The organism is Angustibacter speluncae (genome assembly GCF_054777815.1).
Window position 1 is genome coordinate 1 of record NZ_BAAHAF010000117.1, and the last position, 57,115, is coordinate 57,115.

The 57,115-nt window shown below is 75.0% G+C and carries 53 protein-coding genes, 1 tRNA gene and 1 pseudogene (1 of these 55 cut by a window edge); 31 read left to right on the plus strand and 24 right to left on the minus strand.

Annotation, left to right across the window (positions count from 1 at the left end; translation table 11 throughout):
- From ACYVKY_RS14150 to ACYVKY_RS14170, 5 genes are all read left to right on the plus strand, one after another.
- The coding region (locus ACYVKY_RS14150; RefSeq protein WP_460435634.1) for an FtsB family cell division protein at positions 1-521 on the plus strand (521 nt) is incomplete at its 5' end.
- Complete coding sequence (locus ACYVKY_RS14155; protein WP_460435635.1) at positions 518-1,033, plus strand: DUF501 domain-containing protein; 516 nt, start codon at positions 518-520, stop codon at positions 1,031-1,033. The genes ACYVKY_RS14150 and ACYVKY_RS14155, both read left to right, overlap by 4 nt.
- On the plus strand, positions 1,030-1,956 hold the full coding sequence (locus tag ACYVKY_RS14160) for a Ppx/GppA phosphatase family protein (protein WP_460435636.1): 927 nt from the start codon (positions 1,030-1,032) through the stop codon (positions 1,954-1,956). Before ACYVKY_RS14155 ends, ACYVKY_RS14160 begins: the two co-directional genes overlap by 4 nt.
- A gap of 103 nt (positions 1,957-2,059) precedes the next feature.
- Positions 2,060-2,392 (plus strand): PadR family transcriptional regulator, encoded by a 333-nt coding sequence (locus ACYVKY_RS14165; RefSeq protein ID WP_460435637.1) that lies wholly within the window; start codon positions 2,060-2,062, stop codon positions 2,390-2,392.
- Positions 2,389-3,516, plus strand: a complete 1,128-nt coding sequence (locus ACYVKY_RS14170) for a hypothetical protein (protein WP_460435638.1) — start codon at positions 2,389-2,391, stop codon at positions 3,514-3,516. The genes ACYVKY_RS14165 and ACYVKY_RS14170 overlap by 4 nt, the downstream gene beginning before the upstream one ends.
- A 15-nt stretch (positions 3,517-3,531) precedes the next feature.
- Here ACYVKY_RS14170 and ACYVKY_RS14175 read toward each other — a convergent pair whose 3' ends face one another.
- The 3 genes from ACYVKY_RS14175 to ACYVKY_RS14185 all read right to left on the minus strand — a co-directional run bounded on the left by ACYVKY_RS14175 (position 3,532) and on the right by ACYVKY_RS14185 (position 5,907).
- On the minus strand, positions 3,532-4,314 hold the full coding sequence (locus ACYVKY_RS14175; RefSeq protein ID WP_460435639.1) for an alpha/beta hydrolase: 783 nt from the start codon (positions 4,312-4,314) through the stop codon (positions 3,532-3,534).
- A 40-nt stretch (positions 4,315-4,354) separates the two neighbouring features.
- Positions 4,355-4,537, minus strand: a complete 183-nt coding sequence (locus ACYVKY_RS14180) for a hypothetical protein (RefSeq protein WP_460435640.1) — start codon at positions 4,535-4,537, stop codon at positions 4,355-4,357.
- Between the two features lie 119 nt (positions 4,538-4,656).
- Positions 4,657-5,907 (minus strand): MFS transporter, encoded by a 1,251-nt coding sequence (locus ACYVKY_RS14185; RefSeq protein WP_460435641.1) that lies wholly within the window; start codon positions 5,905-5,907, stop codon positions 4,657-4,659.
- Positions 5,908-6,034: 127 nt separating this feature from the next.
- On the opposite strand from ACYVKY_RS14185, the gene ACYVKY_RS14190 reads away from it, so the two are divergent.
- Together ACYVKY_RS14190 and ACYVKY_RS14195 are read left to right on the plus strand one after the other, a co-directional pair.
- Positions 6,035-6,811, plus strand: a complete 777-nt coding sequence (locus tag ACYVKY_RS14190) for a uracil-DNA glycosylase (protein WP_460435642.1) — start codon at positions 6,035-6,037, stop codon at positions 6,809-6,811.
- Positions 6,812-6,929: 118 nt separating this feature from the next.
- Positions 6,930-7,002 (plus strand) — tRNA-Leu (locus ACYVKY_RS14195).
- Here the strand turns inward: ACYVKY_RS14195 and ACYVKY_RS14200 are convergent.
- Positions 6,962-8,257, minus strand: coding sequence for an MFS transporter (locus ACYVKY_RS14200; RefSeq protein ID WP_460435697.1), 1,296 nt, complete (start codon positions 8,255-8,257; stop codon positions 6,962-6,964). The genes ACYVKY_RS14195 and ACYVKY_RS14200 overlap by 41 nt on opposite strands.
- A gap of 60 nt (positions 8,258-8,317) precedes the next feature.
- Here ACYVKY_RS14200 and ACYVKY_RS14205 point away from each other — a divergent pair, with 60 nt between their 5' ends.
- The 4 genes from ACYVKY_RS14205 to ACYVKY_RS14220 all read left to right on the plus strand — a co-directional run bounded on the left by ACYVKY_RS14205 (position 8,318) and on the right by ACYVKY_RS14220 (position 11,958).
- Positions 8,318-8,815, plus strand: a complete 498-nt coding sequence (locus tag ACYVKY_RS14205; RefSeq protein ID WP_460435643.1) for a winged helix-turn-helix transcriptional regulator — start codon at positions 8,318-8,320, stop codon at positions 8,813-8,815.
- A 101-nt stretch (positions 8,816-8,916) separates the two neighbouring features.
- The gene (locus tag ACYVKY_RS14210; protein ID WP_460435644.1) at positions 8,917-9,984 is read left to right on the plus strand and encodes a Bax inhibitor-1/YccA family protein; all 1,068 of its coding nucleotides are present in this window, start codon (positions 8,917-8,919) and stop codon (positions 9,982-9,984) included.
- A gap of 22 nt (positions 9,985-10,006) precedes the next feature.
- Positions 10,007-10,336, plus strand: coding sequence for a hypothetical protein (locus tag ACYVKY_RS14215; protein ID WP_460435645.1), 330 nt, complete (start codon positions 10,007-10,009; stop codon positions 10,334-10,336).
- Positions 10,337-10,416: 80 nt separating this feature from the next.
- The gene (locus ACYVKY_RS14220) at positions 10,417-11,958 is read left to right on the plus strand and encodes an amino acid permease (protein ID WP_460435646.1); all 1,542 of its coding nucleotides are present in this window, start codon (positions 10,417-10,419) and stop codon (positions 11,956-11,958) included.
- Between the two features lie 3 nt (positions 11,959-11,961).
- On the opposite strand, the gene ACYVKY_RS14225 is transcribed toward ACYVKY_RS14220, so the two are convergent.
- From ACYVKY_RS14225 to ACYVKY_RS14250, 6 genes are all read right to left on the minus strand, one after another.
- The gene (locus ACYVKY_RS14225) at positions 11,962-14,496 is read right to left on the minus strand and encodes a DUF5682 family protein (protein WP_460435647.1); all 2,535 of its coding nucleotides are present in this window, start codon (positions 14,494-14,496) and stop codon (positions 11,962-11,964) included.
- Complete coding sequence (locus tag ACYVKY_RS14230; RefSeq protein ID WP_460435648.1) at positions 14,493-15,623, minus strand: ATP-binding protein; 1,131 nt, start codon at positions 15,621-15,623, stop codon at positions 14,493-14,495. Before ACYVKY_RS14230 ends, ACYVKY_RS14225 begins: the two co-directional genes overlap by 4 nt.
- Entirely contained in the window at positions 15,617-19,432 is a 3,816-nt protein-coding gene (locus ACYVKY_RS14235; protein WP_460435649.1) for a DUF4132 domain-containing protein, read from the minus strand. The genes ACYVKY_RS14230 and ACYVKY_RS14235 overlap by 7 nt, the downstream gene beginning before the upstream one ends.
- Before the next feature lie 53 nt (positions 19,433-19,485).
- Entirely contained in the window at positions 19,486-21,564 is a 2,079-nt protein-coding gene (locus ACYVKY_RS14240) for an SWIM zinc finger family protein (RefSeq protein ID WP_460435650.1), read from the minus strand.
- The gene (locus ACYVKY_RS14245) at positions 21,561-22,664 is read right to left on the minus strand and encodes a VWA domain-containing protein (protein WP_460435651.1); all 1,104 of its coding nucleotides are present in this window, start codon (positions 22,662-22,664) and stop codon (positions 21,561-21,563) included. The genes ACYVKY_RS14240 and ACYVKY_RS14245 overlap by 4 nt, the downstream gene beginning before the upstream one ends.
- Positions 22,665-22,887: 223 nt before the next feature.
- Positions 22,888-23,592 carry a TetR/AcrR family transcriptional regulator gene (locus ACYVKY_RS14250; RefSeq protein WP_460435652.1) on the minus strand — a complete coding sequence of 235 codons (705 nt, stop codon included), beginning with the start codon at positions 23,590-23,592 and terminating at the stop codon, positions 22,888-22,890.
- Positions 23,593-23,721: 129 nt separating this feature from the next.
- Here ACYVKY_RS14250 and ACYVKY_RS14255 point away from each other — a divergent pair, with 129 nt between their 5' ends.
- Positions 23,722-24,660, plus strand: coding sequence for a Rossmann-fold NAD(P)-binding domain-containing protein (locus ACYVKY_RS14255; RefSeq protein WP_460435653.1), 939 nt, complete (start codon positions 23,722-23,724; stop codon positions 24,658-24,660).
- Entirely contained in the window at positions 24,657-24,986 is a 330-nt protein-coding gene (locus ACYVKY_RS14260; protein ID WP_460435654.1) for a hypothetical protein, read from the plus strand. The genes ACYVKY_RS14255 and ACYVKY_RS14260 overlap by 4 nt, the downstream gene beginning before the upstream one ends.
- On the opposite strand, the gene ACYVKY_RS14265 is transcribed toward ACYVKY_RS14260, so the two are convergent.
- Entirely contained in the window at positions 24,968-26,191 is a 1,224-nt protein-coding gene (locus tag ACYVKY_RS14265; protein ID WP_460435655.1) for an acetyl-CoA C-acetyltransferase, read from the minus strand. The two genes, ACYVKY_RS14260 and ACYVKY_RS14265, sit on opposite strands and share 19 nt — an antisense overlap.
- A gap of 292 nt (positions 26,192-26,483) precedes the next feature.
- Here ACYVKY_RS14265 and ACYVKY_RS14270 point away from each other — a divergent pair, with 292 nt between their 5' ends.
- Entirely contained in the window at positions 26,484-27,683 is a 1,200-nt protein-coding gene (locus ACYVKY_RS14270; RefSeq protein WP_460435656.1) for a cytochrome P450, read from the plus strand.
- Here ACYVKY_RS14270 and ACYVKY_RS14275 read toward each other — a convergent pair.
- Complete coding sequence (locus ACYVKY_RS14275; protein ID WP_460435657.1) at positions 27,667-28,683, minus strand: SGNH/GDSL hydrolase family protein; 1,017 nt, start codon at positions 28,681-28,683, stop codon at positions 27,667-27,669. The genes ACYVKY_RS14270 and ACYVKY_RS14275 overlap by 17 nt on opposite strands.
- A 105-nt stretch (positions 28,684-28,788) precedes the next feature.
- On the opposite strand from ACYVKY_RS14275, the pseudogene ACYVKY_RS14280 reads away from it, so the two are divergent.
- From ACYVKY_RS14280 to ACYVKY_RS14290, 3 genes and pseudogenes are all read left to right on the plus strand, one after another.
- A pseudogene (locus ACYVKY_RS14280) lies at positions 28,789-30,147 on the plus strand (M14 family metallopeptidase); the annotation flags it as partial.
- Positions 30,121-30,516, plus strand: a complete 396-nt coding sequence (locus ACYVKY_RS14285; protein ID WP_460435698.1) for a proprotein convertase P-domain-containing protein — start codon at positions 30,121-30,123, stop codon at positions 30,514-30,516. The pseudogene ACYVKY_RS14280 and the gene ACYVKY_RS14285, both read left to right, overlap by 27 nt.
- A 71-nt stretch (positions 30,517-30,587) precedes the next feature.
- Positions 30,588-31,967, plus strand: coding sequence for a cystathionine beta-synthase (locus ACYVKY_RS14290; protein WP_460435658.1), 1,380 nt, complete (start codon positions 30,588-30,590; stop codon positions 31,965-31,967).
- 15 nt (positions 31,968-31,982) lie between these two features.
- On the opposite strand, the gene ACYVKY_RS14295 is transcribed toward ACYVKY_RS14290, so the two are convergent.
- On the minus strand, positions 31,983-32,708 hold the full coding sequence (locus tag ACYVKY_RS14295) for an MBL fold metallo-hydrolase (protein WP_460435659.1): 726 nt from the start codon (positions 32,706-32,708) through the stop codon (positions 31,983-31,985).
- Between the two features lie 3 nt (positions 32,709-32,711).
- Between ACYVKY_RS14295 and yczE the strand changes: the two genes are divergently transcribed.
- Both yczE and ACYVKY_RS14305 read left to right on the plus strand, forming a co-directional pair.
- Positions 32,712-33,374, plus strand: a complete 663-nt coding sequence (yczE, locus tag ACYVKY_RS14300) for a YczE/YyaS/YitT family protein (RefSeq protein ID WP_460435660.1) — start codon at positions 32,712-32,714, stop codon at positions 33,372-33,374.
- A 46-nt stretch (positions 33,375-33,420) separates the two neighbouring features.
- Complete coding sequence (locus ACYVKY_RS14305; RefSeq protein WP_460435661.1) at positions 33,421-34,503, plus strand: class I SAM-dependent methyltransferase; 1,083 nt, start codon at positions 33,421-33,423, stop codon at positions 34,501-34,503.
- Here the strand turns inward: ACYVKY_RS14305 and ACYVKY_RS14310 are convergent.
- From ACYVKY_RS14310 to msrA, 4 genes are all read right to left on the minus strand, one after another.
- The gene (locus ACYVKY_RS14310; RefSeq protein ID WP_460435662.1) at positions 34,500-35,312 is read right to left on the minus strand and encodes a class I SAM-dependent methyltransferase; all 813 of its coding nucleotides are present in this window, start codon (positions 35,310-35,312) and stop codon (positions 34,500-34,502) included. The two genes, ACYVKY_RS14305 and ACYVKY_RS14310, sit on opposite strands and share 4 nt — an antisense overlap.
- 116 nt (positions 35,313-35,428) lie before the next feature.
- Positions 35,429-35,935, minus strand: a complete 507-nt coding sequence (locus ACYVKY_RS14315) for a hypothetical protein (RefSeq protein WP_460435663.1) — start codon at positions 35,933-35,935, stop codon at positions 35,429-35,431.
- Positions 35,936-35,978: 43 nt separating this feature from the next.
- A complete protein-coding gene (locus ACYVKY_RS14320; protein WP_460435664.1) occupies positions 35,979-36,383 on the minus strand; it encodes a hypothetical protein in 405 nt (134 codons plus the stop codon).
- A gap of 173 nt (positions 36,384-36,556) precedes the next feature.
- A complete protein-coding gene (msrA, locus tag ACYVKY_RS14325) occupies positions 36,557-37,198 on the minus strand; it encodes a peptide-methionine (S)-S-oxide reductase (protein WP_460435665.1) in 642 nt (213 codons plus the stop codon).
- 121 nt (positions 37,199-37,319) lie between these two features.
- Here msrA and ACYVKY_RS14330 point away from each other — a divergent pair, with 121 nt between their 5' ends.
- The 12 genes from ACYVKY_RS14330 (at position 37,320) to ACYVKY_RS14385 (ending at position 48,918) form a co-directional block, all read left to right on the plus strand.
- The gene (locus tag ACYVKY_RS14330) at positions 37,320-38,027 is read left to right on the plus strand and encodes a DUF4129 domain-containing protein (RefSeq protein WP_460435666.1); all 708 of its coding nucleotides are present in this window, start codon (positions 37,320-37,322) and stop codon (positions 38,025-38,027) included.
- A complete protein-coding gene (locus ACYVKY_RS14335) occupies positions 38,024-38,593 on the plus strand; it encodes a hypothetical protein (RefSeq protein ID WP_460435667.1) in 570 nt (189 codons plus the stop codon). The genes ACYVKY_RS14330 and ACYVKY_RS14335 overlap by 4 nt, the downstream gene beginning before the upstream one ends.
- Positions 38,590-39,567: an AAA family ATPase gene (locus tag ACYVKY_RS14340; protein WP_460435668.1), complete on the plus strand. Its 978-nt coding sequence runs from the start codon at positions 38,590-38,592 to the stop codon at positions 39,565-39,567. The genes ACYVKY_RS14335 and ACYVKY_RS14340 overlap by 4 nt, the downstream gene beginning before the upstream one ends.
- Complete coding sequence (locus tag ACYVKY_RS14345; protein WP_460435669.1) at positions 39,564-40,916, plus strand: DUF58 domain-containing protein; 1,353 nt, start codon at positions 39,564-39,566, stop codon at positions 40,914-40,916. Before ACYVKY_RS14340 ends, ACYVKY_RS14345 begins: the two co-directional genes overlap by 4 nt.
- Positions 40,913-41,500, plus strand: a complete 588-nt coding sequence (locus tag ACYVKY_RS14350) for a hypothetical protein (RefSeq protein WP_460435670.1) — start codon at positions 40,913-40,915, stop codon at positions 41,498-41,500. The genes ACYVKY_RS14345 and ACYVKY_RS14350 overlap by 4 nt, the downstream gene beginning before the upstream one ends.
- A 9-nt stretch (positions 41,501-41,509) precedes the next feature.
- A complete protein-coding gene (locus ACYVKY_RS14355) occupies positions 41,510-42,700 on the plus strand; it encodes a PLP-dependent aminotransferase family protein (RefSeq protein ID WP_460435671.1) in 1,191 nt (396 codons plus the stop codon).
- Between the two features lie 71 nt (positions 42,701-42,771).
- On the plus strand, positions 42,772-43,938 hold the full coding sequence (locus ACYVKY_RS14360) for an AI-2E family transporter (protein ID WP_460435672.1): 1,167 nt from the start codon (positions 42,772-42,774) through the stop codon (positions 43,936-43,938).
- Between the two features lie 25 nt (positions 43,939-43,963).
- Positions 43,964-45,184 (plus strand): threonine ammonia-lyase, encoded by a 1,221-nt coding sequence (ilvA, locus tag ACYVKY_RS14365; RefSeq protein WP_460435673.1) that lies wholly within the window; start codon positions 43,964-43,966, stop codon positions 45,182-45,184.
- A 156-nt stretch (positions 45,185-45,340) separates the two neighbouring features.
- Complete coding sequence (locus ACYVKY_RS14370; RefSeq protein ID WP_460435674.1) at positions 45,341-47,065, plus strand: sensor histidine kinase; 1,725 nt, start codon at positions 45,341-45,343, stop codon at positions 47,063-47,065.
- On the plus strand, positions 47,062-47,688 hold the full coding sequence (locus tag ACYVKY_RS14375) for a response regulator transcription factor (RefSeq protein WP_460435675.1): 627 nt from the start codon (positions 47,062-47,064) through the stop codon (positions 47,686-47,688). The genes ACYVKY_RS14370 and ACYVKY_RS14375 overlap by 4 nt, the downstream gene beginning before the upstream one ends.
- A gap of 85 nt (positions 47,689-47,773) precedes the next feature.
- Positions 47,774-47,902, plus strand: a complete 129-nt coding sequence (locus ACYVKY_RS14380) for a hypothetical protein (protein WP_460435676.1) — start codon at positions 47,774-47,776, stop codon at positions 47,900-47,902.
- Positions 47,899-48,918, plus strand: a complete 1,020-nt coding sequence (locus ACYVKY_RS14385; protein WP_460435677.1) for a P-loop NTPase family protein — start codon at positions 47,899-47,901, stop codon at positions 48,916-48,918. The genes ACYVKY_RS14380 and ACYVKY_RS14385 overlap by 4 nt, the downstream gene beginning before the upstream one ends.
- A 97-nt stretch (positions 48,919-49,015) precedes the next feature.
- On the opposite strand, the gene ACYVKY_RS14390 is transcribed toward ACYVKY_RS14385, so the two are convergent.
- The 7 genes in view from ACYVKY_RS14390 to cpaB are tightly spaced (at most 4 nt apart) and all read right to left on the minus strand, a layout consistent with a single transcriptional unit that may run on beyond the window.
- Complete coding sequence (locus ACYVKY_RS14390) at positions 49,016-50,176, minus strand: hypothetical protein (RefSeq protein WP_460435678.1); 1,161 nt, start codon at positions 50,174-50,176, stop codon at positions 49,016-49,018.
- 4 nt (positions 50,177-50,180) lie between these two features.
- A complete protein-coding gene (locus ACYVKY_RS14395) occupies positions 50,181-50,807 on the minus strand; it encodes a methyltransferase family protein (RefSeq protein WP_460435679.1) in 627 nt (208 codons plus the stop codon).
- Position 50,808: 1 nt separating this feature from the next.
- Positions 50,809-51,741 (minus strand): type II secretion system F family protein, encoded by a 933-nt coding sequence (locus tag ACYVKY_RS14400; RefSeq protein ID WP_460435680.1) that lies wholly within the window; start codon positions 51,739-51,741, stop codon positions 50,809-50,811.
- The gene (locus ACYVKY_RS14405; protein WP_460435681.1) at positions 51,738-53,714 is read right to left on the minus strand and encodes a VWA domain-containing protein; all 1,977 of its coding nucleotides are present in this window, start codon (positions 53,712-53,714) and stop codon (positions 51,738-51,740) included. Before ACYVKY_RS14405 ends, ACYVKY_RS14400 begins: the two co-directional genes overlap by 4 nt.
- Positions 53,711-55,096: a CpaF family protein gene (locus ACYVKY_RS14410; protein WP_460435682.1), complete on the minus strand. Its 1,386-nt coding sequence runs from the start codon at positions 55,094-55,096 to the stop codon at positions 53,711-53,713. Before ACYVKY_RS14410 ends, ACYVKY_RS14405 begins: the two co-directional genes overlap by 4 nt.
- Positions 55,093-56,307, minus strand: coding sequence for an AAA family ATPase (locus ACYVKY_RS14415; protein WP_460435683.1), 1,215 nt, complete (start codon positions 56,305-56,307; stop codon positions 55,093-55,095). Before ACYVKY_RS14415 ends, ACYVKY_RS14410 begins: the two co-directional genes overlap by 4 nt.
- Positions 56,304-57,115, minus strand: the 3' portion of a protein-coding gene (gene cpaB / locus ACYVKY_RS14420; protein WP_460435684.1) for a CpaB family protein. Its footprint extends 1 nt past the window's final position; only the last 812 of its 813 coding nucleotides appear in the window; only part of the start codon is in view: it crosses the right edge, with 2 bases visible at positions 57,114-57,115; its stop codon occupies positions 56,304-56,306. Before cpaB ends, ACYVKY_RS14415 begins: the two co-directional genes overlap by 4 nt.

Consider the following 57,115-nt stretch of genomic DNA (forward strand, 5'->3'; position numbering starts at 1 on the left):
TGCGCACGCCGCGCGTGGCCGGTCGCCCGCCCCGGGTGCCCGCGCCACCGCGCGGCCTGTCGCGCCGCGCCGCCGTGATGGCGGTGCTGCTGCTCGTCGTCGCCACCGCGATGTCGCCGTTCGTGCGGGCGCTGGTCGCGCAGCAGAGCCGCATCGCCGCCCTCGAGACCGACGTGGGCGAGCGCGAGCAGCGGGTGGCCGACCTGGAGTCCGAGCTGGCGCGGTGGGACGACCCCGCGTTCGTGGTGGCGCAGGCGCGGCAGCGCTTCACCTACGTGATGCCCGGCGAGGTGGGCTACGTCGTCCTCGACGACCCCGCGACGACCTCGCCGACGGAGGACCCGAGCGGCGCTGCGGCGCAGCAGGTCTCGGGTTCCGACAGCTCCTGGTTCGGCTCGCTGTGGAGCTCGGTGCAGCTGGCCGGCGAGGCGCCGGACGACGCCGTCGCCCCGGCCGGCGAGCAGCTCGACCCGCCCGCGACCGAGCCGGTGCCCGCCCCGGGCGTCACCGGCCAGCCGTGACCGGCGGCCACCCCGGCCGTCCGGTCGACGAGCCGGTCACGCCCGCCGACGAGGACGACGTCGCCGCCCAGCTCGGGCGCCGGCTGCGCGGCGAGCACACCGCCGCCCACCGCTGCACCTGCGGCGCCGTCGACGTCGTGCGCACCGCGCCGCGGCTCGACGACGGCACGCCCTTCCCCACCACGTACTACCTGACCTGCCCCCGGGCCACCGGTGCGGTGAGCACCCTGGAGTCGCAGGGGCTGATGAAGCAGATGCAGGCCCGGCTCGGCGAGGAGCCCGAGCTCGCCGAGGCCTACCGCGCGGCGCACGAGCAGTACCTCGCGAAGCGGGCAGAGCTCGGCGACGTCCCCGAGATCGACGGCGTCTCTGCCGGAGGCATGCCCGACCGGGTGAAGTGCCTGCACGTGCTGGTGGCGCACGCGCTCGCGTCCGGCCCGGGCGTGAACCCGCTCGGCGACGAGGCGCTCGACGCGCTCGACGACTGGGGCGCGCGCGGGCGGTGCGTGTGACGCGGGTCGCCGCGTTCGACTGCGGCACGAACTCGCTGCGCCTGCTGGTGGCCGACGTCGTCCACGGGCGGCTCACCGACGTCGTCCGCCGGATGGAGGTCGTGCGGCTCGGGCAGGGCGTCGACCGCACGGGCCGCATCGCCGACGAGGCGATGGAGCGGACGCTGGCGGTCGCTCGCCGGTACGGCGAGGAGTGCGAGCGGCTCGGGGTCGAGCGGTCGCGGTTCGTGGCCACGTCGGCCAGCCGCGACGCCTCGAACGCCGCCGAGTTCGTCGCCGGCGTGCGCGACGCGCTCGGTCTCGAGCCCGAGGTGGTGCCGGGCACCGAGGAGGCCGAGCTGTCCTTCGTCGGCGCCACCACCGGCGTCGTCGGGGGCGGCACCACCTGCGTGGTCGACCTCGGCGGCGGCTCCACCGAGCTGGTCGTGGGGGAGTCGTCGGTGCGGGCGGCGCACTCGATGGACGTCGGCTGCGTCCGGCTCACCGAGCGGCACCTGCAGGGCGACCCGCCGACGCAGCCCGAGATCGACGCAGCCGCAGGCGATGTCGAGGCGGCGCTCGACGCGGCGGCCCGCGACGTGCCGCTCGACGACGTCCGCACCCTCGTCGGGGTGGCCGGCACGGTCACGACCGTCACCGCGCACGCGCTCGGGCTCGACCGCTACGACCCGGCCGCGATCCACGGCGCCCGGCTGCCGGTCGAGCGGGTGCTCGAGGCGTGCGAGCAGCTGCTGCGGATGCCGCGGTCCGAGCGGGCCGCGCTCGGCTTCATGCACCCCGGCCGCGTCGACGTCATCGGCGCCGGCGCCCTGGTGTGGGCGCACGTGGTGCGTCGGGTCGTCGCCGCGTCCGGTGTGGCCGAGGTGGTCGCGAGCGAGCACGACATCCTCGACGGCATCGCGCTCGGCCTCGCCACCCGTTGACTTCCCGATCGGCTGCCGGTGTGTCGCCGTGGACGGTACCGCGCGGTGCGTACTACCGTGCTGCTCGCCGCACCGGACCCGGTGGGCGGGACGAGGAGGCGCGGTGGACACGACCCAGCTGCTCAAGGGGGTGCTCGACGTGGCGGTGCTGGCCGTGGTGGCCCGCGAGGACGGCTACGGCTACGACGTCGTGCGCCGGCTGCGCTCGGCCGGCCTCGAGGACGTCGGCGACGCCTCGGTCTACGGGACGCTGCGCCGGCTCTACGCCGCGGGCGTGCTCACCAGCTACGTGGTGCCCTCGGAGGAGGGGCCGCACCGCAAGTACTACGGCATCAACCAGCAGGGCCAGGCCATGCTGCACGAGCAGCGCACGTCCTGGAAGGCGTTCTCCCAGACCATGTCCCAGCTCCTCGAGCCCGCGGAGGTGCGGCCATGAGCACTCCCACCACGAACCCGGTCGCCTGGCACGAGGCGAGCTCGTACGCCGCCGCCGTGCGCGCCCACCTCGACGACCTCGCGCCGGAGGTGGTCGAGGAGCTGGCCGGCGGGCTGGAGGCCGACCTGCTCGACCAGGCCGAGGAGTCGTCCGACCCGCTCACCGGCCGGCTCGGCGACCCGGCGGCGTACGCAGCCGAGCTGCGGGCGGCGGCCGGCGTGCCGCCGCGCACCGCGCCGCCGCGGACGCGGACCTCGTTCCGGGAGGCGCTCGACGAGCTGACCGGCACGCTGCGGGCGCAGCCGTGGTGGCCGCAGGCCGTCCGCGTCGCGCACGAGCTGCGCCCGGCCTGGTGGGTGCTGCGCGCCTGGGTCGCGTTCCAGCTGGTGCAGGGGGCGATGGCCGGTCTCGGCTCGATCCTGCCGCGCACGGTCGGGCTGTGGGTGCTCCTGCTCCTGCTCGTCGCGGGCAGCTACGCCCTCGGCCGCGGGCTGTGGGCGCGGTTCGCGGCGACCCGGCCGCTGGTGCTGGTGGGCGACGTCCTGGCGGTGCTCCTGCTCCTGCCGGCGGTCGGTCTGGCGCAGGAGCCCTCCTACGGCGGCCCGGCCGCGGGGTACGTGGAGGACTCGGCCTCTGCGGCAACGGGTCTGGTGGCTGACGGGCGCACCGTCACCAACGTGTTCCCGTACGGCCCGGACGGCGAGCCGCTCAGCGGCGTGACGCTGCTCGACCAGGACGGCGAGCCGATCACGGTGGGGGCCGACCAGCTGCCCGGCGAGCCGGACGGCTCGGGTGACCTGCTGCGCGTGCAGGTGCCGAACTGGACCGCCGACGGCGACGTGGCGTGGAACGTCTTCCCGATGGGGACGGCGCTCGTCGACTCCGAGGACTTCTACTCCGGCTACTACGAGGGCGACGGCACCCCCGGCTCGGGCCTGCGTCCCCCGTACCGGGGGTACGACGAGGCGGAGGTCCCGCGGCCGCGGGTGCCCGACGTGCTCGTCGACCCCTCGCGCCGGCTGTCGTCGCAGCCCTCGCCGGGTCCGTCGGCGACGCCCTCGACGCCGACCCCGTCCGGCAGCGTGACGACGCGGGCCACCCCCCAGCCGACGCCCACGCCCTGACCGGTCGCGTCGGCGTCAGGCCAGGTGCTCGGCGAGCCAACGCACCTGGGCTCCGGCGTGGTCGCGCCAGTAGGTCCTGTCGTGGCCGCCGGGGTCGATCGTGAGCTCGGCCGTCGGCAGGGCGGCGCCGAACGCGCGGTTGGCCGCCACGAACGGGTCGGCGTCGCCGCAGTCGAGCCGCACCGGCACCTGCGCCAGGACGGCGAGGCGGGCGGGGTCGAACACGTCGTGCGCCTCGAAGTCCTCGCGGTCGTCGAACGCACCCGGCGCGCTCGCGCCCGGCTCGGTCCACAGCGCGGCGCTCTGCGCGACGACGGCGCCGACCCGCCCGGGGCCGAGGGCGGACGCCAGCAGCAGGGCGCCGTAGCCGCCCATCGACCACCCGAGCAGGCCGACCGGACCGTCCCAGCCGGTCTCGCGCACCAGCAGCGGCAGCAGGTCGTCGACGACCACCGCACCGGTGTCGGTGCCGTCGCGCCGCGGGTGCCAGTACGAGGTGCCGCCGTCGAGCGAGGCGACGGCGAGCCCGCTCGACGGCACGTGGTCGTCGAGGCGCAGGTCGTCGAACGCGGAGTCGGCGTCGCCGCCCTTGCCGTGCAGCACGACGACGAGCCCCGAGACCTCGGGCGGCAGCACGAGCCGCCACCGCACCTCGTCCGGGACGTGCGGGGAGGCGAGGCGTCCGGCCCGCTGCTCGACGCGTCGCGACCTCGCGGGCCCGCCGCACCCACCGAGGACGCCGGCGGCGGCCAGCGCGAGCACCGCCCGGCGCGAGGGCGGGACGAGAGGACGCGGCACGCCGGTCACGGTAGCCGCGCCGGCGCCGGTCGCCGCCGTCTCAGCGGCTGATGAGCCACGCACCCAGGCCGACCAGCACCCAGAACGGGACGCTGAGCAGCAGCGCGAGCAGCAGCCCGCGGGTGAACCGGTGCGTGGTGGGCGCGGTGCGGCCCGCCGTGCCGGTGGGGGACCCGGGCTCGCGCGGAGGGTCCGGCCGGCGCTCGGGGTGCGGTACGACCACCGGTGCCTCCTCCTGCGCGGACGCGTCGGTGCGCCGCTGGCGGAGCACGATGCCAGAGCCGGTGGACGCCGTCGACGTCCGTCCGGACGACACGCCGGTTCTGCGTACCGCGGGGTCGCTCAGGCCCGGCGTGCGCCCGGTAGCCACCGTCCGACACCGACGCCGAGGAGCACCGTGACCGCACCGAGCACCGCGACCGGCACGGCCACCCCGCCCGGCGCGAGCGCGAACGCGACGTAGACGGCGACGGCGAGCAGCTCGGCCAGCACGTTCGACGCGGAGGTGACGGTCGCGCGCGCGCCGTGCGCGACGGAGTCCTGCAGCCGCACCTCGCTCACCACGATCGTCACCTGGAGCAGGCCGTAGCCGAGGGCGAGCGGCACGATCCCGAGCGCCGGGTCGCCCGCGAGGGCGCCGACCGCGACCAGCGCGCCCGCCGCCGAGACCATCGCACCGACCGGCACCGGGCCCCACTGCGAGAACCGTTCGGCGACAGCGCCTCCGACCGCCTGGGCGACGGTGACGACGGTCAGCAGCAGCGGGACGGCGACGAGCGTGGCGCCCTGCTCGTCGAGCAGCAGGCCGAAGTACTCGTCGAACGCGAGCAGCCCGTAGAGGGTGGCCGACGCCAGCACGGCGCCGCGCAGCACCTGGGACGAACGCACCTCTCCCAGGCCGGTGCGCAGCGCGGTCCACCAGCGCCGCCACGGACCCTCCGCCCGTCGCCGCAGGTCGCCGGGGTCGCGCTCGTGCGCGCGCAGGTCGTCGACGTCGTCCTCGTCCAGCTCGTCGACCTCGCCCGCCGAGACCACCGGCGGTGCGGACGGCAGCGAGGCGGCCACCGCGAGCTGCAGGAGGCACACGGCGACGCTGACCCACCCGGCGAGCGCGTACCCGCCGACGGCGACCAGCGGCGCGGCGAGCAGGGTGGCGCCGGCCATGCCGGCCAGCGCGAGCGTCGTGCCGAGACCGATCACCCGCGCGTAGCGGTGCCGCGCGCCGAGGGCGGCCAGCTCGTCGTAGGCGAGGGCCTGGAAGGTGCCGGACGACAGGCTCCCGGACAGCCCCCACAGCACGAAGCCGATCGCGAAGCCGGTGAACGACGGGAACAGCACCCAGCAGGCGAAGGCCGCGGCGTAGACGACGGCGGCGGCGCACAGCAGGGCGCGCCGCGAGACCGTGTCGGCCCACGCGCCCGACGGCACCTCGAGCACGATGCCCACGGCCGACCAGATGACGAGCAGGACGGAGATCTCGCTCGTCGAGAGCCCGGCGTCGGCGAACAGCAGCGCGTAGACCGGGAAGACCGGCATCGTCTCGTCGAGCGCCTGCCAGGCCAGCAGCCGGCGGACGAGGGACCGCTCGCTCACGGGACGACGCCGGTCGGAGCCGTCCTGGTCACCGCGAGGTCAAGGTTCGTGCGAGTGCGTGGTCACGCCGTCACGGTGGACGCGGGCACGGGCGGCCGTCAAGCACCTTCCCGGTTAGCGTGACCGCGTGCCGACCGCCCTGCCCTTCCCCGCCGTGGCGACCCGGGCGGTCGCCCACGACGCGGGGCAGGTCGTGGCTCGTGCCCGCAGCACCCGCGACCTCGACACCCTCGACGCGCGCGTCGCGGCCTGCCGGGCCTGCCCGCGGCTGGTGGCCTGGCGGGAGGAGGTCGCCCTCGTCCGGCGACGTGCGTATGCCGACCACACCTACTGGGGCAGACCGGCTCCCGGCTTCGGCGACCCGCAGGCGCGGCTCCTGGTCCTCGGCCTCGCGCCTGCCGCGCACGGTGCCAACCGCACCGGCCGGGTCTTCACCGGCGACCGCTCCGGTGACTGGCTCTTCGCGGCGATGCACCGGGCCGGGTACGCGAACCAGGCCGAGAGCGTCTGGTACGGCGACGGTCTCGAGCTCAGCGACGCCCGCGTGGTCGCCTCGGTGCGCTGCGCCCCGCCCGCCAACCAGCCCACGCCCGCCGAGCGCGACACCTGCGCGCCGTGGCTCGACCGCGAGGTCGACCTGCTGCCGCGGCTGCGCGTGGTGCTGGCCCTCGGCGGCTTCGCGTGGGGAGCCGCGCTCGACCTCGCCCGTCGTCGCGGCTGGGCGGTGCCGCGTCCGCAGCCCCGGTTCGGCCACGGCGCCGAGGCGCTGCTGGTGCCGGCGCGCGGAGCCCCCGTCCACCTGCTCGGGAGCTTCCACGTGAGCCAGCAGAACACCTTCACCGGACGCCTGACCGCCGCGATGCTGGACGACGTCTTCGCCCGCGCCCGCGAGCTGTCCGTCTGAGACGCGGTCGGTCGGCTGTCCCCGCAGCCGCTGCACGAGGCATCCTGGCGTGGCACGCGTGTCGTCCCACCACTTCGGTGTCACCTCCGACACTGAACTGGGGAAACGGACAGTGCGAGCCCCTGTAGCCCAACGGCAGAGGCAGGCGCCTTAAAAGCGCTTCAGTGCGGGTTCGAGTCCCGCCAGGGGTACCGGCCGGACGCGGGTGAGCAGCGAGAGCACCGCGGCGACGGCGCACAGCGCGGCGCCTCCCCACCAGGCCCAGGTGTACGAGCCCACCTGGTCGCGCACGACGCCGGCGCCGAACGCGGCTGCGGCGGCGCCCACCTGGTGGGAGGCGAAGACCCAGCCGAACACGATCGTGCCCCGGTCGCCGAACAGCTCGCGGCACAGCGCGGCGGTCGGCGGGACGGTCGCCACCCAGTCGAGGCCGTAGACGACGACGAACAGCACCATGCTCGGGTGCACCGTGTCGGCCAGCAGCCACGGGAGCAGCAGCAGGCCGACCCCGCGGAAGGCGTAGTAGCCGACGAGCAGCAGCCGCGGGTCGAACCGGTCGGTGAGCCAGCCCGAGGCGATCGTCCCGACGATGTCGAAGACGCCGACGACGGCGAGCAGCCCGGCCGCGGTCGGCCCCGCCATCCCGTGGTCGTGCGCGGACGGGATGAAGTGCACGCCGATCAGGCCGTTGGTCGTCGCCCCGCAGATCGCGAACGCCGCGGCGAGCGCCCAGAACGTGCGGTGCCGCGCGGCGTGGGTGAGCCCCTCGACCGCGCGCCGGGCCGCGCCCTCGCGCGGCGGCAGCGGCGGGACCTGCGCGGGGTCGGTGGCGCCGTAGGGCAGCACCCCGCGGTCGGCCGGCTGGTCGCGCACCACGAACCAGACGGCCGGGACGACGGCCAGCGCCGCCGCCGCGACGACGAGCGACGCCGGACGCCAGCCCGCGGTGTCGGCCAGCGTGGCGACGACGGGCAGGAAGACCAGCTGGCCGGTGGCCGACCCCGCCGTGAGCACGCCCATCACGAGCCCGCGGCGGGTGGTGAACCAGCGGTTCGCGACGGTGGCGGCGAGCACCAGCGCCATCGACCCGGTGCCGAGCCCGATCAGCAGTCCCCAGAACACCAGCAGGTGCCACGACGCCGTCATCGCGGTGCTGCCGCCCGCGCCGAGGGCGACGAGCACGAGCGCGGCGGTGACGACGCGACGGATGCCGAACCGGTCCATCAGCGCGGCGGCGAACGGCGCGGTCAGGCCGAACAGGACCAGGTTGGTGCCGACCGCGAGCGACATGACGCTGGTCGACCAGCCGAACTCCTCGTGCAGCGGCACCATCAGCGCGCCCGGCGCGGCGCGGAACCCGGCCGCGCCGAGCAGGGCGAGGAAGGTGACGGCGGCGACCCACCAGGCGGGGTGGACGCGGTGGGCGCTGCGGGTGGTCGTGGTCACGAGTAGACTTTCTTCGACGAAGCCAGGTGGCGTGAGCGTAGACCACGAGGAGGGGTGCCGGTGCCGCTGCGGTCGGACTGGTCCGAGGAGCTGTGCCCCATCCGGCGCTCGCTCGACGTGCTCGGCGACCCCTGGGTGCTGCTGATCGTCCGCGACACCCTGCACGGGCGCGGACGGTACGAGGAGCTGCGCACGAACCTCGGCGTCTCCGACGCCGTGCTGAGCCGGCGGCTGCGGGCGATGGTCGAGGCCGGGCTGCTCGAGCGGGTGCCCTACCGCGACGGCGGCCGCGAGCGGCACGCGTACGCCGCCACCCGGGCGGCCGCCGACCTGCTCCCGGTGCTGCAGTCGCTCGTGGTGTGGGCCGAGCAGCACACGCCGACCCCGCCCGGGGGTGCGCACATGGCGCTGGTGCACGAGACCTGCGGCGCCGAGACCGTCGACGGCGCCACCTGCTCGGCGTGCGGTGAGCCGCTGCGGCCGCAGGACGTCGCGTGGGACAAGCCCTGGCGCGGCCGCCGCGAGCGGCTGCGCGCCCCCGGCGAGCTCGCCGGCTGACCACCCGACCGGACGAGGCGCCCTGCTGCCGGGAACGTCCGGAGGCGCTCGCGCATTACTGTGGGTACACAGGTACGTCAGGTACCGCCCAGGAGGGGACCATGCAGAGCAAGAACCCGGTGTTCGCCCGGACCGCTGAGTTCTCCGGCCGCCCGCAGCAGGCGCAGTTCGGCCGGCCCGGACAGTTCCAGGGCCAGCAGCAGCACGGCCAGCAGCAGCAGTACGGCCAGCAGCAGCAGTACGGCCAGCAGCAGTACGGCCAGCAGCAGTACGGCCAGCAGCAGTACGGCCAGCAGCAGTACGGCCAGCAGCAGTACGGCCAGCAGCAGTACGGCCAGCAGCAGTACGGCCAGCAGCAGTACGGCCAGCCCGGCTACCCGCAGCAGCAGTACGGCCAGCAGCAGTACGGCCAGCCGTACGGCGCGCCCGCGCAGTCCCAGCAGGAGCTCGACGACCTCTACGGCCGTCCCGCCGCCGGGCCCGCCCGCACCGGCCGGATGACCTACGACGACGTCGTGGTCCGCACCGCCGCGCTGTTCGCGATCCTGCTCGTCACCGCCGGCGCCACCTGGTTCTCGATCACCTCGGGCATCGTCCCCGTCGGCATGCTGATGCCGCTGTGGATCGGCTCGATGCTGCTCGGCCTCGGCCTGGCGCTGGTGATCGCGTTCCAGAAGAAGGTCCGCCCGCCGCTGATGATGGCGTACGCCGCTGTCGAGGGCGTCTTCATCGGCGCGATCTCGCTGTTCTTCGAGACCGTCTACCCGGGCATCGTCCTGCAGGCCGTGATGGGCACCCTGGGCGCGTTCGGCGCGATGCTGGTGGCCTACAAGGTCAAGGCGATCCGGGTCACCCCGAAGTTCACCCGCATCCTGATCATCGCGACCCTCGGGTACCTGGTGTTCTCGCTGCTGAACTTCGCCGGCGTGATGCTGCTCGGCCTGCCGAGCGTGTACTCGATGGGCCTGCTCGGCATCGGCATCAGCATCTTCGGTGTGGTGCTGGCGTCGCTGAACCTGGTGCTCGACTTCGACTACATCGACCGCGGCGTGCAGTCGGGTCTGCCGCAGCAGTTCGCGTGGGTGGCCGCGTACGGCCTGCTCGTGACGCTGGTCTGGCTGTACATCGAGATCCTGCGCCTGATCGCGATCCTGCGCGGCAACGACTGACGGTCGTCCGCCGACCCTGCACGTGACCCTGCGCGTGACACCGCACGACGACACCGACGACCCGGCGCGCGAGCTGCGCCGGGTCGTCGACCGTCTCGCCGGTCTCGGGCCGGAGCGGGTGCAGCGTCCGGGGGCCGACGGGGTGGCCGCGTCCGAGCGGGTCCGCGCCCTGCTCGACCTGCTGGCCGCGCAGGCGGCCGACCTGCGCGGCGACGACCGCCGCGAGGTGCCGCTGCTGCGGCCCCACGCCCTCGGCGACCAGCTCACGGTGCTCGTCCGCGAGGCCCTCGACGCCGGCGCCGACGCGTCCGCCGTGCGGGCGCACCTGACCGACCTGCGCCGAGCCCTCTAGGACGCCGGCGAGACGGCCGGGCGCGTCCCTGGCGCCGGGCGGTCCGCAGTGCCAGGGTGACCTGCCATGGAGACCGTGGCATGAGCGTCTGGCGCACCAAGTCGATCGAGCAGTCCATCGCCGACACCGACGAGCCCGAGTACCAGCTGAAGAAGCGGCTCACCTGGCTCGACCTCACGGTGTTCGGCGTCGGCGTCGTGATCGGGGCCGGCATCTTCACGCTGACCGGCCGCGCCGCCCAGGCGTACGCCGGCCCGGGCATCGTGCTGTCGTTCGTGATCGCCGGCGTCTGCTGCGCCCTGGCGGCGCTCTGCTACGCCGAGTTCGCCTCCGCCGTGCCGGTCTCCGGCTCGGCGTACACCTTCTCGTACGCCTCGCTCGGCGAGATGGTCGCCTGGATCATCGGCTGGGACCTGCTGCTCGAGCTCATGCTCGGGGCGGCCGTCGTCGCCCAGGGGTGGTCGGCCTACGCACAGGACTTCCTGGCCAAGATCGGCATCGACTGGCCGGCCTCGATCGGCTACGACGAGACCGCGGGCTTCGGGCACCCGAACCTGCTGGCGCTGCTTCTGGTCGTGGTGCTCGGCGTGCTGGTGACGGTCGGCATCAAGGAGTCGATGCGGGTCAACCTGGTGCTGGTCGCGCTCAAGGTCTTCATCGTGCTGTTCGTCATCGTCGCCGGGCTGTTCTACGTCAACGGCGCCAACTACGACCCGTTCATCCCGCCGGCCGAGGGCGGCGTCGCCGCCGAGTCGACGCTGCTGACCCCGCTGGTGCAGCTGATCTTCGGCATCGAGCCGCAGGTGTTCGGCGTCCTCGGCGTCGTGACGGCCGCCTCGATCGTGTTCTTCGCCTACATCGGCTTCGACGTGGTCGCCACCACCGCCGAGGAGGCGAAGAACCCCAAGCGCGACCTGCCGATCGGCATCCTCGGCTCGCTCGCGATCTGCACGGTGCTCTACATGGCGGTCTGCCTCGTGGTCACCGGCATGGTGAAGTACACCGACCTGGAGGCGGGGGCGCCGCTCGCCTCCGCGTTCGAGGCGGTCGGACGGCCCGGCTTCGCCACGCTGATCAGCGCGGGTGCGGTCGCGGGCCTCACCACCGTCGTCATGACGCTGATGATCGGCGCGGCGCGCGTGCTGTTCGCGATGAGCCGCGACAACCTCGTGCCGCACGGCGCCGGCAAGGTGCACCCGCGGTTCGGGACGCCGTCGCGCATCACGATCGGCATCGCCGTCGTGGTCGGCCTGGTCGCCGCCTTCACCCCGATCGGCAAGCTCGAGGAGATGGTGAACATCGGCACGCTGGCGGCGTTCACGCTCGTGTCGGTGGCGGTCATCGTGCTGCGACGCACCCGTCCGGACCTGCCGCGGCCGTTCAGGGTGCCGTTCGTGCCGGTGCTGCCGATCGTGTCGGCGCTCATCTGCGTCTACCTGATGCTGAACCTCTCGCTCGAGACCTGGCTGCGGTTCCTGGCGTGGATGGCCCTCGGGTTCGTCATCTACTTCGCCTACGGCTACCGCCGCTCGCGCCTGGCCACCGGCGACGCGCTCAGCGTGGGCGTCGCGCACCGCGACCCCGCGACCGACGACGGGGGAGCGCCGCCGAAGGCGCTCTGACCCTCAGCCGGCGACGCGCGCGCCCAGGCCGTCGCGACGCAGCACGGCGGCCAGCGCGAGCTCGAGCCGCGACCCGCGCTCGAGGTCGTCGGCCGTGGTCGCGTGCACCTGGTCGAGCGGGGCGGCGCCCTCGGCGTCGTGCAGGCGCAGCACGCCGGACGCGAGGTCGGCGGTCTCCTGCGGGGTCAGGCCGGTGAAGGCCTGCCGCAGGTCGGGCAGCGCCGCGACGAACGTCTCGGCGTCCCAGCCGCGGACGAGCCCGTCCAGGCCCTCGAGCAGCGCAGGCACCCGCAGCACCAGCTCGGGGGCGGCGGCCATCAGCCCGCCGAGGAAGCGCACCGCCTCGGTCGGTGTGGCGCCCGGGCCGAAGCGGGCGACCACCTGGTCGGTCAGGCGCTCCTCGTCGTGCACGCCCTCGACGAACAGCAGGGCGGACGCGGCTCCGGCGACGCCCGGCACCGTCGCGGCGTCGTCGGCGAGCCGGTGCAGCACCTCGACCAGCGTGCCGTCGACGAGCTCGGGGTCGATCTCGGCGAGCACCCGGCCGAGCTCGCGGGCCGACAGCAGCCGCTTCACCGCGGCCGGCTCGTCGGCGGCCGCGGCGCCGCCGACGCCCGGCAGGAGGAAGAGCACGCCGGGCCACACCCGGGTCAGCAGCGAGGCCAGCTGCGGGTCGCCCTGCACCCCCAGCGGCTCGCGCGCCCGCCACAGCGTGGCCAGCCGGTGCCCGCACTCCAGCACGGACGCGAGGGAGGGGTCGTCGTCGAGGTGGCGGCGCAGCAGGGTGAGCAGCGCCGGCAGCCGCTCGTGCAGCCCGACCAGGCACGCCCGCACCACCAGCGCCACGACCGCCGCGGCGCTGCGCCCCCGGCCCTGCTCCGACAGCGCGGCCTCCTCGCGCTGCAGCCGGGCCAGGCAGGCCGACTGCACGTCGGCGCCGTCGGTCGACACCTCGATCAGGTGCGCCTCGACCGAGGGGGTCCAGGCCGCGACCCACTCCTCGAACAGCAGGTCCTGGCGGCCGCCGCCGACGAAGTCGGGACCGCTGCGCCACTGCGCCAGCCCGGCGCCGAGGTACGACATCGCGTGCAGGAAACGGCTCCGGTCGCGGTGCCGCTCCTTGCGGTACAGGTCGAGCCGCACGGTGCGCGGCGTGCTGTCGTCGAGCCGCACACCCGCCGCACGGGCGCGGCGGCGGGCGTCCTCGACCAGGGGCGGCGACCCGGCGGACGGCGGCACGTCGCCGACCGCGGTCCCACCCAGCAGCACGGCGAGGTCGCCGAGCAGCCCGCGGGTGCCGTCGTCGACGGCGCCCTTCACGAAGCAGGAGCGGGCGGCGTCGACGACGTCCTGGCGTCCGGGGCCGGGGTTGCCGCGCAGGGCGGCCAGCCGCGCCGCCTGGGCGACCGCCGCCTGCACGTGCGCGGTCGACAACGGGTCGGCGCGGTCGTGCTCGCGGGTCGAGCGCGCGAGCCGGGTGAGCACCGACAGCGCGGACGCACCGAGCGGGTCGGGGTCGCCGTCCTCGGTGCGCTCCCAGACCTGCTGGTACCAGCCGGGGCTCGGCATCCCGGACGCGTAGCCACCGAGCGCGTCGAGCTGGGCGAAGCCGTAGCGGATCAGCCAGGAGTCGTCGTGCCGCTTCACCGCTCGCGGGCGTCGGGCCGTGCGCCACGACCGCACCAGCTCGAGGGTGTGGAACCCGCCGGTGACCACGACCACGGGGCCCTCGACCTCCTGCCGCCAGCGCCGGACGTGCGCGGCCATCACCCGCTCGCGCGGCAGCGAGTTCTCGGCTTCGAGCACCTGGGGCTCGTAGTCGAGGCGGGCCATCGCGCACCAGGCGAAGACGTCGTGGAAGAACCCGCGCCAGTCGTCGGCGGGGTCGCGGTCGCGCAGCTCGAACAGCCGGTCCCACAGGTCGTGGTGGTCGGCGCAGCCCAGCCGGTCGGCCATCGCCTGCACGTAGTCGCTGTGGGCGAGGTAGCGCTCCTCGACCATCGCGGGCGAACCCGGGTCGTCGACCTCCAGCTCGTCGTCGGGCGCGTCGTCGGGGACCTCGCCGGGGTCGGCGTCCGGCTCGGGAGGCGCTGCGTCCGAGGGGGTCTCGCGCGGCGGGCGGGTGCGGTGCCAGGCCTGGTCGGCCCACGGCATGTCGACGAGCGCGAGTCGTGCGCCGAGCGCGGCGCCCTCGCGCAGCGCCACCCACTCGGGGCTGTAGTCGCACAGCGGGTAGAACGACGACCTCACCGACGCGGCGCGCCGGCTCTGCGCCAGCATCGCCACCGGCGCGCGGGTCTGCTCGTCGACGACGAGCGGCACCAGGTGGTCGAGGTCGGCGGGCCCCTCGACGAGCACCGCCGCGGGGCGCACCTCGCGCAGCAGCGACCGCAGCGCCCGCGCGCAGCCCGGGCTGTGGTGCCGGACGGGCACGAACCACACGTCGTCGGCGCCGCCGAGCAGCTCGGCCGCGGCGTCGCGGACGACGTCCGGCAGCTCGGTCGTCGACGTGGCGTCCGTCGCGTCCGACGTGGTCACTGCCAGAGCCCGCGCGCCGCCTCGTGGAACGCCTTCCAGCGGGCGTCGCGCCGGGCGCGCTCGCGCACGACCGTGTCGAAGTAGTGCCGTACCCGCTTGGCGTCGTCGGCGCTGTCCTTGAGCACCACGCCGTGCAGCTGCTGGGCCACCTCGCGCGGGGTGAGCGTCCCGTCGCCGAGGTGGCGGGCCTGCAGCGCCGCGGCGTGCGCGACGTTCACCGCCTCGGCGGTCGACATCACGGTGTCGAGCGAGCGGATCGCGGTGCCGTCGGCGGTGCGACCGGCCCGCAGCTCCTGGAACGTGGTGACCAGCAGCGACACCACCTCGCGCGGCACGGTCACCGGGTGCGGCGACGACGCCAGCTCGCGGGTCACCTGGGCGGTGACGAGCTCCACCTCGAAGTCGTGGTCGGCGATCGGCCGCACCGTCTCGAAGTTGAACCGCCGCTTCAGCGCCGACGACATCTCGTTGACGCCGCGGTCGCGCAGGTTCGCCGTCGCGATGACGTTGAACCCCCGCCGTGCCAGCAGCCGCGCGCCGGCCGGGTCGGTGCGGGTGAGCTCGGGCACCATCAGCTGCTTGTCGCTCATCAGCGAGATGAGCACGTCCTGGATCTCCGGTGGGCAGCGGGTGATCTCCTCGACGCGGACGAGGCGCCCCTCGCTCATCGCCCGGTGCACCGGCGAGGGCACCAGCGCCCGCGGCGTAGGTCCTTCGGCGAGCAGCAGCGCGTAGTTCCAGCTGTAGGTGAGCTGGTCCTCGGTGGTGCCTGCCGTGCCCTGCACCGTCAGGCCCGAGTCGCCGCTGATCGCCGCCGCGAGCAGCTCGGACAGCAGCGACTTCGCCGTGCCCGGCTCGCCGACGAGCATCAGGCCCTGGTGGCCCATCAGCGTGACGACGGCGCGGTCGACGAGCGGGTCGTCGCCGTAGAACTTGCGGGTGACGCCGAGGGCGGCGTCGCCCAGGACGAACCGGCGGACGGCCCGTGGCGACAGGTGCCACCCAGGCGGACGCGGGTCGGCGTCGGCCTCGGCCAGGCGCGCCAGCTCGTCGGCGAACCGCGTCTCCGGCGGCAGCCGGACCGCGCCGTCGTCGGCCTCGACCGGCACGGGGGTCTCGCTCACCACGCGGTCACCTTCTCCCACTGGGGGTCGAACGCACCGGCGGCGGCGACGGCGCGGTAGTCGGCGTACGTCTCCGCGAGCAGCACCCGCGGCACCTCCTCGAGCGGACGGGAGCGCGCGTTCCAGGACCGCGACCGGGTGTCCTCGAACACCAGCGTCTTCACTGCGGCGGCGATGTTCTCCTCCGGCAGCGTGCTGCCGGTGAACTCGACCACGGCGCGCAGCCCGGTGCTGTCGAAGTCCTTGAAGTAGCGGTAGAACCAGCCGCCGTCCTCGGCCTGGTCGCGCTGGTAGCCGCGCTTGGTGAGTGCGCCGCGGATGGTGAACGTGTCGGTGACCCAGCCGAGGTGGTCGTCGACGACGTGCACCGGCTCGTTCCGCTCCGACCGCAGCACGACGTCGGGCGGCAGGTTGCCGAGCTGGTCGAAGAGGGGAGCCACCCGGTAGTCGCGCAGGTGCGCGCGCCACGCCTCGCGCTCGTCGGCGTCGAGCAGCGACCCGTGCGCCAGGCGCACCCGGTGGTCGGCGGGCAGCTCGACCTCGTCGTCGTCGGGGTCGAGCAGGCTGCCGTCGTCGGCGGGACGGAACGCCTTGTGCGCGAACCCGTCCGAACCCTCCGGTCCGAGGTCGAGCCACACCAGGCGCTGCACGAGCCGGCCGGCGAGCGGGTGGGCGCGCAGGAACTCGTCCCAGTCGGCGGCCGGCCAGGTGCGGTCGGTGCACATCGCCTCGTACAGGCGGGAGGTCTGCAGGTCGACGACCTGCTTCACCTCCTTCTTGTGCGCGGTGAGCTCCTTCTTCGCCTCCGTCGCCGCCTCGGCGTCGTCGTCCTGGCGCGGCGCCGGCAGCGCCTTGAGCACCTTGCCGTCGGGGCTGCGCAGCACCGGCTTGAGCGCGGTGTCGAGCGTGACCGAGAACCTCCGCGGGCCGTACGACAGCTCGAGCGTGCCGGACTCGTCCAGCCCCGCGGTGGGGATGGTGCGGTCGGCGAGCTGGTCCTGGCTCCAGCCGCGGCGCTCGGCGATCGCCTCGACGTGCGCGAGCGCCCGCTCCTGCACCGACCTGGTGCGGTACCGCCGCGAGATGCTCAGCAGCAGCTGGATGACCGCGGGGTCGTCGCTGCCGGACAGGCCGTCGAGCAGCGCCTCGACCTGGGCGCGGCGCTGGTAGTGGTCGCGGGTGTACTGGCGCACCACCTCGACCGCGGCGGGGCCCGGTGCGCCGGCGGTCAGCGCCAGCACCCCCTTGGCCGCGATCGCGCTGCCGAGGTACTCGCCGAGCTTCTCGGCCCGCGCGGCCGCCACGCACTGCTCGAGGGTCTTGTCGTACATCGACTCGTAGAACGCGCGCTGCTCGGCGCTCATCCGGGACGCCTGGGGTCCGGTGCGGGCGTTCTGCAGGTACTGCTGGTACTGCGCGTGCCGACGCGGTCCCTCGGCGGCGGCGTGGGCCTCGGCCTCGTCGTGGCTGGGGTGCCGGGTGTCCTGCGCGACGAACTCGCGCAGCACCGTCTCGCCGAGCGCGGCGCGGCTCGGTGCGTCGAGCAGCCCGAGGTAGCGGGTCAGCAGCGCGTTGCCGGCCGGCTCCTTCAGCTTGCCGGCGAGCACGACCCACCACCGCAGCACGTCGGGCTCGACCTCGGCGCCGTCGGCCCAGCGAGCCGGGGGCAGCCGGTCGAACGGGAACCAGGTCAGGGCCGCCGGCACCTTGGCGCGCAGGCCCTTGCGCGCCTCGGCGAGGAGGGTGGCGGGGGACAGGTCGCCGGAGATGTCGTCGCCCAGCGCCTCGAGGGCGGTGAGCAGGGCGGCGCGCACGGTCTCGCGCCTCTCGCCTGCGAGGACGCGCCGCAGCACGGGCACGGACGCGGGGTCGCCGAGCCGCCCGAGCCACGCCGCCGCCTCGACCCGCACCTCGCTCTGCCCGTGCGAGAGCGACTCGGCGACGCGTGCGCCGATGTCGGGGAGCGCGGACAGCGCCTGCTGCGCGGCGGCGCGGTGCGTGCGGCCCTGGCCGAGCGCGAGCTCGGTGAGACGGGGCACCCAGCGGGACGGCAGCACCGGGAACGTGGCGAGCACCCGCAGCGTCTCGCCGACGTCGACCGGGTACCAGCGGCTCTGCTCGCTCAGCGTGTCGGCGGACAGACCCAGGCCCTGGTCGACGAGCTCGGGGTGCTCGGCGAAGAAGGGCCAGACCCGGTCGGCCGGCAGCTGGTCGACGGGGGTGGCGCCGTACCAGCTGCGCAGGAGCGAGGCACGGCCCACGGCGGCCACGCCCTCGTCGCCCGGGAAGACGGCGGCGACCGCCCGCAGGTCGATCGAGCCCTCCGGCCGGCCGAGCAACCACTGCTGGAACCCGCCGTCGTGCCAGAACGCCGCGCCCGGCCGGCTGGCCGCGACCCAACGCACCTGGTGGGCGGCCGTGAACGCCGGCAGCTCCTGCAGGCGCCAGCGGTGCTCGACCACCTGCACCAGCCGGCGCAGCCGCTCGACCTTCACCGAGGACGCCGGGCGCGTGCCGTCGACGATCGCGACGACCTGCCGCAGCTCGCCGTCGCCGACCTTGCGCAGCTCGGCGAGACGCCTTGCCGCCCAGTCGTACCGGTGCTTCGAGGTGCGGTTGCGCTCCTCCTCGCGCAGCGCCTCCTGCTCGGCGTCCCGGACGCAGTCGGCCAGGTTGCGCCGCAGCGCCTCGACCCCCGCCTCACCGAGCGGCTCGTCGGTGAACCGCTCGTAAGGCGGGGGTTCCGGGAGCGCGGTGTCGGCGGTGGTGCTCGCCACGAGCGCCGCGGTCGCCTCGCGGACGGCCTGCAGCACCGGCTTGCTGGTCTCGGTGCGCTCGGCCTCCTGCAGCGGCGCGAGGGCGACCTCGCCGGGGAAGCGGGCGAGCAGGCGCGCGGCCTGGGTGCGCTCGGACGTCGTGCCCTCGCGCAGCAACCCCACCAGCAGGTCGACGCGCTGCTGCTCGGGCACCAGGCCGAGGTGGGTCGCGGCGGCGTCGCGCGCCTGCTTGCTCGCGTCGACGGCCAGCCGCACCAGCACGGGCGCGAACTCGCGGGCCAGGGCCGCGTCGGCGCCGAGCCGCTGCACCAGCGCCACGCGACCGGTGGCCGACAGCGCGGCCGGCAGCTCGCCGACCTGCGCGGGGTGCCGCCGCAGGTAGTCGGCGGTCGCCGGGGATGACACGAGCGGGGCGAGGTGGCCCTGGTAGTAGGAGTCGATGCCCTTGCGCTCGAAGCCGATCCGCAGCACCAGCGCGGGGTCGGGCCGGTCGTCGGCGGCCAGCAGCGCGTCGACCAGGTGCAGGTGCGCACCGGGCACCCGCGGGGTCTGCCGGTGGCCGGTGCCCTCGTGGGCACCGAAGACCATGTCGTTGACGAGCGCCTGGAGCCACGTCGGCGCGCCCGCCCCGGGGTCGTCGACGTCGCCCGGCGCGACCGCGGCCGCGAGCACCTTGCCGAGCCGCACCAGCACCTCGATCGTCACCCCGCCGGGGTGCTCGACCGGCAGGCCGGTCCACAACGCCGCGCGGGCCACGAGACTCGCCTGCGCCGCCGTGGCGACGGGCTTCGACGTCCCGTGCACGTGGTAGTGCCAGCGCAGGCGCCCCGGCCGGCCGAGGACCGCGGCGGGCGTGGGCGTCCCGGTCACCCGCGGGAGGTGCAGCAGCACCTCGGGGTCGGTGCCGTCCAGGACGAACCGGGTCGCGCGGCCGGCCAGCCCGCGCTCGGCGAGGTCGAGCGGCGCCAGCGCCTCGCGCACGCGATCCGCGACGGGGTCCTGCCCACCGCCCAGCAGCCGTCCGATGATGCCCACGCGTCCCCCTCGTCGTCCCTGTCCCGTCCGGGATCCCCCTGCTCGCGATTGTGTCAGCGGCCACCGTCGGTCGGCAGGCCGTCGAGCGCACGCACCACCGCGAGGGTGTGCGCGAGCGAGAGCAGCCCGCCGGGCGAGGGGCGGTGCTCGTACGCCCGGACGGCGGCGGCGGGCGTCGCCAGCCCGACGGCGTCGAGGTCGCGGGCGGCCCGCCGCAGCACCTCGCGCTGCCCGGTCGTGACGTCGGGCCGGCCGGTGGCCGCCTGCGTCTCGAGCACCTCGGCCACCGGTGCCAGCAGCCGCGCCACCCCGGTCGGCGCCGCGACCTGCCGCTGCTCGACCCCCGCCCGCCGGGCCTGCAGCAGCCGCAGGATGCGGCCGGCGAGCGGCGAGCGGCGTTCCGGCTCGCGCGCGACGTCGAGTGCCACCACCTGCAGCGTCCGTCCGCCCGCGCGCCCGGGCGCCTCGCGCAGCACCGCGACCGGCACGAGCGTCGTGCCCGCCCCGACCTGGTCGACCTGGACGAGGACGGCCACGGGTGCGGCGTCGGCGGCGACCACCCGCACCAGCTGCTCCATCCGGTGGTGGGTGCCGGGTCCGACCGGGACGGTCAGCCGCAGCGTGCGCCCGGCGGCGTCCTCGACGACCCAGACCAGCTGCTGCGCGATCTCGTCCAGGGCGGGCGAGCGGGTGACGGCGGGCCGCAGCAGGATCGCGTCCGAGGACCCGCCGGTGAGCCCGGCGCGGGCCCGCAGGTCGTCGGCGACGGCGTCCCAGTCGGCCGTCCCGACCGCCGCCAGGCGCGGGTCGTCGGCGGCCCAGACCGGGCCGGGGCGCGCGCGGGTGCCGCCACCCACGGCCACGCGGCCGTCGTCGGACAGCCGCGGACGCTCGAGCACCCAGCTGCGCTCGAGGAAGCGGGCGGGTGACGTCGCCCCCGGCCACAGCGCCCCGGCGGCCACGACGGTGGCGAGGGTGAACGAGGGGTCGCGGCCGTCGGGACGCGCGAGCACCGCCTGCACCACCCGGCCCTCGTCGAGGTCCCACGACGAGAGGGTGAGCCCGCGCGCCCCGCCCCGGGTCGTCCACCAGTGCAGGCCGAGCGGCAGCAGGTGCAGCTCGGTGCCCTCGTCGAAGTCGCGGCGCAGCCGGCCCTCGAGGGCGCGTCGGACGGTCGGGTCGCCGCCCCCGTCGGCGGTGGCGCGCAGCGCGTCGACGAGGGCGTGGGTGCGGGCCAGCGCCGCCACGGCGTCGCCGACGTCGGCGCGGTGGTCGCGCCGCTCGAGCAGCGCCAGCGTGCCCGCGACGCCGCGCAGCTGTCCGGCCATCCGCGGCAGACCCGAGGTGCGGGCCGAGACCGTCTGCGCCTGCAGGCGTTCGGTGCTCGACGAGGTGAGGTGCGAGAGCCCGGTGGCGACGAGGTGGTGCAGCGTGGCCTCGACCGCGTCGAGCAGCGGGCCGGTGTCGGCGGGTGCCGCGGACGAGGCCGCCACGGCGCCGGGCCAGGGGAGCGGGACGCCGTGCTCGGCGCGCAGGGCCGCCAGGGCCAGCAGGTGCACGGCAGGCCGCCGGCGCTCGGGCAGGTCGGACACCATGCCGCCGAACCCGGCGCCCGCGACCCACCGGCAGGTCGACCCCAACGCGGTGAGGTCGAGGACGAGGACCCCGCCGGTGACCTCCCACCGCAACCCGGGGTCGTCGGCGGCCGCCGCCTCGCGCACGGCCGCCGCACCCGCCTCCTTCAGCAGCGCCTGCGGGTCGAGCGCGAGCGCCTCGGCGAGCGGGTCCGGCGGCGGTGCGTCCGGCTGCTCGTCCTCGGCGACGGCGTCGTCGTGGGCGTCGTCGTCGTGGGACGTGTTGTCGCGCAACCACATCACCGCGGCGAGCACGTGCTTGCAGGTGCCGGCAGCCGGGCACCCGCACCGCGCGGACGCCGGGCCCCCGGCGTCGAGCGCCACCGTCGTCCCGTCGACGTCGAGCGTGGCGGCGTCGGCCTCCGCGGATGCGAGCGACACCCGGCCGGCGGCGACGTCCTTGGCGGCCCGGCGCACCGGCCCGGCCCCGGCGAGCGCCTCGAGCGTGCCGTCGTCGTAGGCCGCGTACGTCGCCATCCAGCGCCGCAGCTCGCTCACCCGCGTCCGCCCATGACGTCGGCGAGCCAGCGGGCGAAGTGCACGGGCGTGAGGGCCGCGACCTGCATGCCGCGGTCGGCCAGGCGCTGCGCCATCTGCGTGTCGTACGCCGGGGCGGCGGCGTCGTCGAGCGCGGCCAGGCCGAGCATCGTCACCTGCGCGCTCGCCAGCCGCTCGACCGCCTGCAGCAGCACGGAGGGCGCGCCGCCCTCCATGAAGTCGCTGAGCAGCACCAGCACCGTGCGGCGCGGGTTGCGCACCAGGCCCTCGCAGTATGTCACGGCCTTGCCGATGTCGGTGCCGCCGCCGAGCTGCACGGTGAGCAGCACCTCGACCGGGTCGGCAGCGAGGTGGCTGAGGTCGACCACGCTGGTGTCGAAGACGACGAGCGAGACCCGCACCCCGGGAAGCGAGCTCATGATCCCGGCGAGCACCGCGCTGTGCAGCACCGAGCCCACCATCGAGCCGCTCTGGTCGACGCAGAGCACGACGTCCCACGGCAGCTGGCGCTTCACCCGGGAGTGGAAGTACGGGCGGTCGATGACGAGCCGCCCGCTCTCGGGGTCGTAGTTGCGCAGGTTCTCGCGCACGGTGCGGCGCGCGTCGAAGTTGCGCGCGCTGGGGACGGGGGAGCGGCGGTTGCGGTCGCGCCGCCCGTGCAGCGCCCGCACGACGTCGTCGCGGAGACGCCTGGTGATGTCGTCGACGACGCGGGCGATCACCTCGCGGACGGCGTCGCGCATCCCGGCCGACAGCCGGCCGCGGACGGTGAGCAGCGCCTTGCCGAGCTCGGGGGTGGCGTCGACCGACCGCAGCGCCTCCGGGTCCTCGAGCAGCTCGGTGAGCCCGTACCGCTCGATCGCCTGGGCCTGGACCCGCTCGTAGACCTCCTGCGGGAACAGCGCCCGGGTGCGCGACAGCCAGTCGAGCGCGCGCAGCCGGCTCGGGTCGAGGGAGGCGCCGCGCGGGCCGTCGCCCTCGGCCAGACCGCGTCCCTGGTACTCGCGGTCGTAGAGGTAGGCGAGGGCCTGGTCGAGCTGCAGGTCACCGCGCCCGAACTGCGCCTCGTGCAGCGTCGACGCCGAATAGCGCCCCAGCACCAGGCGCCACCGCCTGAGCGCCTCGGGGTCGTCTGCTCGCTGGCGCTCGCGCGGCCCCGGCTCCACAGAGGGTCGCCCCCTCCCACCTCGACCCGGTCGCTGCGCTCCCTCGCTCGGCGCGCCGGGGTCGACCGGAGCCGGGACCGTGTCGTCCGCCCCCCGGCGCTCTTCGTCCCCCGTGGTCACACCGTCATCGTCGCAGCCGGCACCGACGCGTGGACGGTCATCGCGGCGGCAGGCCCAGGTCGTCGGCGAGCACCGCGAGGTGCCGCTCGAACAGCGCCTGCGGGTCGCCGAGGCCGTCCGGGCCGTACTGGCCGAACACCTCGAAGCCGACCGCCCCGAACAGCGCGGCCCAGACCAGCAGCCCGCGGGCCAGCGCGGCGTCCGGCACGTCGAGCCCGGTCTCGTCGCGCACCGACTGGAGCCCGGCGGCCAGCGCAGCCTGCGGCGGCGGGTCGTCGGGCACGCCGAGCGCGCCGGCGGCGTGGGCGTCCGCGACGATGCGCTGCAGCGCGAACGGCACCCGCGTCCCCGGGACGGTGGTGCGCTCGGCGGGCGCGCGGTAGCCGGGCACCGGACCGCCGAACAGCAGCGCGTACCGGGCCGGTTCGTCCAGCGCCCACGTCCGCACGGCACGGCCGAGGGTGACGAACCGGTCGCGGAACGCGTCGTCCGGCACGCTCGCCAGTGCGGCGTCCACTGCGTCACCGAGCTCGTCGTAGGCGTCGACGAGCAGCAGGGTCAGCAGCTCGTCGCGGCTCGCGACGTACCGGTACACCGCGGACGACACGACCCCCAGGTCGCGGGCGACGGCCCGCAGCGACAGCGCGGCGGCCCCCTGCGTCGCCAGGTGCTCGCGGCCGATCCGGGTGATCTCGTCCAGGGTGCGGGCCCGGGCGCGGGCGCGGGGCGTCTCGGTGGGCACGGAGCCATCCTCGCCGATCGCGAGAGCGGTGACAACAACTGCGAGCACTGCTCTTGCTTTCTGTGACGCAGCGTGCGAGAGTCGTCGCGTTCCGAGAGCACTGCTCTCACTTCTCGCCGGGAGGCTGCCATGTCCACCGTCCACGTCGTCACCGGAGCAGGTCCGGTCGGCACCACCGTCGCGCTGCAGCTCGCCGAGGCGGGCCACCGGGTGCGGCTGCTCACCCGCTCCGGCAGCGGGCCCGACCACCGTCTCGTCGACCGTCGGCGCGCCGACGTGTCGCAGCCGGAGCAGCTGGCGCCCCACCTGGACGGCGCGGTCGCCGTCCACCACTGCGTGCACGCCTCGCGGTACGAGGCGCGCACCTGGTGGGCCGAGCTGCCGCGCACCGAGCAGGCCGTGCTCGAGGCCGCCGGTCGCGTCGGTGCGGTCGTGGTCTTCCCCGAGAGCCTCTACGCCTACGGCCGGGTCGACGGGCCGATGACCGAGGACACCCCGCGCGAGGCGACCTGGGGCAAGGCGGCCGTCCGGGTCGCGCTGCTGCGGGCGCGGGCCGCGTCACCGACGGCGACCGTCAGCGTCGTCGCGTCCGACTTCGTCGGCCCGCACGTGCGCACCGCGCACGCCGGCGAGCGGATGGTGCGGCCGGTGCTGGCCGGCGGGACGGTGCGCGTGGTCGGCAGCCTCGACCAGCCGCACTCGTTCACCTACGTCCCCGACCTGGCCGCGGCGATGGTGCGGTCCGCCGCCGACCCGGCGCTGCACGACCGGGTCCTGCACGCGCCCACGGCGCCGCCCGTCACCCAGCGCGAGCTGGTGACCGCGATGGCGTCGGCCGCCGGCGTGCCGGTGGCGCGGCTCGGGACGATCCCCGTCGGCGCGCTGCGCGCCGTCGGGCTGGTGCACCGCGGCACCCGCGAGATGGCCGAGATGGGGTACCAGTTCGACCGTCCGTTCGTGATGGACTCCTCGCGCAGCGAGGCAGAGGTCGGCCTGGCCCCCACGCCGCTCGACGTCGCCGCCAAGGAGACCGTCGGCTGGTGGCGCGCGCAGGGTGGTGCGGCGTGACCGCGCTGCCGATGTGGGCGCCCGCGGCCGCCTGGGCCGTGCCGGTCATGGTGGTCGGCGGTTTCGCGATGCTCGCGGTGGCACCGCTCGCGACGCTCGCCGTCACGGTGCTGCGCCGTTCGCGCGACGTCCCGCTGCGGGGTGCGGCGCTCGCCCTCGCGGCGGTCTACGGGTCGGGACTCGTCGTGTGGGCGCTGCGCGACGACCCCGCGCCGAGCCTCACCAAGGACCTGCACCCGCTGCACGCCGCCGCGGTCGTCGTGGCCGGCACCGTCGTGGTGGTGCTGGTGCACCTGCAGGGCAGGCGTCAGCTGAGCCGCTCGTAGACGATCGCCATGCCCTGGCCGCCGCCGACGCACATCGTCTCGAGGCCGAGCTGGCCGTCGCGGGCCTGCAGGCCGTTCAGCAGGGTCGTGGTGATGCGGGCGCCGGTGGAGCCGAAGGGGTGGCCGAGGGCGATCGCGCCGCCGTGCACGTTCAGCCGGTCGTACGGGATGCCGAGCTGGTCGGCGCTCGGCAGCACCTGCGCCGCGAAGGCCTCGTTGATCTCGAACAGGTCGATGTCGGCGACGGTCATGCCGGCGCGGTCGAGGGCCTGCCTCGTCGCCTCGACCGGCCCGAGCCCCATCACCTCGGGCGACAGCGCGGTGACGCCGGTCGACACGACGCGGGCGAGCGGCGTCAGACCCAGCTCCGCGGCGCGGGTGTCGCTCATCACGACGAGGGCGGCGGCGCCGTCGTTGAGGGGGCACGCGTTGCCGGCGGTGACGGTCCCGTCCGGGCGGAACACGGGCTTCAGCCCGCTGACGCCCTCGAGCGTCACGCCCGGGCGGGGGCAGTCGTCGACCTCGACGACGCGGCCGTCGGGCAGCGTCACCGGCGTGATCTCGCGGGCGAAGAAGCCGTCGGCGACGGCCTTCTCGGCGCGGTTCTGCGACTCGACGCCCCACTCGTCCTGCGCCTGCCGGCTCACGCCGAGCGAGGTGGCAACGTTCTCGGCGGTCTGGCCCATCGCGATGTACACGTCGGGCAGCAGCCCCTGCTCACGCGGGTCGGTCCAGGTCGCGTTGCTCTCGGCGGTCGCGCGGGTGCGCGCCTGCGCCTCGGCGAACCGCGGGTTCTGGACGTCGCCCGCGCCCTCGCCGGCGCCCTTCCAGTCGGCGTAGCGCGAGACGCACTCGACGCCCGCCGAGACGAAGACCTCGCCCTCGCCCGCCTTGATCGCGTGGAACGCCATCCGCGTGGTCTGCACCGACGACGCGCAGAACCGGTTGATCGTCGCGCCGGGCACGTGGTCGAGGTCGGCGAGCACCGCGACGACGCGCGCCATGTTGAACCCCTGCTCGCCGGACGGCTCCGCGCAGCCGAGGTACAGGTCCTCGACGAGCGCGGGGTCCAGGCCGGGCACCTTCTCGAGCGCGGCCCGCACGACGCCGGCCGCCAGGTCGTCCGGGCGGACGTCGACCAGGGACCCCTTGAAGGCGCGCCCGATCGGGGTGCGGGCGGTGCTGACGATGACGGCCTCGGGCACGGGAGCTCTCCTTCGGGCGGGGCGCTGGGCTGGGGCCGAGCCTACGCGCGGGTAACAACCGCCGTCCGCCCCGCCTGGCGTGACCGTCGGCACAACGCACCCGGCGCCGACACACATCGTTCGTGGTCGGCACACCCGCTCGAGCACGTGTGCCGAGCGCGCAAGGTGTGTGCGGGGCGGGTTGGTCGGACCCGCTGCCGCACGACGCCGGCGGCGAAAGGCTGCACGGCCCGACCCCTCACAGGGGGGTCCTGCGCCGTGCCCTTCCGTGCGCGCGTCCCGGTCGGGGACGATGCGGCCTGTGAGCGACGTGCCGTTCCTCGACCTGGCCGACCCGGCGTTCGACGTCACCTCGGACGTCGTGCACCGGGCCCGCGACGACCACTGGTTCGTCCGGACGCCGTACGGGCACGCGGTGCTGCGGTACGAGCAGGGGACCGCGCTGCTGCGCGACCGCCGGTTCCAGCAGGGCAACGCCCGGTGGCCCGCCCAGAACGGCGTGCACGGCGGGCCGTTCGCGACCTGGTGGGCGGAGACGCTGCTCAGCCTGGAGGGGGACGACCACCTGCGGCTGCGCCGGCTGCTGAGCCCGGCGTTCCGCAGCCGGGCTATCGAGGCGCTGCGGCCGCGGTTCCAGGCGCTGGCGGACGAGCTCGTCGACGCCTTCGCGCCGCGCGGACGGGTCGAGCTCGTGAAGGAGTTCGCCGAGCCCTACTCGTCGCGCATCCTCTGCGTGCTGCTCGGGCTGCCCGAGGACGAGTGGGAGCAGGTGGCCCACTGGGCCGACGACCTCGGGAAGTCGTTCGGCATCAACCTGCGCGCCGACCTGCCGCGCATCGAGGCGGCGCTCGAGGGGCTCACCGGGTACGTCGACGCCGTCGTCGCCGACCGCCGCGCCCACCCCCGCGACGACCTCGTCACCACCCTGCTCAGAGCGCACGAGGACGACGACACCCTCACCGCCCGCGAGCTCAGCGTCGGGCTGGTCTTCCTCGCCTTCGCGGGCATGGAGACGACCCGCAACCAGATCACGCTCGCCGTGCAGACGCTGCTGCGCCACCCCGACCAGTGGGCGCTGCTCGCGGAGCGTCCCGAGCTCGGCCCCAACGCGGTCGAGGAGGTGATGCGGGTCAACCCGACCGTCACCTGGGTGACGCGCGAGGCGGTCGACGACGTCGACTTCTTCGGGCTCCGGGTCCCGAAGGGCGGCATCGTGCAGGTGCTCTCGCACGCCGCGGGCACCGACCCGCGCTCGGTCGAGGGCGACCCGGGCTTCGACATCACCGCAGAGCGCCCGCCGCACAGCGGTTTCGGCGGTGGCGTGCACCACTGCCTCGGCCACTTCGTCGCCCGCGTCGACATGAGCGTCGCGCTGCCGCTGCTCGCCCGGCGGATGCCGGACGCCCGTCCCGACGGCCCGGGGGAGTGGCTGCCGGTGTCCGGCAACACCGGGGCGGTGCGGTTCCCCCTGCTGTTCAGTCCTTCTTGCTGACGACCGGACGTCCGAGCGCGAGCGGCGTGCGACGTCGGCGCAGCAGCATCGCCCAGCGTCCGAGCGGCCCGCGCACGGCGCCGCCGACGCGCGCCGGCCGCACCTCGGTGCCGGCGTCGGACGCCGCCTGCACGGCGGCCTCGGCCAGCGACGTGACGCCCTCGCCGCGCCCGGTCTCGGGCGGGCGCTCGGCGCCGCCGTCGGGCCAGTGGCCGAGCGCGGCGCACACCGACGGCAGCAGGACCGACGCCATCCGCGCGTACCCGGCCGGGGACGGGTGGAACCGGTCGGCGCTGAACATCTCGCCCGGACGGGCGGCGAACTCGGGCCCGAGGACGTCGCCCAGCGAGACGGTGCGCCCACCGGCGCCGACGACCGCGATCGTCTGCGCCGCGGCCATCTGGCGCGACAGCCGCCGTCCGAGCGAGCGCAGGGGCTGGGCGACGGGCTCGAGCGTCCCGAGGTCGGGGCAGGTGCCGACGACGACCTCGGCACCGGCCTCGCGCAGGCGCTCGACGGCGGTGGTGAGCTCGCGCACGGCGTCTCCGGGACGCACCCGGTGGGTCACGTCGTTCGCGCCGATGACGACCACGGCGGCGTCGGGCCGGTAGCCGTCGAGGAGCAGGCGGTCGACCTGCGGCTCGAGCCCGGACGAGAGCGCGCCGACCACCGACACGTTCGTCAGCCGCACCGGACGTCCCGACACCGCGGCCAGCCCGGTCGCCAGGATCGCCGACGGCGTCTCCTCGGCGGTCGTGCAGCCCAGGCCCGCGGCGCCGGAGTCACCGAGCACCGCCAGCTCCAGCGGCTCGCCCGGGCCGTGACCGTAGACGCCGTCGGTGGGCAGCCCCTCGAGCCCGAACGGCTGCCCGATCAGGCGTCGCGCGAGGCGCGCCTCGCCGACCAGCACGCCCACGCCGGCCAGGCCCAGCAGCCCCAGACCGCCGCCCCCGTACGCCGCGGCCGCGGCGATGCGCCGCGCCCTCCCCGTCCTCGACACCCCTCCACGGTAGCCACCCGCCCACGGCGGCCCCACTGCGATAGGGAAAACCCTTGCGGTCGCAGGGTCGTCGAGGGTTTACGCGGTGCCGCGGGCGTGCCCAGGATGGGCGATCCGTCCGGTTCCACGACCTCGGAGGTCGCCGTGAGGCACCCGTCCCGCACCCTCTGGTCCGCCGCCGCGGCCGCGATCGTGCTCCCGCTGCTGGCCGTCGTGCCGTCCGAGGCGGTGCAGCCGTCGGCAGCACCCGCGGCGGTGGAGGCGTCGACGACCACCTACCTGGTCGACGGCGTCCGAGACCGCGCCGCCCGCTCGGCCGTCGCGGCCACCGGCGCCGCGCTCGTCGACGTCCAGGACCACGGTCGGGTGCTGGTGACCGCGACACCCGCGGAGGCGCAGGCGATCCGTGCCGCGGGCTACGCGGTCAGCGACGCCGAGTCGGTCACCCAGGTGCCGCGCACGTCCGGGCGGGTGGGCACGAACGACTTCCCGGTGCAGGACTCGGCGTACCACACCTACGCCGAGATGAGCTCCGAGCTCGCGGCGGTCGCGAGCGCGAACCCCTCGATCGTGAGCCGCCGTTCGGTGGGCCGCTCGTACGAGGGCCGCGAGCTCTGGACGGCGAAGATCAGCGACAACGTGGGGACCGACGAGAACGAGCCCGAGGTGCTGTTCACCTGCAACCAGCACGCGCGCGAGCACCTCACCGTCGAGATGTGCCTGTACCTGCTGAACGAGCTCACCTCGAGGTACGCGAGCGACTCGCGCGTGAAGGGCCTGGTCGACAGCCGCGAGATCTGGATCGTGTTCATGGTCAACCCGGACGGCGTCGAGTACGACGTCGCCACCGGGTCGTACCGCTCGTGGCGCAAGAACCGGCAGCCGAACGCCGGCTCCTCGAACGTCGGCACCGACCTGAACCGCAACTGGGGTTACCGCTGGGGCTGCTGCGGCGGCTCGTCCGGCAGCACCTCGTCCGACACCTACCGCGGCACGGCGGCGTTCTCGGCGCCCGAGACCCGCGCCCTCGCCGACTTCGTGCTGTCGCGCAAGGTGAACGGCGTGCAGCAGATCAGGAGCCACATCGACTTCCACACCTACTCCGAGCTGATCCTGTGGCCGTACGGCTACACGTACGCCGACACCGACACCGGTCTCACCCAGGACGACCGCGACGCCCACGCCGCGCTCGGCCGCGAGATGGCGTCCAGCAACGGCTACGCGCCGCAGCAGGCCAGCGACCTCTACGTCACCGACGGCGGGATCGACGACTGGCTGTGGGGTGCGGAGAAGATCTTCACCTACACGTTCGAGATGTACCCGGGCTCGGCGTCCGGCGGCGGCTTCTACCCGCCCGACGAGGTGATCGGCCGCGAGACCGCGCGCAACCGCGAGGCGGTGCTCGACTTCCTCGACGCCTCCGACTGCGTCTACGAGGTGATCGGCAAGGCGGCGCAGTACTGCGGCGGCACCACGAACCCGCCGCCCGCCGGCCAGCGCTACACCAACGGCACCGACGTCGTCGTCCGCGACCTCGCGACGGTCGAGAGCCCGATCACGGTCTCGGGGCGGACGGGCAGCACGCCGGCCACGACGAACGTCGAGGTGACGATCCGGCACACCTACCGCGGCGACCTCAAGGTCGACCTGGTGAGCCCGGCCGGCCGGGTGTACACGCTGCACAACCGCACCGGCGGCAGCGCGGACGACGTCGTCGGCACCTACCCGGTGACGCTGACGTCCGAGCCGCTGAACGGGACGTGGCGCCTGCGCGTCACCGACGCCGCCCGCGGCGACACCGGCACGATCGACACCTGGAGCCTCACGCTCTGACGCACGCCCGCACGGGCGCCGCACCCCCACGGGTGGTGCGGCGCCCGTCCGGCATCTGGGACGATGGTCGGGTGCGCTACGCGAACACCGTCCTGGACCTCATCGGCGGCACCCCGCTGGTCAAGCTCAACTCCGTCACCGAGGGCATCAGCGCCACCGTGCTGGCCAAGGTGGAGTACCTGAACCCCGGCGGGTCGGTGAAGGACCGCATCGCCGTGAAGATGGTCGACGCCGCCGAGGCGTCGGGGCAGCTGCAGCCCGGCGGCACGATCGTCGAGCCGACCTCGGGCAACACCGGCGTCGGGCTCGCGCTGGTCGCCCAGCAGCGTGGCTACTCCTGCGTCTTCGTGTGCCCCGACAAGGTCAGCGAGGACAAGCGGAACGTGCTGCGCGCGTACGGCGCCGAGGTCGTCGTGTGCCCCACCGCCGTCGCGCCCGACCACCCGGACTCGTACTACTCGGTGAGCGACCGGCTCGTGCGCGAGCGCCCGGGCGCCTGGAAGCCCGACCAGTACTCCAACCCGAACGGGCCGGCCAGCCACTACGAGACCACCGGCCCGGAGATCTGGGCCGACACCGACGGCCGGGTCACGCACTTCGTCGCGGGCGTCGGCACCGGCGGGACGATCACCGGCACCGGCCGCTACCTCAAGGAGCAGGCGGCCCAGCGCGAGGCCGGCCCCGTCGTGGTCGTCGGCGCCGACCCCGAGGGCTCGGTCTACTCCGGCGGCACCGGGCGCCCGTACCTGGTCGAGGGCGTCGGCGAGGACTTCTGGCCCACCGCCTACGACCCCGCGGTGCCCGACCGCATCGTCGCGGTCAGCGACGCCGCGTCGTTCGAGATGACCCGCCGCCTCGCGCTCGAGGAGGGCCTGCTGGTCGGCGGCTCCTGCGGCATGGCCGTGGTGGCGGCGCTCGAGGTGGCCCGCGAGCTCGGTCCGGACGACGTGCTGGTCGTGCTGCTGCCCGACTCGGGCCGCGGCTACCTCACCAAGATCTTCAACGACGGCTGGATGGCCTCGTACGGCTTCGCCCGCGAGGGCGCCGACGCCGCGACCGTCGCCGACGTGCTGCGCGCCAAGACCGGCGACCTGCCGTCGCTGGTGCACACCCACCCGACCGAGACGGTGCGCGACGCCATCGAGATCCTGCACGAGTACGGCGTCTCGCAGATGCCCGTCGTCAAGGCCGAGCCGCCGGTGATGGCCGGCGAGGTGGCCGGCTCGGTGAGCGAGCGCGACCTGCTCGACGCCGTGTTCTCGGGCGCCGCCGGGCTCGCCGACCCGGTCGAGAAGCACATGGCGCCGCCGCTGCCGCTCGTCGGCGGGGGCGAGTCGGTCGTCACCGCGCGGCACGAGCTCGAGAAGGCCGACGCCGTGATGGTGGTCGTCGACGGCAAGCCCGCCGGCGTCCTCACCCGCGCCGACCTGCTCGCCTACCTCGCCAGCTGAGCGCGGCGGGCGCGGTCAGCCGGACGCCGCCGTCGCGAGCAGCCGGTCGACCCGCGGCTTCGCACCGGACGCGATGTGCGGGCCGTGCATGAACGCCGCTGCGGTGTAGTCGAGGTCGGCGAAGCGCTGCGCCGTCCGCTGGCCCAGGGCGAAGTCGGTGCAGAACGGCTTCACCGACCAGCGCAGCCAGCCGAACGGGTGGAACAGCGCGTCGCCGGTGACGAGCGTCCCACTCGGCTCGTGCACGAACGACACGTGCCCGGGGGAGTGTCCCGGCGTGTGCAGGACGCGCAGGCCGCCGCCGTGCGGCAGCAGCTCGCCGTCGACCAGCTCGCGGTCGGGCTCGACCGGCGCGAACTCCTCGCGGTCCTCCCGCTCGAACCGCCGCGCCAGTCGCGCCAGCAGGAAGCGCTGGTCGGCAGGGGGCGAGACGCCGCGGCGCAGCCAGTCGGCGTCGTCGGGGTGCACGGACACCTGCGCACCGGTGCGCCTGCGCACCTCCGCCAAGGCACCGACGTGGTCGGGGTGCACGTGCGAGACCAGCACGCTCGTCACCCGCTCCGGCGCGACCCCGGCGGCCCGCAGGCCCCGTGCCACCGCGGGCGCCGACCGGGACAGCCCGGTGTCGAGCAGGGTCGCGGAGCCGTCGTCGTCGAGCAGCAGGTACCCGTTGACGAGGTCGCCCACCAGGCGCAGCCGCCACAGGCCGGGACTGATCTGCACGGCCGGTAGGTTCGCCACGTCATGCACCGTAACCAGCCAGGCCGCCGCCCGACAGGGGTCGTCGCGCTCCGCCTCGTCCAGCTCTACGCCGGCCTGGTCGTCTTCGGCGTCAGCATGGCGATGGTGCTGCGCAGCGAGCTCGGCAACATCCCCTGGGACGTGCTGCACCAGGGTGTCGCCGGCCGCACCTCGTTGTCGTTCGGCACCGTCACCGTCCTGTCCGGCGTCGTCGTCCTCCTGCTGTGGATCCCGCTGCGGGAGAAGCCGGGGCTGGGCACCGTCAGCAACATCCTGGTGATCGGCCCGGTCGTCGACGTCTCGCTGCGGCTGCTGCCCGACCTCGTCGTCGACGGCGGCGACCCGCGCTGGGTCGAGCGGGTGCTGCTGTTCGTCGGGGGCGTGGTGCTGAACGCGCTCGCGACCGCCGCCTACATCGGCAGCCGGTTCGGCGCCGGGCCCCGCGACGGCCTGATGACCGGGCTGCACCGCCGCACCGGCTGGCCGATCCGTCGGGCCCGCACCCTGATCGAGGTCGTCGTCGTCGCGGTCGGGTGGGCCCTCGGCGGCGTCTTCGGGCCCGGCACCGTCGTCTTCGCGCTCGTGATCGGACCGCTCGTGCAGTGGTTCCTGCCCTGGTTCGACCGGGTGCCCGCAGCGCCGCCGGGACCGTCCGGCGAGGGGTGAGTCCCTGCCCCGTCGGCCCTGGCGGGTCGGGGACCGGCAGCGGACGATGTGGCCGGTGGAGACCGACGCGCTGGCGGAGCGGCTGTTCGAGGCCGCGCTGGGCACCATCGACCTGCTCACCGTCGAGCTCGGCCGCCGGCTCGGGCTCTACGAGGTGCTGCACCGGGACGGCGCGCTCGACCCGCCCGGCCTGGCCGCGGCCGGCGGCATCCACGTCCGGTACGCGCGCGAGTGGCTCGAGCAGCAGTGCGTCAGCGGCTTCGTCGAGGTCGACGACGCCGACGCCGCACCGGACGCCCGTCGCTACCGGCTGCCGGACGAGCACGCCGCCGTGCTGGTCGACCCGACCTCGCTCGCCTTCAGCACGCCCCTCGCCCGGCTGATGACGGCCGCCGCCGCGCGGGTCCCCGACACCGCCGAGGCGTTCCGTTCCGGCGGCGGGGTGCCCTGGACGGCGTTCGGCCCCGACATGCGCGAGGCCCAGGCCGACGGCAACCGGCCCTTCTTCCTCGGCCCGCTCGGCGAGCAGTGGCTGCCGTCGGTGCCCGGGCTCGACGAGCGGCTGCGTGCCGGCGCCGCGGTGGCGGACCTCGGGTGCGGCGAGGGCTGGGCCTCGATCGGCACGGCACTGGCGTACCCGCGGTCGCGGGTCGACGGGTTCGACGTCGACGAGGCCTCGGTGCGGGCGGCGCGCGAGCACGCCGGCGAGCGCGGGGTCGACGACCGGGTCCGGTTCCACCACGTCGACGTCGCGCACCCGACCGACGAGCACGACGGCCGGTACGACCTGGTCACGGCGTTCGAGTGCGTGCACGACCTCGGCGACCCGGTCGGCTTCCTCGCGACCGCCCGCCGGATGCTCGCGCCGGGCGGGGAGGTGCTGGTCGTCGACGAGGCGGCGCCCGAGCGGTTCACCGGGCAGCAGGACGCGCTGGAGCGGTTGCTCTACGGCTGGTCGGTGCTCATCTGCCTGCCGGACGGCATGTCGCACGAGGGCTCGGTCGGCACGGGCACGGTCATGCGTCCGGACGTGCTGCGCGGGTACGCCGAGCAGGCCGGCTTCGCCTCGGTCGAGGTGCTCGACATCGAGCACGACCTCTGGCGGTTCTACCGCCTCGTGCCGAGCTAGTCGGCGGCAGCGGGGTTCTCGGCGACCACCACGACGTCGAACGCGGTGCCCTCGGGGGTCTCGCGCTCGACCTGCGCGGCGCGCAGCACCCGCAGCCGGGCGCCGGTCACGCGGGCGGCGAGGTCGACGTGGTCGTGCAGCAGCCGCGGGTCCTGCGGACCACCCACGCCCTCGTCCAGGTTGCGGCGTCCGTGCCCGACCACGACGAGCAGCCCGCCCGGCGCCACCCAGCCCGGTGCCCGGCCGAGCACCTCGGGCAGCTGCACGAACGACAGCAGCACCAGGTCGTAGCGCGCCCCGGCGGGCGGCTCGAACGCGCGCGCGTCGCCGAGCGTCGTGGTGACCCGCAGGCCCGCGGCGTCCGCGGCGGCGTCGAGCGACGCGAGGCCGGCCCGGGAGAAGTCGAGCGCGGTGACGTCCCAGCCGAGCGAGGCCAGCCACAGGCTGTGCCGGCCGCGTCCGGCGGCGACGTCGAGCGCACGGCCGGGCGGACGCCCGTCCAGCGCGGCCACGACCGAGGCGTCCGGGTCGGCGACGGGGCCGGTCGCAGCTCGGTGCGCCTCGTCCCAGCCGCGGGCACCGCGACCGGGCGCGGAGGTGTCGGTCACCTCGACCACGGTGTGCCGGCCGTCCTCGGTGTCGACGACGGTGCGCCACAGGTCGTCGTCGACCTGCCAGACCGAGGTCGTCCGGGTGCCGCCGCCGGCCAGGGGGGCCACGTCGGTGGCGGTCGGGGCGGGTACCCGGCCGCCGGTGCATCGGCGCAGCGCGGCGGTCGCCGCCTGCTCGGCGTGGGCGGGGTCGGTCACGTCGGGGAGCCTAGGCGAGGAGCCCGTGGCCGGTGGGCACGAACGCGGGCAGGTCGCACGGACGGCCCCCTGACGGCACCCGGACGGCCGGACCTGCACGCAGTCGTGCCCGCGCGTCATCCCGCGCGGAACCCGATGTACTCCGTGGTGGCCTGCGTGTCCGGCACGACCCGGCCGTCCTCGGCGACCGCGCCGACGACCTCGAAGGAGCCCTCGGCGAACTGCCCGCTTCCGGTCGCCGGCGGGTCGACCCGCAGCACGACCTCGCCTGCCACGACAGGGGTCTCGCGTTCCACCTCGCTGGTGGGCAGGTCGGTGCAGAAGCCCGCCGTCAGGTCCTCGCCGTCGACCAGGACAACCTCGACGGCGGGGTCGGGGAGCGTCACCTCGAGCGTGGTCGGGTCGGTGGTCGAGCGGTCGCGCAGGTCGGCGTCGACGACGACCGCGGTGCGCCCGTCCTCGTCGGCCGCCCACAGGAACGCCTCGCCGCACCCCCCGCTGCGGGTGAGCGACGGCACCTCCTCCACCGTCAGGAGGCGCTGGTCCCCGTAGGTCACGCCGCACCCGGCGAGCAGGACGACCGGGAGGACGGAGGAGGTGAGCAGCGTGCGACGGGCGACCATGCACCTGCGACGTCCGGCGGGCGCAGCCGGTTCCGGCCAGCCGTCAGTCCAGCGCGTAGTACTCCTGCGGGTAGGCGACCTCGACGCCCTCGTCGTCGACCAGCACGATCCGGTCGCTCTCGAACCGCACGTCGAGCTCGGCGTCCGCGTCGACGAACGGCCAGGGCGCGTACGTGATCCGCGAGATCTCGGCGCCGTCCTGCACGCCGACGACGTACACCCAGTCCTGCTGCTCGTGGACGAGGCCACCGGCCTGGCGGCGGTGCTGCACGCACCAGCCCTGGAAGCCCGACAGCGTCCCGTCCACGTCGCACACCTCGTCGACCGTGTCGGGCGACAGCGAGTCGCGCACCTCGCTCCACACCACGACGCCCGCGAGCGTCCCCAGCACCGACAGCACCGCCGTCCCGAGCACCAGCCCGGCCACGGCCCCACCCCTCATCGCCATGCGGCCCATCCCACCACCCGCGCCATGGCGGCGGCGTGGGCCCGCGTGCCCAGCCCGGCGCACCGACTCCGCGCACCCAGCCTCCACCTCGCGCATGCCGTGGCGTGCGCGGCGTGACCGGCAGGTGCGCGGAGTCGTCAAGGCCTCCCGGGCCGCCCGGCCTGTGCGGTCGATCAGGCCGGGTACGCCACCCCGGTGATCGCGTGGCAGCGGTAGCCGTGCGGCACCTTGTGCAGGTACTGCTGGTGGTAGGGCTCGGCGTACCAGAACGTGCCCACCTCGGACGCCGGCCGCACCTCGGTGGTGATCGGGCCGACGCCCACGTCGGCGAGCGCCTTGCCGTAGACATCGCGGGTGTCGAGCGCCACCTGCTCCTGCTCCGGCGTGGTCGTGTAGACCGCCGAGCGGTACTGGCTGCCGACGTCGTTGCCCTGCCGGTCGCCCTGGGTCGGGTCGTGCCGCTCCCAGAAGATCCGCAGCAGCCGCTCCGGCGTGGTCACCGCGGGGTCGTACGCGACGAGCACCGTCTCGGCGTGCCCGGTGCGGGTCGTGCAGGTCTCCTCGTAGGTGGGGTTGGGCGTGAAGCCGCCCATGTACCCGACCGCGGTCGAGACCACACCCGGCTCCTGCCAGTAGATCTCCTCGGCGCCCCAGAAGCAGCCCATCGCCAGGTAGAGGACCTCGGTGCCCTCGGGCCACGGGCCCTGCAGCGGGGCGTCCAGCACCTCGTGCCGGGCCGGGACCGCGAACCCCGGCTCGTCGCGTCCGCGCAGCGCCGTCTCGGCCGTCACCGGCTTGGTCCCGAACAGTCCCATGAGCTCCTCCGTCCGCCGCGGCGACCGGCGGTCCCGGTCGCCTCGCTCGCACCCATGCCAACCCGCGAGGGGACGCAGGCGTTCCCGGCGCGCCCCGTGCACGGTGTGCCAGTCTCGCCCCGTGGGGTCCGGACGGCAGGTCGTGGCGGTGGGCGCGGTGCTCGCCTGCCTGCTGCTCGCGCTCGCTCTGCTGGCGTCGGCGTCGGGCCCGGCCACGGTCGGCGACCTGCGCACCGGCGGGCTGGTCGACGGCCCGCTGCTGCCCGCACCGGACGAGCTGTCCGAACGCGGCACCGACACCGAGCAGCCCGAGGAGCAGGCACTGCCGCGCTGGCTGCCGGTGCTGGTGCTGCTCGGCGTCTCGATGCTGCTGGCCGTGCTCGTGCGGCTGTTCCGCCGCACGGACGACGACGTGGTGCGGCGGCGCGACGACCGCGACCACCCGACGGGCGACGCGGCCGGCGACCCCGACGACCTCGTCCTGGACGAGGTGCGCCGCGTCCTCGAGCGGGCGGCCGACGAGCTCGCGCGCGCCCCCGGGGACGCGGCGGACGCCGTCGTGACCTGCTGGGAGCGGCTCGAGGGCGTCGGCGAGGCCGCCGGGACGCCGCGCGCCGACCACGAGACCCCCACCGAGTACGCGGCCGACCTGCTCCGCCGGCACGGCGCCGACGCCGCCGCGGTCGAGGAGCTGGTCCGCCTCTACCACCGTGCCCGGTTCGGGCGCGGTGACCTGCCCGACGGCGCCGGGACGAGGGCGGCCGCGGCGCTCGAGCGGGTGGTCGGCACCCTCGGTGCCGGTCCCGTCCGCACCGCCGAGGGCGGGTGAGCGCCGCCGTGGTGCGCTCGACCCGGGGCGTCGTCGTCCGCGCCGTCGTCGCGGCGGTGGTGAGCGGCGTCGTGCTGTTCGTCGTCGGCCTCGACGTCGGCCACGTCCTGGCGCTCGCGGCCGGCGTCGCCGCGGTCACCGCGGCGGTGCAGGTGCTGCCACCCGTCCCCGTGGTCGGCTGGCCCGCCCCGCCGGAGCCCGACGACTCGACCGGCTGGCACCAGGTGCGGCTGCTCGCGCAGACGCTCGAGCAGCTGGACGGCGAGCCGGACCGGGTCGAGCGCACGCTCCTGCCGCGGCTGCGGGCGCTCGCGGGCGCCCGGCTCGCGGTGCGCGGGCTCGACCCCGCCTCCCCGGCGGCGCGCGAGCTGCTCGGGGCCGACCTGCACGACCGGCTCGGTGGTGCGACCCCGAGCGGTCCGGCGCGCCGTCCGGTCCCGCTGCGCCGCGGCCGCCCGGCCACCGACCTGGTGCAGGCCGTGCTCGACCGGCTCGACGAGCTCGACGCCGCCCCCTCGTCCGAGACCCCGACCACGCCGTCCACCACCCAGGGAGACCGCCCGTGACCACCGCCCCCAGCACCCCCGCGGAGGTGGCCGCCGGCGGCCGCGCCGTGCTCGACGCCGTCGGCACCGTCGTCGTGGGGCAGGAGCGCGGGCTGCGACTGGCGCTGGCCGCCGTGCTGGCCGGCGGGCACGTGCTGCTCGAGGACGTCCCCGGCACCGGCAAGACCCTGGCGGCCCGCAGCCTGGCGTCCGCGCTCGGCCTCGACTTCCGCCGCCTGCAGTGCACCCCGGACCTGCTGCCCGCCGACGTCACCGGCTCGTTCGTCTACGACCCGAAGGGGGCCGAGTTCGTGTTCCACCCCGGTCCGCTGATGACCGGGCTCCTGCTCGCCGACGAGGTGAACCGCACCCCGCCGAAGACGCAGTCGGCGCTGCTGGAGGCGATGCAGGAGGGGCAGGTGACCGTCGAGGGGCGCACCTTCGCGCTGCCGCGGCCCTTCCACGTGCTCGCCACCGCCAACCCGATCGAGTACGAGGGCACCTACCCGCTGCCCGAGGCCCAGCTCGACCGGTTCCTGCTGCGGCTCGGGTTCGGCTACCCGACGGGCGAGGGCGAGCAGGACGTGGTGCTGCGCCGCCTCGGCCGCCGGCAGGAGGCGAGCACGGTCGAGCCGGTGGTCGACGCGGCCGGCCTGCTGGCCTGGCAGGCAGGCGTCGAGCAGGTCGAGGTCGACCCGGACGTCGTGGCGTACGCCGTCCGCCTGACCCGCGCCACCCGGGACCACGCCCAGGTCGAGGTCGGGGCCTCGCCGCGCGGGTCGCTCGCGCTCGTGCTGGTGGCGCGCGCCCTGACGGTGCTCGACGACCGCGACGTCGTGCTGCCCGAGGACGTCAAGGCCTGCGCCGCCGAGGTGCTCGCGCACCGGCTCACCCTCGCCCCGGAGACCTGGTCGACCGGCCTGCGGGCCGAGGAGGTCGTGGCGGACCTGCTCGGACGCGTCCCGACCCCCACGACCCGCCGCACGGGGACGTGACCGCGGCACCGACCGCGACCGCGGTCCCGACCTGGCAGGGCTCGCGGGCGGCCCGGCGGGCGGCCCTGCTCTGCCTGCTGCTCCCGCTGGCCGGGCTCGCCACCGGTCGCGCCGACCTGGTCGTGCTCGCGGCGCCGCTGCTGGTCGGCACGGCGCTCGCGCTGGCCGCGCACCTGACCCGCGACCGGCACGAGGACGGCCGGCTCGCCGTGCGCGTCGACGCACCGGGCCAGGTCGGGCAGGGGGAGCGGGTCGACGTGCAGGTCGTCGTCGACGTGCCGGGGTCGGTGCAGGCGGCGGTGGTGCGGCTGCCCGTCGAGGGGTCGCTGCCCTTCGGCGACGAGGTGGCGGTCGCCCCGCGCGCCGGCGCGCAGGTGCGGCTCGGCACGCGGGTGCGGCTGCCGCTGTGGGGCGCCGTGGTGGTCGCGCGGCCGGAGGTGCGCCTGGTCGGCGTCGACGCGCTGCTGCTCGCCGACCCCGCCACCGGTCCCGAGCGCACCGTCCGCGTCCTGCCGGGCGTGGGCTCGCGCGAGCCGGCGCCGCTGCGTCCGCGGGCCACCGGCGTCGTGGGGGCGCACCGCACGCGGCGGGCGGGCGAGGGGCTCGACCTGCTCGACGTCCGCGAGTTCCACCCCGGCGACAGCACGCGCCGCATCGACTGGAGGGTCAGCGCGCGCCGCGGCACCCTGCACGTGCGCCGGCACGCACTCGACGCCGACGCCGACGTCGTCGTCCTGCTCGACACCCGGCTCGACGTCGGGCGGGTGGTGCGCGACTGGCCCGCGCCGCCCTCGCCCCCCGGTGCCGGCACCGCGGCCGCGGGCTCGAGCCTCGACCTCACGGTGCGGACGGCCACCACCCTCACCGCCGCGCTGCTCGACCAGGGCGACCGCGTCTCGGTCGTCGACCTGGCCCGGCCGCGGCACTCGGTGCCCCCCGGCACCGGACGGCGCCAGCTGCGCCGCGTGCGCACCCGGCTGGTCGGCGCGGCCGTGCACTGGCAGGCGCGGCGCCTGCAGCTGCGACCCGGTGTCGTGCAACCGGGGATGGTGGCGGTCGTGCTGACCCCGGCGCTGGACGACGACGTCGCCGAGCTCGCCCGGCGGCTGCGCCGCCGCGGGGCGGAGGTGGTGCTCGTCGACACCCTCCCCGACGACCTCGACCTGTCGCACCCGGTCTCGGCCGACCAGGTCCGCGACCGCACGGCGGCCCGGCTCGTGCTGCGTGAGCGCGCCGAGCGGCTCGCGCGCGTGCGGGCCACCGGCGCCGTCGTCGCCCCCCGTGGCGCCGGGGCGGTCGCACGGGTGCTGCGGTCGGCCGCGCGCCGGCGAGAGCGGTTGGGACGGTGAGCACCTCGACCAGTCCCTCGGCGGCAGGTGCCGCCCCGCACCGTCCCGACGTCGACGGGCTCGGGCCGACCGTCAGCGGGCTGGTGCTGCGCGTCGGCGTCGCCGCGGTGGGGCTGGTGGCGGTGCTCGTCGTCGTGCTGGCCGCCGGCGGCGGCGGGCTGCGCGTGCTCGCCGTGCTGCTCCTCGGCCTGCTCGTAGCCGGGATGGTCGCGCTGCCGGTGTCGCCGCTCCCGACGGTGTTCGTCGTGGTGGCGGCGCTCGTCGTGCTCGACGCGCAGGTGCCGCTCTGGGTGGTCGTCCCGGTCGGCGGGCTGCTGCACGCGGTGCACGTCGGGGTGGCCTGGTGCGCCGTCGTCCCGCCCGGCGCCAGGGTCGAGCGGCGCGCGCTGCTGCCGTCCGCGCGGCGGTGGGTGCTGGCCCAGGCGCTGTGCCTGCCGGTGGCGGTCGGGAGCGCCCTCGTCGTCCCGGGCGGGCTCGACGGCGCGTGGGCGCAGGTCGGCGCGGCGGTCGCCGCGCTCGCGCTCGTCGTGGCGGCGGCGGTGCTGGTCCGGCTCGCCTCGGACGCCCTGCGCAGGTCGTCCTAGGGTGTCGGTGTGACCTACGTCGAGAAGGCCGGGTTCTCCACGCGTGCGATCCACGCGGGCTCCGAGCCGGACCCCACCACCGGTGCCGTCGTCCCCCCGATCTACCAGGTCTCGACCTACGCCCAGGACGGCGTCGGCGGGCTGCGCAACGGGTACGAGTACTCGCGGTCGGCGAACCCGACCCGCGACGCGCTGCAGGAGTGCCTCGCCAGCCTCGAGCACGGCGAGGCGGCGTTCGCGTTCGCCTCCGGCCTGGCCGCCGAGGACACGCTGCTGCGCACCGTGCTGGTGCCGGGCGACCACGTCGTGCTGCCCGACGACGCGTACGGCGGCACGTTCCGCCTCGTCGACAAGGTCGCGACCCGGTGGGGCGTCGAGCACACGCCCGTGCACCTGTCCGACCTCGACGCCGTCCGCGCCGCCGTCCGCCCGGGCGCCACCAAGGTGGTGTGGTGCGAGACGCCCACCAACCCGCTGCTCGGCGTCTCCGACATCACCGCGCTCGCCGAGATCGCCCACGCCGCAGGGGCTCTGCTGGTGGTCGACAACACGTTCGCCACGCCGTACCTGCAGAACCCGCTCGTGCTGGGCGCCGACGTCGTCGTGCACTCCACCACGAAGTACTGCGGCGGCCACTCCGACGTCGTCGGCGGTGCGCTCGTCGTCGCGGAGGGCACGACCGTGCCCGGCACCGGGGAGTCGCTCACCGAGCGGGTCGGGTTCCACCAGAACGCGATCGGGGCCGTCGCCGGCCCGTTCGACGCCTGGCTGACGCTGCGCGGGCTGAAGACGCTCGCCGTCCGGATGGACCGGCACTGCGACAACGCGGACGCCGTCGCGGCCCACCTGGCAGCGCACCCGAAGGTCGTCGAGGTCATCCACCCCGGCCTGCCCGACCACCCCGACCACGAGGTCGCTGCGCGGCAGATGCGTCGCGGTGGCGGCATGGTGTCGTTCCGGGTCGGCTCCGAGGAGGCCGCGCTCGCGGTGTGCGCCGCGACGAAGGTCTTCACCCTCGCCGAGTCGCTCGGCGGCATCGAGTCGCTGATCGAGCACCCCGGCCGGATGACGCACGCCTCGGTGGCGGGGTCGGCCCTCGAGGTGCCCGCCGACCTCGTGCGGCTCTCGGTCGGCATCGAGGACGTCGACGACCTGCTCGCCGACCTCGACGCCGCGCTCGACCAGGCGATCCCGGACTGACCGCGACCCCAGGGTTCGGTCAGGGACCTCCCCGGTCGGCACCCGTCGTGACCGCGGTGGACACTGGCCGGGTGGACGACGAGCGCACGCCCCCGGACGCACGGGCAGCCGGCGGCACCGTGACCACCGCCGACCCGGCGGTGCCGCGGAGCCTCGCGGTCGCCGCCCAGGTGGCGTGGCGCGTGGTCGCCGTGGTGGCCGCGCTGTACGTGCTCGTGCGGCTCGTGCAGTTCTTCCACGTGCTCGTGATCCCCCTGCTCGTGGCCGTGCTGCTGACCGCGCTGGTGCTGCCGCTCACCGAGCTGCTCAGCCGGTGGGTGCCGCGCGGCGTGGCCGTGGCCGCGACCCTGCTCGCGCTGATCGCCGTGGTCAGCGGCCTGTTCACGCTCGTCGGGACGCAGCTGGCGTCCGGCATGGCGGGGCTGTGGACGCAGGCGGGCGACGGCTTCACCACCATCCAGACCTGGCTGGCCGACGGGCCGCTCGACCTCAGCACCGCCCAGATCGACTCCTACGTCGCCCAGGTCACCGACCAGCTGTCGGCGAACAGCGAGCAGATCGCGAGCCAGGCCCTGTCGGTCACCGCCACGGCGGGCGAGGTCGTGACCGGCACGTTCCTCGTCCTGTTCTCGATGATCTTCCTGCTGCTCGAGGGCGACCGGATCTGGCGCTGGCTGGTGCACCTGCTGCCGCGGCCCACCCACGAGCGGGTCGACACGGCGGGTCGCGCGGGGTGGCGCACGCTCACGTCCTACGTCCGGGCGACGGTGGTGGTGGCCAGCGCCGACGCGATCGGCATCGGGGTCGGCGCGGCGCTGCTCGGCGTCCCGCTGGCCATCCCGCTCGCCGTGCTGGTCTTCCTCGGCGCGTTCGTGCCGATCGTCGGCGCCTTCGTGAGCGGCGGGGTCGCGGTGCTGGTCGCCCTGGTGGCGCTCGGGCCGGTGAAGGCGCTGATCATGCTGGCGATCGTCATCGCCGTGCAGCAGCTCGAGAGCCACGTGCTGCAGCCGTTCCTGCTCGGCCGCGCGGTGGCCGTCCACCCGCTGGCGGTGGTGCTCGCGATCGGCGCCGGCCTGCTCGTCGCCGGCATCGTCGGCGCGCTGTTCTCGGTGCCGCTGGTGGCGTTCCTCAACACCGCGGTGCACGCGCTGCGCGGACGCGACGACCCGATGGTGGCGCAGCTGCAGCGCCCGGACTTCAAGGTCGACCTGCGGCGCCGCACCCCGAAGCGCCGGTAGCCGCCGTACTGGCAGGATCGCGGCCGTGGCCCACAACGCCCTGCCCGTGACCCTCGCCGACATCGAGTCCGCCCGCGAGCTGCTCGCCGACGTCATCCGGCCCACCCCGCTGGAGTTCAGCCGGGCGCTCTCGCAGCGCGTCGGCGGTGACGTGCACCTGAAGCTGGAGAACCTGCAGCGCGCCGGTTCGTTCAAGATCCGCGGCGCCTACACCCGCATCGCCCGGCTGACCGACACCGAGCGCGCCGGTGGCGTCGTGGCCGCCAGCGCCGGCAACCACGCGCAGGGCGTCGCCCTCGCCGCGCAGCTGCTCGGGGCGCACGCCACCGTCTACATGCCGAAGGGCGCCCCCATCCCGAAGGTGCAGGCCACCCGCGGGTACGGCGCCGAGGTCGTCTTCCACGGCCACACCGTCGACGAGTGCCTGGTCGCCGCCCGCGAGCACGCCGCCCGCACCGGCGCGGTGCTGATCCACCCGTTCGACCACGTCGACGTGGTCGCCGGGCAGGGCACGTGCGGGCTCGAGGTGCTCGAGCAGTGCCCGGACGTGCGCACCGTCCTGGTGTGCACCGGCGGCGGCGGGCTGCTGGCCGGCATCGCGGCGGCGGTCAAGGCCACCCGTCCCGACGTGCGGGTGGTGGGCGTCCAGGCCGGCGAGGCGGCGGCGTACCCGCCCTCGCTCGCGGTCGGCCGTCCCGTCCCGCTCGACCGGATGCGGACGATGGCCGACGGCATCGCCGTCGGCTGCCCCGGCGAGGTGCCGTTCGCGCTGGTGCAGGCGCTCGTCGACGACGTCGTCACGGTCGACGAGGACCTGCTCGCCCGCGCGCTGCTGTTCCTGCTCGAGCGGGCCAAGCAGGTGGCCGAACCCGCGGGCGCGGCCGCCGTGGCGGCGCTGCTCGACCGGCCCGAGGCGTTCGAGCCGCCGGTGGTCGCGGTGGTGTCGGGCGGCAACATCGACCCGCTGCTGATGATGCAGGTGCTGCGGCACGGCATGCTCGCCGCCGGGCGGTACCTGCAGCTGCGGGTGCGGGTGGCCGACCGGCCCGGCTCGCTGGCCCGGCTGCTGCAGGCGCTGGCCGAGACCGACGCCAACGTGCTCGAGGTCTCGCACAACCGCACCGGGCTGCAGCTCGGGGTCGACGAGGTCGAGATCCACGTCCAGCTCGAGACCAAGGGCCCCGACCACGCGCAGGCCGTGATCGGCCACCTGAGGGACGCCGGGCTGTCGCCGCGGCTCACCTGACCCTCACGCTCGGTCACGCGCGCGGGAGCCTGCGCGGGCGTTCCCGCAGGTCGCGCGCGCGAGGGTCGCCCGTCCGGGTGCGTCCGGTTCACGCAGTGGAGTCGACCTGCCGCATTCGCGGGACGGCCGGGCCGCGCCGGTCCCACACTGGCGCTCGTGCCCCACGCCGCCACCGCTCTGCGAGGTCAGCGCCTCCGGCGCCTGCGCCCGCGGCTGCGCCTGTCCACGGTGCTGCGGTGCGCCATGGCGCTGCTGAGCCTGCTCGGCGTGCTGATCTCCGGCGACGGGGGCCTGGTGGTCTGGGCCGTGGCGGTGGTGCTCGTGCTCGAGCTGGTGGCCGAGCGGTACCCGTCGTTCGCGGTCCCGGCGCTGGTGGTGCAGACCGCCGCCGTGACGGCGGTGGTGGTCGACGACCACAGCGCGATGGTGCTGCCGCTGCTGCTGGTGCCGGCCTACCGCGCGGGCGAGCAGCACGGGACGCGGGCGGCCCTGGTCGTCGGGCTCACGACCGGGACGGCTGCCGTGGTGTCGTCGGCGGTGCGCGACCCGGCCGCGGGGGTCGCCGTCGAGGTGCAGTGGGCCGTGCTGGCGCTCGTGCTCGGCCTGCTCGGCGCGTGGAACCGGCGGGTGGAGCGCGAGGCCCGTCGCGCCGGCGTCCCGGCCGCGCGCGAGGCGGGTCGGCTGCTCGGGCGGGTGCAGGACCTGGCCCGCCAGCTCCCGACCGGGCTCGACGTGCCGGCCGTGGCGTCCCTGCTGCTCGAGGAGGCGGCCGCCGTCGGTGCCGACCGGGGTGCGGTGCTCGTGCGGTCCGACGACGCGGTGACGCCGGTGGCGCTGCTCGGCGTCGACCGGGTGCCGTGGCGCGACCCGCTGACCTCACCCGGGACGCCCTACGACGCCTGGCACTCCCGGATGGTGGTCCGCGACGTGCGGCTGCCCGACAGCGCGGAGGGACGCCGGCAGGGGTCGAGCATGCTCGCCGTGCCGCTGGCCGACCGCGACGACGAGCTGCTCGGCCTGCTCGTGCTCGAGCGCGAGACCTCCTGGGGCTTCGGGGCGAAGGAGCAGGAGCAGGTCGAGCTGGTCTGCGAGCGGTACGTCGCCCACCTGCACGCCGCGATGGCGTTCTCGGCGCTGCGGCACGTCGCCGAGGTGGGCGAGCGGGAGCGGCTCGCACGAGAGATGCACGACGGCGTCGCGCAGGACCTGTCGGCGCTCGGGCTCGTCATCGACACCGCGTCGCGGCGGGTGGCGGGGCACCCCGAGGCGGAGGAGGCGCTGGGCCGCGTCCGCTCGGAGCTGACCCGCACGATCAGCGACATCCGGCTCTCGATCGCCGACCTGCGCTCGAACGCGCTGCCCGAGCGGGGCCTCGGCGCCGCCGTCACCAGCCACGTGCACGCCCTCGCGGCGCACGGCGAGGTGCAGGTCACGGTCTCGATCCAGGAGTCGCCGTTCCGGCTGCCGGCGCACGTCGAGTCGGTGCTGCTGCGCCTCGTGCAGGAGTTCCTCGCCGAGGTGCGGACCCGGCACGACGTGGGCGCGGTCGAGGTCGCCCTCGAGCTCTCGGCACCGCACGCGGTGGTGCGGCTCGAGCGCGACGGCGGAGGCACGTTCGCGCCCGACACGGTCCTGGTCGACGCGCTGCGCGACCTCGGCGGCGTCGTGCGGGTGGCCGACCACGCCGACGGGGTGCGGGTGCGGATGGACGTGGGGGCGCCGCCGGTGGTGAGGCCCGCGTTCGCGACGACGCCGACCCACGCCGGTGGCGCACCGGCGACCCGGACGCGTCCGTCCTGGGTGAAGTCGCTGCCGGCGGTGGGGCGGGGACGTCCGGGCTCGACGGAGCGCCCGGCGATCGGTGAGGAGGTGGCCGGATGACGACCGTGCTGCTGGTGGACGACCACCGGGTCGTGCGCGCGGGGCTGCGCAGCGCCCTGGAGGCCGAGCCCGACCTGGACGTGGTCGGCGAGGCCGGGTCGGTCGCGGAGGCCAACCACCTGGTGCGGGCCGAGCGGCCGCAGGTGGTCGTGTGCGACGTCAGCCTCGGTGACGGCAACGGCATCGACCTGGTGCGGACGCTGCGGCGGGCCGACCCGGCGATGGGCCTGGTCGTGCTGACGATGCACGGCGACGACGACGTGCTGTTCGCAGCCATCGACGCAGGCGCGTCGTCGCTGGTGCTGAAGGGTGCGCACCTCGACGAGCTGCTGACGGCCGTCCGCCGCGCGGCCGTGACGCCCGACGTGTTCTCGGCCGCCGGGCTCGGGGAGGCGATGCGCCGCCGTTCCAGCGCGCCGGCGCCCCTGCTGACCAAACGCGAGTCCGAGGTGCTGACGCTGCTGGGCGAGGGCCTGTCGGTGCAGCAGGTGGCGCGCCGGCTGTTCCTGTCGGAGTCGACCGTGAAGACCCACGTCGCGAAGGTGTACGACAAGCTCGGGGTCACGAACCGGGCGGCGGCGATCATGGCCGCGGTCCGGTTGGGGTTGGTCAAGCCGTCCTGACCGGTTCGCGCATCGGGCGTTCGGTCGACGCCGTGCTGGTGGTCCGGTGGACGCGAGAGACGTTGCGGCCACGGGAGAATCGAGCATGGTCCGAACTCGCCGGCGTCCCGTCGGCCGCGAGGGGCGCACGTCGCTGATGCTCGGCATCGCGTCGGGCGCGTTCTGCGTCGCGCTGCTCCTCACGCTCCTGGTCACGATGCAGGTGGCGTCGTGACCGCGCAGCACGCGGTCGGGACGCGCGGTGGCGCGCGGTCGCACGACGTCGTCGCCGTCTCTGCGGTGCAGGCGCTCGAGCACCTCGACGAGCTGGTCGTGACGGGGGAGGTGCTCGCGCGCACGTGGGCGACGGGCCTGCAGCCGCTCGACACCCACCTCGGTGGCGGTCTGCACGACGGTGACCTGGTGCTGCTCGCCGGTCCCCAGGGCACGGGCAAGACGACCGTCTCGCTGCAGGTGGCGCGCAACGTCGTCGTCGCGGGCGGCCACGCCACCTACGTCTGCTTCGAGCACACGCCCGCCCAGCTGGTCGAACGCCTGATCGTGATGGAGATGGCTCTGGTCACAGGCGATCTCGCGCCACTCCAGGACGAAGTGCGGTCGCGGCTCGCCCGCGGCTCGAGCGACCTGGTGAGCGCGCTGTCCGACCTCCCCGGCGCGCTCCAGGCGCTGCGGACGATCGACGGCTACGGGACGCGGCTGCGTTTCGTGGGGGCGCGTGGTGACCTGACGTCGCTCGACGACATCGGCCGCATCGCGGCCGCGGCGCCGGCAGGTCTGCTCGTCGTCGACTACCTCCAGAAGGTCTACGCCGGAGCTGATCTCGACGAGGACGCCCAGGTGGCCCGCACGGCCACGTATCTGAAGCACCTCGCGCTGGAGCTCGGCTGCCCGGTGCTCGCGATCTCCGCCGTGGAGCGGGCCGGGCTCGACGCGCCACGCGTGCGGGCTCGGCACGTCAAGGGCTCGGTGACGCTCGCCTACGAGGCCGACATCATCCTGGTGCTCCAGGACAAGTACGACGTCGTCGACCGCCGGCACCTGGTGTTCGGCTCTCCGACGGGCCAGGACCACCGCCGGTGGCTGGTGTGCAGCGTCGAGAAGAACCGGCACGGCGAGGACCGCCTCGACATCGAGTTCCGCAAGCGCCTCGCGCACGGGCACATCCAGCCCGTCGGCCGCCTGGTCGACGACGCGTTGGTCGACGAGCGGATGACCCCCGGCCACGACTGACGGCCCCTGTTCGCCCACCACGTCCGGTAGGCGATCACCTACTGCACGTGGCGGGCACGCCTCGCGAAGGGTGCTGTGGCCTCGCGAAGACGTCGACCTAGAGGAACCGCTGGACGGCGTCCGCGAAGTCCCTGCGGCGCAGGGCGTCCTGCAGCGGCCCGGTGAGGTGCGTGACGACCTGACCCACCCGGACGACGTCCTCCTCGCCCAGCGCCCGCGCGGAGGTGCCTGCCAGCAGCAGCGCCGCCAGCCCCGGCACGCGCGCCAGCAGCAGGCTGCGCCGGCTGGCAAGGGGCATCTGCGCGATGACGCCGCGCAGCAGGTCGGTGTCGGGGACGACGACGACCGGCTGGTCGGGCGTCGTCATCTGCACGGCGGGGTGCAGGTCGTGCAGCACCAGCGCGTACTCGAGCTGGCGCAGTCCCTCGCCCGCCACCGGCACCCAGGTGCCGTGGGCGTCGCGCAGCAGCAGCGCGGTGTCGGTCTCGGTCCAGGCCGCGGCGTCGTGCACCATCCGCTCGGCGACCTGGGTCCACGTCTCTGCGTGCTCGAGGTGGGCCAGCACGGCGTGCGTGGCCTCCTCCCACGTCGCGGCACGCGGCTGCCGCGCCGGGGGCGGCGGGAGTGGCGGGGGAGACGGTGCGGGCGCGACCACGGCGGGCGCGGTCACGACCGCCTCGGCCTTGACCAGGTCGACGACCCGTGGCGCACCGTCCTCGTCCACCGGGGCGGCAGCGGGCGGGTCGTGCTTGGCCGGACGCCGCCCGAACCACCGTCGCGGCCCGTCGTCCGGCACATCCGACTCGGGTTCGGTCACGGGTTCCGGCTCGACGGTGGTCGGTGCTTCCTCGGCGACGACCGGTTCGATCAGCGCGACCGGACCCGTTGCGGGAGAGACCTCTTCACCCCAGATCGCGCGCACCGCCGCCGCGACGTCGCCGGCGAGCACCGGTGCCGTGACGACCTGCAGCTGCGGATAGCCCTCGTCCGGCCCGAGGCCGTCGACGCTGACGTCCTCGGCGACGAGCAGCACGACGTCGGCGACGCGCGCGCGCAGCGCCTCCTGCAGCTCGTCGGACCAGGTGTCGTGCTTGAGCGCGTCGATGACGACGCACCCGGGCTGCGCCAGCGCCTCCTCGAGCTGCTCGGGGCCGACCGCGTTGATCTCCAGGCCCACCCGCAGCAGGTCGACTGCGCGGTGGCGCACGGGCGTCACGAACGTCACCGCCCGGTCGCGCAGGTCCACCACGGCAGTCATCGCATCACGTCCACGCGGACGGCACCAGTCCCACGGTGCGGCTCCGGTACTCGGCGTAGCCGTCCATGGTGCCGAGCAGCAGGCGCTCCTCCCAGCGGGCGCGCACCACCTGCATGACCGCCAGCGCCGCGAGGACGAGCCACGGCAGCACACCACCCACGACCAGGCAGACGCCGGCCGACGCGACGAGCTCGAACACGTACAGCGGGTGCCGCAGCCAGCGGTAGGGCCCGTGCGAGGCGAGCGTCCGGCTCTGGGGGATCACGCTGATGCTGCGCCCCAGCGACAGCGCCGCCCAGACCGCACCGGCCGTCCCGAGTGCGATCAGTGCGCTCCCGAGCGTGAGCGCCGACCCCGTCGACGCCGGACCACCGACGAGCGGCATGGCGAAGGGCGAGATGGTGGCACCCACCGCAACCAGCCACACAGCCGCCCGTGCGTCGCTCTGCGTGGCCGAGCTGCGGCGCAGGTACTGGATGGCGAGGACGACGTAGAAGCAGACGGCGACGGTGGTCGCCACGCGGGAGAGCGGCGGCGCGCCGGTGGTGAGCAGGTGCTGGGCGTTCAGCACCAGAAGGCCCGTCAGCAACGGGACGGCGATGATCCTGCCGATGTCACGACCGTTGGACACGTCAGCCGCCGATGCCCATGAAGGTCCGCGCGATCTGGATGCCGGCCGGCCCGAGGATCACTACGAAGAGCGCGGGGAAGACGCAGAGCACGAGGGGGAAGAGGATCTTCACCGGGACCTTCTGCGCCTGCTCCTCGGCACGCTGCCGCCGCTTGGTCCGCATCTCGTGCGCCTGGCTGCGGAGCACGTTGGCGACGGGGATGCCGAGCTTGTCGGCCTGCACGAGGGCGCTGACCAGCGTGTGCAGCTCGGGCACGGTGGTGCGCTCGGTGAGCGCCTGGAACGCCTCGACCCGGCTCTTGCCGATCTGCATCTCCTGCAGGATCCGGGCGAACTCGCCCGCGATGGGTCCGCTCGTGTTCCGCGCCACGTGCGCGAGTGCTGCGTCGAAGCCGAGGCCGGCCTCGACGCAGACCGTCAGCATGTCGAGAGCGTCCGGCGTGGAGCGCTGCAGCGACTGCTGCCGCTTCAGTCCGGAGTTGTAGAGCAGGAGGTCGGGCATCCAGAAGCCCACCGCTGCGAAGCCGCCCAACCATGCGAGCCCTGGGAACACGCCGGTCTTGAGCAGCATGAACGCTCCGAGCAGCACGCCGACGAGCAGTCCGGCGCCCTTGCTGGCCAGGACGCGCTCCGGGGTCCACGTACCGGGGTTGCCGGCGATGTCGAGCCGGTGCTGCAGGCGGGCCTGCTGGCCGGAGGGGGTGAGGCGCCGTCCCAGGCCCAGTCCGGCGCGCAGCACGGGGTCGACGAGTCGCTCGCGCGCCGGAAGGTCCTGCTTGGCGACCTCGTGCCGGACGTGCACGTGCTCGATCAGCTCGAGGCTGCGTGCGACCCCGGTCTTGCCGGTCGAGCGGAGGACGAAGGCGCCCGTGAGCATGAACACCGACAGGGCTGCAGCGCTCACTGCGACCAGCAGGACGATCGTGGGACTCATGCCTCCACCTTCACGACGCGACTCATCCAGAAGGCTCCGATGGCCATGAGGACCACGGTGAGCACGAGCATCACGACACCGGGCAACGTGGTCCACAGCAGGCTGAGGTACTCGGTGCGGATGACGGCGAGGAAGCCGAAGAGGCCGATCGGCAACAGCAGCAGGATCCAGGCCGACAGCCGGCCCTCGGCGGACAGCGCACGGACCTGGCGACGGGTGGCGGCACGTTCCCGCAACGTGCCGACGGTGGTCAGGAGCACCTCGGCGAGGTTGCCGCCCACGTTGCGCTGGATGCGGATCGCCATCACCGCCCAGCGCCAGTCGTCGCTGCGCATCCGCTCGGCGACCCGGTCGAGCTCGTCCTCCAGATCGGCCCCGATCCGAGTCGCGGCCAGCGCTCGCCCGAGCTCCGACGCCATCGGGTCCGCCGCCCCGTCCTGGGCGGAGTCGAGCGCCTGCGGGAGGGAGAACCCGGTCTTGAGGCTGCTCGCCACGAGCTGCAGCGTGTCCGGCAGGTCGTCGGCGAACCGCCGGGTGCGCTTGGCCTGCCGACGGTGCAGGTAGAACGCGGTTCCGGCCCAGCCGAGAGCTGTACCGAGCAGGACTGCGCGGACGATCCACCCGGTGGCGAGCGCGATCGCTGCCGAGGCCGCCAGGCACGTGCCGACCTGGAGCACGAGCCACTCGTGCGGACGCAGGGCCATCCCCGCGCGGTCGAGCCGCAAGGCGGTGGCCGTGTCCCGCCCGGTACGGGCCACGACCTTCTCGGCCGCGCCGAGCACCTGCTGGGTGAGCTGGCCCTGGCCCTGGGTGGGTGCGGCGACCACACCCCGCGGCCGACCGGTCACGGTGTAGGCGGAGAGGGCCTCCTCGCGACGCTGGCGGTCCGTGCGGCGTCGAGGTGCGACCGCGTTGATGAGCGACAGGATGGCGCCCGCGATGGCGCCCACGACGCCACCGACCACCGTCCAGACCAGCCACGACGGCGGCGGTGGCACGACGACCGCCTCCAGGGCGGTCGAGGCGCTGGCAGGTGCCTTCGCAGGGTCGGCCGGGCTCGGCGCGGCTGCCACCGCAGGGAGGTCGACCGTCGACGTCCCCGACCACCGTGTGTCCCCCGCCCCCACCGTCACGGCCACGTCGACCCGGCCGCCCACGCCCTCGGGGACGAACGCGACGACGTCGAGCCGGCTCGACAGGGACGACGTGGTCGACGCGAAGGCGGCGGACAGGCCGGCACCGTCGTCGACGGGTCGAACGGTGCCGTGGCCGGCGCCGGCGATGGACGACAGCGGGGCGAGGTCGAACTCGTCCGTCTGGAGCGCGATCGCCTCGACCCGGCTGCCGCTCGAGCCCACGGCGAGCACCGTCGACGTGAGGTCCGCGGAGCTGGCGGTGTCGCCGCCGTCCGAGAGGACGACGAGCGTCCGCGGTGTCGTCCCGACCCCGGTCGCTGCCGTCACGCCGTCGTAGAGCGCCGTCTCGCCGGACGCCTGCACGTCCCCGATCGCCCCGACCACGCGTCCTCGGTCGGTCGTGGGGGAGACGACGACCCGGGCGGAGTCCGAGAACGTGACGAGACCGACGGGCACGACGTCGGGGAGCGAGGTCACGAACACCGTCGCCGCCTGCTGCGCCGCCGCGAGCGGACCGCCGCGCATGGAACCGGAGGCGTCGAGCACCAGCACCACCGCGGGGACGGTGCCCGGGTCGCCCACGGTGCTCGCACGACCGTCCGCAGCGACGCCACCGACGGTCACCTGGGTGAGGGCCGGGTCGAGCTGCGTCCCGACCGGCGCCGACGGCACCGTCACCGAGAACAGCAACGCGTCGTCCTGCAGCCGCACGGAGTCGAGCACCGCGGCGCCGGGTGCGGCGATCGCTGCCTCGGCGCGAGCGCCGCCGCCGACGAGCAGCATCGCGACGGCGGTCGCGAGCACCGCGAACGCGATCCGCAGCTGCTCGGCGGTCATGCCGACCTCGGGTGCGGTGCGAACCAGTGCGTCGGCAGGACGATGCCGGCATCGGCGAGCCGCTCCGTGAAGCGGGGGCGCAGGCCGTTGGGCTGCAGGCTGCCGAGGTGGCGGCCGTCCGGTCCGAGCCCACGCCGGTAGTCGAAAGAGAACAGGTCCTGCGTGGTGACGACCTCGCCCTCCATGCCCACCACCTCGGTGACGGCGACGATGCGGCGGCTGCCGTCACGCAGCCGGGTCTGGTGGATGATCACGTCGACGGCGCTCGCGACCTGCTCGCGGATGGCGCGCACCGGCAGGTCGACGCCGGCCATCAGCACCATCGTCTCGAGCCGGGCGAGGGCGTCCCGCGGCGAGTTGGCGTGGACCGTGGTGATCGAGCCGTCGTGACCGGTGTTCATCGCCTGCAGCATGTCGAGGGCGGCACCGTCGCGGACCTCGCCGACGACGATGCGGTCGGGGCGCATCCGCAGCGAGTTGCGCACCAGGTCGCGGATCGCGACCTGGCCGCGGCCCTCGATGTTCGGGGGACGGGACTCGAGACGCAGCACGTGCTGCTGCTTCAGCTGGAGCTCGGCGGCGTCCTCGATGGTGACGATGCGCTCGTTGTCGGGGATGAACGCCGAGAGCACGTTCAGGGTGGTCGTCTTCCCGCTGCCGGTGCCGCCGCTGATGAGCACGTTCAGCCGGCCGCGCACGCACGCCTCGAGCAGCTCGCGCACCGACTGCGTGAGCGTGCCGAAGCCGACCAGGTCGTCGGCGGTGTAGGGGTCGGCGGCGAACTTGCGGATGGTGAGCATGGCGCCGTCGAGCGCGATCGGGGCGATGACGGCGTTGACCCGCGAGCCGTCCTGCAGCCGGGCGTCGACCATCGGGCTCGCCTCGTCGACCCGTCGGCCGACCCTGCCGACGATCTTGTCGATCGTCCGGCGCAGGTGCAGGTCGCTGGCGAAGGACGCCTCGACGGGGAAGATGCGCCCGTCGCGCTCGACGTAGACCTGGTCCGGGCCGTTCACCATGATCTCGGTGACGTCGGGGTCGCGCAGGAACGGCTCGAGCGGGCCGTGCCCGAGGATCTCGTCGGCCACCTCCTGCGCGATCCGGGTGCGGTCGGTCGTGCTGAGCGGCGTCTCCTCCAGCTCGAGCACCTGCTGCAGCGTCTGGCGCACCCGTTGCTCGAGCTCTGCCTGCTCGAGCCGGGGGTCGTAGAGCTTCGGGCCGAGGTTGTCGATGAGCGCCTGGTGCACGCTCGCCTTCACCTCGGCGAACGGGTCGCTCGGTCGGGTCGTCGTCCCGCGCAGCCGCGGCTGGTCCGGTCCGCCCGAGGTGACCTGCACCGTGGCGCCACGGCGCGCCTGGTCGAGGCGGTCCTGCAGGCTCATCGCCGTCCTCCCTTGCGCAGCAGCCCGAACCGGCGCTTGCTCGGCGCCGGCCCAGCTGCCGTCACGTCGACGCTCGCGGCCGTCGGGCCGTGGCGCAGCCGCTCACGCAGCTGGTCGGCGATGTCGCGCACCGCCGCGCTCACCGGGTGAGACGGCTCGTCGACGACGAGGGGGACGCCCCGGTTGATGGACGCGCTGACCGCACGGCTCGACGGGATCTGCGCCGACACGGCGCTGCGCAGGGTCTTCTCCACCTCGTCGACGTCGAGCCCGACCTTGGAGTCGGCGCGGTTCAGGGCCACGAGCCAGGCCGAGCGGGGATAGCCGAGCAGGTCGAGCATGTCGAGGGTGAGCCGCAGGTTCTTCAGCGCCGGAACGTCGAGCGTGGCCAGCAGCACGTAGGCGTCGGAGAGGTCGAACGCGGCCAGCACGTGCTCGCTGAAGGCGGGCGGGGTGTCGATGACGACGTACCGGTACATCCTCTTGAGCATCCGGAGCAGGTGCGACACCGCGGCGACGTCGACCCGCTCGGCCTCACCCGGCTCGAGCGGCGCGAGGATCGTGTCGACACCGGCGCTGTGCCGGGTGACGAGGGAGCGCACGCCCATCTCGTCGATCGAGTCGCCCATCTGCACGGCGTCGACGATGGTGCGCGACGGCATCAGCTGCAGGGCGATCGCCACGTCACCGAAGGCGAGGTCGAGGTCGACGATGCAGACGTCGTGCGACCTGCCGTCCGACAGCGCGAAGGCGAGGTTCGTCGCGATCGTCGTCTTGCCGCACCCGCCCTTCGCGGCGAACACGGTGACGAGCTTGCCCTCGGAGGCGGCGTCGGTTCCCGATGCCGTGGCGCCGGCCATCCGGTGCGACAGCTCCAACGAGCGGCGGCAGGCGTGTCCGAGCGCCGACAGGTCGCCCGGCGTCAGCACCTCGCGGACGCCGGCGCGGAGCGCCTGTCCGAGCACCGTGACGTCGACCCGACGTCGTACCAGCACCACGCCGACGTGCGGTCGCTCGACCTGCAGCGCCGAAGCCAGCTCGAGCGAGAGCGCGAGGTCGGCGCTCGGGCCGACGACGACGAGCAGCTCGTCGGGCTGCTCGTCCAGGTGCCGGTGCGCACCGGCGAGCGCCTCGACCACGCTGACGTCGCGGCCGATCGCGAACGAGTACGACTCGACCAGCTGGGGGTCGGACTCGATGAGGAGGGTCACGGTGCCTCCACCCCGAACAGCCGGCGGTCGTTGGTCCCCTCGCCCACGACGACCTCGATGTCCCCGCTGCGGAGGGCGAAGTAGAGCGTGCCGGTGTGGATGCCGTGCACGAGCTTCTCGGCCTGCGCCTGGTCGACCGCCACCGTCACGAGCGTGACGGTCTGCGTCGTGGTCGCGGTGAGGCCGGTCTGCTCGGTGGAGAGCGCGGTCTCGGCCGTCGTCTGCTTCGTCGTGGTCTGCCCGACGGCGAGCACCTCGACGTCGGGCAGCAGCACCCGGGTGGCACGGGTGAACTCGTGACGGTCCTGCAGCTTGTCACCGGCCGGCGTCGTGCCGCTCGGGTCGGCCTCCTGCACGTTGAAGGTGTCGAAGACGGTGATGCGGGAGCCCACGTCGAGGAACTGGCCGACCTTCGCCGGGTCGGTGAGCTCGACGGTGACGGCGAGCTTGCCCTCGGGCACCACGAGCCGACCCTCGACGGCCACCTCGTCGTCGAAGCGCTCGGCCAGCACGATCTCGCCCGGGACGATGTCGCCCGTGGCACGCAGGTCGTCGTCTAGGTCGCGGTCCTGCAGCGCGCCTGCCGGGACGCCCTTGAGCGCCACCAGCTCCGGACGGATGAGTCCGTCGTCGATGGCGGTCCTCAGGCTGGTGCCGGCCGGCACCGGCTCGGCGGCGATCCAGGTCTTCACCGCCTCCTGACCGGCGAGGGCGCGGGCGTCGGCGGTGCGCACGTAGAACAGCACCGCCCCGCCGGCGACGAGCGCGAGGACGAGAGCGGCTGCTGCCGCGAGGATCCGACGAGCCA

What these genes read in the sequence shown, in the direction of transcription:
- ACYVKY_RS14380 (WP_460435676.1), top strand. Translation starts at nt 47,774, where the DNA reads ATGGTCCGAACTCGCCGGCGTCCCGTCGGCCGCGAGGGGCGCACGTCG.
- ACYVKY_RS14255 (WP_460435653.1), top strand. Translation starts at nt 23,722, where the DNA reads ATGTCCACCGTCCACGTCGTCACCGGAGCAGGTCCGGTCGGCACCACC.
- ACYVKY_RS14390 (WP_460435678.1), bottom strand. Translation starts at nt 50,176, where the DNA reads ATGACTGCCGTGGTGGACCTGCGCGACCGGGCGGTGACGTTCGTGACG.
- ACYVKY_RS14410 (WP_460435682.1), bottom strand. Translation starts at nt 55,096, where the DNA reads ATGAGCCTGCAGGACCGCCTCGACCAGGCGCGCCGTGGCGCCACGGTG.
- ACYVKY_RS14210 (WP_460435644.1), top strand. Translation starts at nt 8,917, where the DNA reads ATGCAGAGCAAGAACCCGGTGTTCGCCCGGACCGCTGAGTTCTCCGGC.
- ACYVKY_RS14405 (WP_460435681.1), bottom strand. Translation starts at nt 53,714, where the DNA reads ATGACCGCCGAGCAGCTGCGGATCGCGTTCGCGGTGCTCGCGACCGCC.
- ACYVKY_RS14270 (WP_460435656.1), top strand. Translation starts at nt 26,484, where the DNA reads ATGCGGCCTGTGAGCGACGTGCCGTTCCTCGACCTGGCCGACCCGGCG.
- yczE (WP_460435660.1), top strand. Translation starts at nt 32,712, where the DNA reads ATGCACCGTAACCAGCCAGGCCGCCGCCCGACAGGGGTCGTCGCGCTC.
- ACYVKY_RS14305 (WP_460435661.1), top strand. Translation starts at nt 33,421, where the DNA reads ATGTGGCCGGTGGAGACCGACGCGCTGGCGGAGCGGCTGTTCGAGGCC.
- ACYVKY_RS14170 (WP_460435638.1), top strand. Translation starts at nt 2,389, where the DNA reads ATGAGCACTCCCACCACGAACCCGGTCGCCTGGCACGAGGCGAGCTCG.
- ACYVKY_RS14315 (WP_460435663.1), bottom strand. Translation starts at nt 35,935, where the DNA reads ATGGTCGCCCGTCGCACGCTGCTCACCTCCTCCGTCCTCCCGGTCGTC.
- ACYVKY_RS14375 (WP_460435675.1), top strand. Translation starts at nt 47,062, where the DNA reads ATGACGACCGTGCTGCTGGTGGACGACCACCGGGTCGTGCGCGCGGGG.
- ACYVKY_RS14400 (WP_460435680.1), bottom strand. Translation starts at nt 51,741, where the DNA reads ATGAGTCCCACGATCGTCCTGCTGGTCGCAGTGAGCGCTGCAGCCCTG.
- ACYVKY_RS14320 (WP_460435664.1), bottom strand. Translation starts at nt 36,383, where the DNA reads ATGGCGATGAGGGGTGGGGCCGTGGCCGGGCTGGTGCTCGGGACGGCG.
- msrA (WP_460435665.1), bottom strand. Translation starts at nt 37,198, where the DNA reads ATGGGACTGTTCGGGACCAAGCCGGTGACGGCCGAGACGGCGCTGCGC.
- ACYVKY_RS14220 (WP_460435646.1), top strand. Translation starts at nt 10,417, where the DNA reads ATGAGCGTCTGGCGCACCAAGTCGATCGAGCAGTCCATCGCCGACACC.